The 56,649-nt window shown below is 64.6% G+C and carries 53 protein-coding genes (2 of these 53 only partly in view); 23 read left to right on the top strand and 30 right to left on the bottom strand.

Annotated features, from left to right (window positions below; all coding sequences use genetic code 11):
• The 8 genes from aroF to HMPREF1316_RS06725 all read left to right on the top strand — a co-directional run.
• A protein-coding gene (gene aroF, locus HMPREF1316_RS06760; RefSeq protein ID WP_021726063.1) for a 3-deoxy-7-phosphoheptulonate synthase crosses the window boundary here: on the top strand, positions 1-581 show its 3' portion. 442 nt of this gene lie to the left of the window's left edge; 581 of the gene's 1,023 nt are visible here — the last part of the coding sequence; the start codon falls outside the window, past its left edge; the stop codon is at positions 579-581.
• Positions 582-584: 3 nt separating this feature from the next.
• The gene (locus HMPREF1316_RS06755) at positions 585-1,469 is read left to right on the top strand and encodes a prephenate dehydrogenase (protein ID WP_021726098.1); all 885 of its coding nucleotides are present in this window, start codon (positions 585-587) and stop codon (positions 1,467-1,469) included.
• A complete protein-coding gene (aroB, locus tag HMPREF1316_RS06750; RefSeq protein ID WP_021726058.1) occupies positions 1,466-2,560 on the top strand; it encodes a 3-dehydroquinate synthase in 1,095 nt (364 codons plus the stop codon). Before HMPREF1316_RS06755 ends, aroB begins: the two co-directional genes overlap by 4 nt.
• The gene (gene aroA / locus HMPREF1316_RS06745; RefSeq protein ID WP_021726257.1) at positions 2,557-3,858 is read left to right on the top strand and encodes a 3-phosphoshikimate 1-carboxyvinyltransferase; all 1,302 of its coding nucleotides are present in this window, start codon (positions 2,557-2,559) and stop codon (positions 3,856-3,858) included. Before aroB ends, aroA begins: the two co-directional genes overlap by 4 nt.
• 4 nt (positions 3,859-3,862) lie before the next feature.
• Positions 3,863-4,981: a chorismate synthase gene (gene aroC, locus HMPREF1316_RS06740; RefSeq protein ID WP_021726122.1), complete on the top strand. Its 1,119-nt coding sequence runs from the start codon at positions 3,863-3,865 to the stop codon at positions 4,979-4,981.
• A gap of 9 nt (positions 4,982-4,990) precedes the next feature.
• Entirely contained in the window at positions 4,991-6,136 is a 1,146-nt protein-coding gene (locus HMPREF1316_RS06735) for a bifunctional chorismate mutase/prephenate dehydratase (RefSeq protein ID WP_021726059.1), read from the top strand.
• Positions 6,136-7,440 (top strand): shikimate kinase, encoded by a 1,305-nt coding sequence (locus HMPREF1316_RS06730; RefSeq protein ID WP_021726121.1) that lies wholly within the window; start codon positions 6,136-6,138, stop codon positions 7,438-7,440. Before HMPREF1316_RS06735 ends, HMPREF1316_RS06730 begins: the two co-directional genes overlap by 1 nt.
• Positions 7,441-7,536: 96 nt before the next feature.
• Positions 7,537-8,496 (top strand): type II 3-dehydroquinate dehydratase, encoded by a 960-nt coding sequence (locus tag HMPREF1316_RS06725; protein ID WP_021726027.1) that lies wholly within the window; start codon positions 7,537-7,539, stop codon positions 8,494-8,496.
• Here HMPREF1316_RS06725 and HMPREF1316_RS06720 read toward each other — a convergent pair.
• Positions 8,493-9,107 carry a 5-formyltetrahydrofolate cyclo-ligase gene (locus HMPREF1316_RS06720; RefSeq protein ID WP_021726227.1) on the bottom strand — a complete coding sequence of 205 codons (615 nt, stop codon included), beginning with the start codon at positions 9,105-9,107 and terminating at the stop codon, positions 8,493-8,495. The genes HMPREF1316_RS06725 and HMPREF1316_RS06720 overlap by 4 nt on opposite strands.
• A gap of 98 nt (positions 9,108-9,205) precedes the next feature.
• Between HMPREF1316_RS06720 and HMPREF1316_RS13230 the strand changes: the two genes are divergently transcribed.
• The 3 genes from HMPREF1316_RS13230 to HMPREF1316_RS06705 all read left to right on the top strand — a co-directional run bounded on the left by HMPREF1316_RS13230 (position 9,206) and on the right by HMPREF1316_RS06705 (position 12,137).
• Complete coding sequence (locus tag HMPREF1316_RS13230) at positions 9,206-9,928, top strand: M48 family metallopeptidase (RefSeq protein ID WP_021726085.1); 723 nt, start codon at positions 9,206-9,208, stop codon at positions 9,926-9,928.
• A gap of 66 nt (positions 9,929-9,994) precedes the next feature.
• Complete coding sequence (trpS, locus tag HMPREF1316_RS06710; RefSeq protein ID WP_021726153.1) at positions 9,995-11,044, top strand: tryptophan--tRNA ligase; 1,050 nt, start codon at positions 9,995-9,997, stop codon at positions 11,042-11,044.
• Between the two features lie 94 nt (positions 11,045-11,138).
• Positions 11,139-12,137, top strand: a complete 999-nt coding sequence (locus HMPREF1316_RS06705) for a LacI family DNA-binding transcriptional regulator (RefSeq protein ID WP_021726164.1) — start codon at positions 11,139-11,141, stop codon at positions 12,135-12,137.
• A gap of 25 nt (positions 12,138-12,162) precedes the next feature.
• Here HMPREF1316_RS06705 and HMPREF1316_RS06700 read toward each other — a convergent pair whose 3' ends face one another.
• From HMPREF1316_RS06700 to HMPREF1316_RS06665, 8 genes are all read right to left on the bottom strand, one after another.
• A complete protein-coding gene (locus tag HMPREF1316_RS06700; RefSeq protein WP_021726051.1) occupies positions 12,163-13,770 on the bottom strand; it encodes a xylulokinase in 1,608 nt (535 codons plus the stop codon).
• Between the two features lie 86 nt (positions 13,771-13,856).
• A complete protein-coding gene (gene araA, locus HMPREF1316_RS06695) occupies positions 13,857-15,353 on the bottom strand; it encodes an L-arabinose isomerase (RefSeq protein WP_021726119.1) in 1,497 nt (498 codons plus the stop codon).
• Between the two features lie 42 nt (positions 15,354-15,395).
• Positions 15,396-16,385 carry an ABC transporter permease gene (locus HMPREF1316_RS06690; RefSeq protein ID WP_021726180.1) on the bottom strand — a complete coding sequence of 330 codons (990 nt, stop codon included), beginning with the start codon at positions 16,383-16,385 and terminating at the stop codon, positions 15,396-15,398.
• A gap of 12 nt (positions 16,386-16,397) precedes the next feature.
• Positions 16,398-17,891, bottom strand: a complete 1,494-nt coding sequence (locus HMPREF1316_RS06685) for a sugar ABC transporter ATP-binding protein (RefSeq protein ID WP_021726067.1) — start codon at positions 17,889-17,891, stop codon at positions 16,398-16,400.
• Between the two features lie 16 nt (positions 17,892-17,907).
• The gene (locus tag HMPREF1316_RS06680) at positions 17,908-18,813 is read right to left on the bottom strand and encodes an ABC transporter permease (protein ID WP_232204470.1); all 906 of its coding nucleotides are present in this window, start codon (positions 18,811-18,813) and stop codon (positions 17,908-17,910) included.
• A 147-nt stretch (positions 18,814-18,960) separates the two neighbouring features.
• A complete protein-coding gene (locus HMPREF1316_RS06675) occupies positions 18,961-20,145 on the bottom strand; it encodes a sugar ABC transporter substrate-binding protein (protein ID WP_040651664.1) in 1,185 nt (394 codons plus the stop codon).
• A gap of 344 nt (positions 20,146-20,489) precedes the next feature.
• The gene (gene argF, locus HMPREF1316_RS06670) at positions 20,490-21,482 is read right to left on the bottom strand and encodes an ornithine carbamoyltransferase (protein WP_021726184.1); all 993 of its coding nucleotides are present in this window, start codon (positions 21,480-21,482) and stop codon (positions 20,490-20,492) included.
• Between the two features lie 122 nt (positions 21,483-21,604).
• Positions 21,605-22,855, bottom strand: a complete 1,251-nt coding sequence (locus HMPREF1316_RS06665; protein WP_021726032.1) for an arginine deiminase — start codon at positions 22,853-22,855, stop codon at positions 21,605-21,607.
• Between the two features lie 152 nt (positions 22,856-23,007).
• On the opposite strand from HMPREF1316_RS06665, the gene rlmD reads away from it, so the two are divergent.
• The 5 genes from rlmD to HMPREF1316_RS06640 all read left to right on the top strand — a co-directional run bounded on the left by rlmD (position 23,008) and on the right by HMPREF1316_RS06640 (position 27,550).
• Positions 23,008-24,348, top strand: a complete 1,341-nt coding sequence (gene rlmD / locus HMPREF1316_RS06660; RefSeq protein WP_021726047.1) for a 23S rRNA (uracil(1939)-C(5))-methyltransferase RlmD — start codon at positions 23,008-23,010, stop codon at positions 24,346-24,348.
• Between the two features lie 141 nt (positions 24,349-24,489).
• Positions 24,490-24,675, top strand: coding sequence for a ferredoxin (locus HMPREF1316_RS06655; protein WP_021726252.1), 186 nt, complete (start codon positions 24,490-24,492; stop codon positions 24,673-24,675).
• Positions 24,676-24,744: 69 nt separating this feature from the next.
• Positions 24,745-25,356: a Maf family protein gene (locus tag HMPREF1316_RS06650; protein ID WP_021726217.1), complete on the top strand. Its 612-nt coding sequence runs from the start codon at positions 24,745-24,747 to the stop codon at positions 25,354-25,356.
• Positions 25,349-26,320 (top strand): P1 family peptidase, encoded by a 972-nt coding sequence (locus HMPREF1316_RS06645; RefSeq protein WP_021726143.1) that lies wholly within the window; start codon positions 25,349-25,351, stop codon positions 26,318-26,320. The genes HMPREF1316_RS06650 and HMPREF1316_RS06645 overlap by 8 nt, the downstream gene beginning before the upstream one ends.
• A gap of 108 nt (positions 26,321-26,428) precedes the next feature.
• The gene (locus HMPREF1316_RS06640) at positions 26,429-27,550 is read left to right on the top strand and encodes a glycosyltransferase family 8 protein (protein ID WP_232204468.1); all 1,122 of its coding nucleotides are present in this window, start codon (positions 26,429-26,431) and stop codon (positions 27,548-27,550) included.
• 20 nt (positions 27,551-27,570) lie between these two features.
• Here HMPREF1316_RS06640 and HMPREF1316_RS06635 read toward each other — a convergent pair whose 3' ends face one another.
• Both HMPREF1316_RS06635 and glf read right to left on the bottom strand, forming a co-directional pair.
• Entirely contained in the window at positions 27,571-28,605 is a 1,035-nt protein-coding gene (locus HMPREF1316_RS06635; protein WP_021726268.1) for a glycosyltransferase family 2 protein, read from the bottom strand.
• Positions 28,606-28,652: 47 nt separating this feature from the next.
• Positions 28,653-29,852: a UDP-galactopyranose mutase gene (gene glf / locus HMPREF1316_RS06630; RefSeq protein WP_021726052.1), complete on the bottom strand. Its 1,200-nt coding sequence runs from the start codon at positions 29,850-29,852 to the stop codon at positions 28,653-28,655.
• Positions 29,853-30,025: 173 nt separating this feature from the next.
• On the opposite strand from glf, the gene pta reads away from it, so the two are divergent.
• Positions 30,026-31,006 (top strand): phosphate acetyltransferase, encoded by a 981-nt coding sequence (gene pta, locus HMPREF1316_RS06625; RefSeq protein WP_021726162.1) that lies wholly within the window; start codon positions 30,026-30,028, stop codon positions 31,004-31,006.
• Positions 31,007-31,089: 83 nt separating this feature from the next.
• Here the strand turns inward: pta and HMPREF1316_RS06620 are convergent, their stop codons facing one another.
• The 8 genes from HMPREF1316_RS06620 to pckA form a co-directional block, all read right to left on the bottom strand.
• The gene (locus HMPREF1316_RS06620; protein ID WP_021726228.1) at positions 31,090-32,913 is read right to left on the bottom strand and encodes a [FeFe] hydrogenase, group A; all 1,824 of its coding nucleotides are present in this window, start codon (positions 32,911-32,913) and stop codon (positions 31,090-31,092) included.
• Positions 32,907-34,730 (bottom strand): NAD(P)-binding protein, encoded by a 1,824-nt coding sequence (locus tag HMPREF1316_RS06615; RefSeq protein WP_021726130.1) that lies wholly within the window; start codon positions 34,728-34,730, stop codon positions 32,907-32,909. Before HMPREF1316_RS06615 ends, HMPREF1316_RS06620 begins: the two co-directional genes overlap by 7 nt.
• A 184-nt stretch (positions 34,731-34,914) precedes the next feature.
• Positions 34,915-36,462 (bottom strand): bifunctional metallophosphatase/5'-nucleotidase, encoded by a 1,548-nt coding sequence (locus HMPREF1316_RS06610; protein WP_021726230.1) that lies wholly within the window; start codon positions 36,460-36,462, stop codon positions 34,915-34,917.
• A 3-nt stretch (positions 36,463-36,465) separates the two neighbouring features.
• Positions 36,466-37,278, bottom strand: coding sequence for a phosphonate ABC transporter, permease protein PhnE (gene phnE, locus HMPREF1316_RS06605; protein ID WP_021726024.1), 813 nt, complete (start codon positions 37,276-37,278; stop codon positions 36,466-36,468).
• A gap of 10 nt (positions 37,279-37,288) precedes the next feature.
• The gene (phnE, locus tag HMPREF1316_RS06600; RefSeq protein ID WP_021726053.1) at positions 37,289-38,158 is read right to left on the bottom strand and encodes a phosphonate ABC transporter, permease protein PhnE; all 870 of its coding nucleotides are present in this window, start codon (positions 38,156-38,158) and stop codon (positions 37,289-37,291) included.
• On the bottom strand, positions 38,145-38,945 hold the full coding sequence (gene phnC / locus HMPREF1316_RS06595) for a phosphonate ABC transporter ATP-binding protein (RefSeq protein WP_021726068.1): 801 nt from the start codon (positions 38,943-38,945) through the stop codon (positions 38,145-38,147). Before phnC ends, phnE (HMPREF1316_RS06600) begins: the two co-directional genes overlap by 14 nt.
• Positions 38,946-39,038: 93 nt before the next feature.
• A complete protein-coding gene (locus HMPREF1316_RS06590; protein WP_021726095.1) occupies positions 39,039-40,112 on the bottom strand; it encodes a phosphate/phosphite/phosphonate ABC transporter substrate-binding protein in 1,074 nt (357 codons plus the stop codon).
• A 178-nt stretch (positions 40,113-40,290) separates the two neighbouring features.
• Positions 40,291-41,904, bottom strand: coding sequence for a phosphoenolpyruvate carboxykinase (ATP) (gene pckA / locus HMPREF1316_RS06585; protein WP_021726187.1), 1,614 nt, complete (start codon positions 41,902-41,904; stop codon positions 40,291-40,293).
• Between the two features lie 147 nt (positions 41,905-42,051).
• Here pckA and HMPREF1316_RS06580 point away from each other — a divergent pair, with 147 nt between their 5' ends.
• Entirely contained in the window at positions 42,052-42,933 is an 882-nt protein-coding gene (locus HMPREF1316_RS06580; RefSeq protein WP_021726209.1) for an aldose 1-epimerase family protein, read from the top strand.
• Between the two features lie 88 nt (positions 42,934-43,021).
• On the opposite strand, the gene HMPREF1316_RS06575 is transcribed toward HMPREF1316_RS06580, so the two are convergent.
• The 6 genes from HMPREF1316_RS06575 to rnd all read right to left on the bottom strand — a co-directional run bounded on the left by HMPREF1316_RS06575 (position 43,022) and on the right by rnd (position 48,282).
• The gene (locus tag HMPREF1316_RS06575; protein ID WP_021726022.1) at positions 43,022-44,200 is read right to left on the bottom strand and encodes an acetate/propionate family kinase; all 1,179 of its coding nucleotides are present in this window, start codon (positions 44,198-44,200) and stop codon (positions 43,022-43,024) included.
• 68 nt (positions 44,201-44,268) lie between these two features.
• Positions 44,269-44,637 (bottom strand): HIT domain-containing protein, encoded by a 369-nt coding sequence (locus tag HMPREF1316_RS06570; RefSeq protein ID WP_021726103.1) that lies wholly within the window; start codon positions 44,635-44,637, stop codon positions 44,269-44,271.
• A gap of 11 nt (positions 44,638-44,648) precedes the next feature.
• A complete protein-coding gene (xseB, locus tag HMPREF1316_RS06565; RefSeq protein ID WP_021726147.1) occupies positions 44,649-44,921 on the bottom strand; it encodes an exodeoxyribonuclease VII small subunit in 273 nt (90 codons plus the stop codon).
• Positions 44,914-46,293: an exodeoxyribonuclease VII large subunit gene (gene xseA / locus HMPREF1316_RS06560; RefSeq protein WP_021726226.1), complete on the bottom strand. Its 1,380-nt coding sequence runs from the start codon at positions 46,291-46,293 to the stop codon at positions 44,914-44,916. Before xseA ends, xseB begins: the two co-directional genes overlap by 8 nt.
• Before the next feature lies 1 nt (position 46,294).
• A complete protein-coding gene (locus HMPREF1316_RS06555) occupies positions 46,295-46,957 on the bottom strand; it encodes a zinc metallopeptidase (RefSeq protein WP_232204466.1) in 663 nt (220 codons plus the stop codon).
• A 140-nt stretch (positions 46,958-47,097) separates the two neighbouring features.
• Positions 47,098-48,282 (bottom strand): ribonuclease D, encoded by a 1,185-nt coding sequence (gene rnd, locus HMPREF1316_RS06550; RefSeq protein WP_307391768.1) that lies wholly within the window; start codon positions 48,280-48,282, stop codon positions 47,098-47,100.
• A gap of 22 nt (positions 48,283-48,304) precedes the next feature.
• Here rnd and HMPREF1316_RS06545 point away from each other — a divergent pair, with 22 nt between their 5' ends.
• Genes HMPREF1316_RS06545 through HMPREF1316_RS06525 form a run of 5 tightly spaced genes read left to right on the top strand, consistent with a single transcriptional unit; the run spans position 48,305 to position 51,971 of the window.
• Complete coding sequence (locus HMPREF1316_RS06545; RefSeq protein ID WP_232204464.1) at positions 48,305-49,303, top strand: diacylglycerol/lipid kinase family protein; 999 nt, start codon at positions 48,305-48,307, stop codon at positions 49,301-49,303.
• Between the two features lie 2 nt (positions 49,304-49,305).
• The gene (locus HMPREF1316_RS06540) at positions 49,306-50,043 is read left to right on the top strand and encodes an acyl-[acyl-carrier-protein] thioesterase (RefSeq protein ID WP_021726038.1); all 738 of its coding nucleotides are present in this window, start codon (positions 49,306-49,308) and stop codon (positions 50,041-50,043) included.
• 31 nt (positions 50,044-50,074) lie between these two features.
• Positions 50,075-50,590, top strand: coding sequence for a hypothetical protein (locus HMPREF1316_RS06535; RefSeq protein WP_021726175.1), 516 nt, complete (start codon positions 50,075-50,077; stop codon positions 50,588-50,590).
• Positions 50,583-51,431 carry a thymidylate synthase gene (gene thyA, locus HMPREF1316_RS06530; RefSeq protein ID WP_040651659.1) on the top strand — a complete coding sequence of 283 codons (849 nt, stop codon included), beginning with the start codon at positions 50,583-50,585 and terminating at the stop codon, positions 51,429-51,431. Before HMPREF1316_RS06535 ends, thyA begins: the two co-directional genes overlap by 8 nt.
• Positions 51,432-51,446: 15 nt before the next feature.
• Entirely contained in the window at positions 51,447-51,971 is a 525-nt protein-coding gene (locus HMPREF1316_RS06525) for a dihydrofolate reductase (RefSeq protein ID WP_021726073.1), read from the top strand.
• A gap of 40 nt (positions 51,972-52,011) precedes the next feature.
• Here HMPREF1316_RS06525 and HMPREF1316_RS06520 read toward each other — a convergent pair whose 3' ends face one another.
• The 5 genes from HMPREF1316_RS06520 to HMPREF1316_RS06500 form a co-directional block, all read right to left on the bottom strand.
• Positions 52,012-52,251: a hypothetical protein gene (locus HMPREF1316_RS06520; protein WP_040651656.1), complete on the bottom strand. Its 240-nt coding sequence runs from the start codon at positions 52,249-52,251 to the stop codon at positions 52,012-52,014.
• Positions 52,244-52,426, bottom strand: coding sequence for a hypothetical protein (locus tag HMPREF1316_RS06515; RefSeq protein ID WP_040651654.1), 183 nt, complete (start codon positions 52,424-52,426; stop codon positions 52,244-52,246). The genes HMPREF1316_RS06520 and HMPREF1316_RS06515 overlap by 8 nt, the downstream gene beginning before the upstream one ends.
• Positions 52,427-52,584: 158 nt before the next feature.
• Entirely contained in the window at positions 52,585-53,361 is a 777-nt protein-coding gene (locus HMPREF1316_RS06510; RefSeq protein ID WP_021726055.1) for a phosphotransferase family protein, read from the bottom strand.
• A gap of 30 nt (positions 53,362-53,391) precedes the next feature.
• A complete protein-coding gene (gene adhE, locus HMPREF1316_RS06505; RefSeq protein ID WP_021726082.1) occupies positions 53,392-56,010 on the bottom strand; it encodes a bifunctional acetaldehyde-CoA/alcohol dehydrogenase in 2,619 nt (872 codons plus the stop codon).
• A 292-nt stretch (positions 56,011-56,302) separates the two neighbouring features.
• Positions 56,303-56,649, bottom strand: the end of a protein-coding gene (locus HMPREF1316_RS06500; RefSeq protein ID WP_021726165.1) for a PLP-dependent transferase. 403 nt of this gene lie beyond the right edge of the window; 347 of the gene's 750 nt are visible here — the last part of the coding sequence; its start codon lies off the right edge, out of view; its stop codon occupies positions 56,303-56,305.

The raw sequence follows: 56,649 nt of genomic DNA, 5'->3' as shown, positions 1-56,649 counted from the left end.
GGCTGCTCGCGCGGGTGGGCCACGACGTGGGCATGCCCATCATGGACGAGGTCATGGACACACGCGACGTGGGGCTCTTCGTGGACAAGGGCATCGACGTCATGCAGATCGGCACGAGGAACGCCCAGGACTTCGCGCTCCTGCGGGAGGTGGGCAGGACACGGGTGCCCGTGCTCCCCAAGCGCGGAAGGTCCGAGACCATAGACGAGTTACTCATGGTGACGGAGCACGTGATGAGCGAGGGCAACTCCAGGGTCATGCTCTGCGAGCGAGGCATCCGCACCTTCGAGGCGCGCACCCGCTACACCTTTGACGTCAACGCCATCCCCACCCTCCATCGCCTCTCGCACCTCCCCGTCATCGCCGACCTCAACCACGCCGCCGGCTCCCGGCGCTACGCCGCGCCCGTCGCCCCTGCGGCGTGCGCCGCCGGGGCGGACGGCCTCATGGTCGAGGTGCACGACAACCCCAACGAGGCACGGTCGGGCGGGGCCACGGCGCTCACGCCCGAGGGGTTCGCCACGACCATGCGACGCGTCTCCCTCGTGAGGGATGCCGTCACGACCAGGCTGGAGGCATAGCGCATGGGTACGCGGGAGAGAGGGCACGTCGGAACGTTCGTGAGCGGCCGCGTGGGCATCGTGGGGCTGGGGCTTATGGGGGGTTCGTTCGCACGTGCCCTGCACCAGGGCGGCCGCGAGGTCTATGCCAGCAACCGCACGCGGGCCACGCTCGAGCTCGCCATGATCGACACCGTGGACGCGGAGCTCACCAATGACACCATTGGGACCTGCGAGCTCGTCATCCTCGCCGGCTATCCGCAGATGACCATCGACTGGATCGTTGGTCATCAGGACCTCGTGGCACCCAACGCCATCGTCATAGACACCGTGGGCGTCAAGCGCACCATCTGCTCCGCCTGCTTCAGGATCGCCCGGGGGCATGCCTGGCACTTCGTAGGCTGCCATCCCATGGCAGGCACGCAGTACTCCGGCTATGCCCACTCGCGCGCCAACATGTTCAAGGGTGCCCCCATGGTGATGGTGCCACCCGAGGACCTGGATGACCTTGCCCGCCTCGACCTCCTCGACCGTGTCGAGCGGCTGCTCGAGCCGTGCGGCTTCGGTCGCTTCACGGTGACGAGCGCCGAGCGGCACGACGAGGTCATCGCCTTCACCTCGCAGCTTGCCCATGTGGTCTCCAACGCCTACGTGAAGAGCCCCTCGGCCCGCGACCACAAGGGATTCTCGGCAGGGTCCTATCGCGACCTCACCCGCGTGGCGCGCCTCAACGCGCCCATGTGGCGAGAGCTCATGCTTGACGACGCCGACAACCTCTCGACGGAGATCGGCATGCTCATAGACAACCTCGCCGCCTACAGGCAGGCGCTCGATACGCACGATGGCGAGCGGCTCGAGGAGCTGCTCTCTGAGGGTGACCGCATCAAGAGGAAGATTGAGGGACGATGAGCGATACCAGGGTCATCCAAGTGGACACGCCGTCCAGGTCCTACGAGGTCCTCGTGGGCCAGGGCATCCTCGGCGAGGTGGGACCGCGCGCCGCCAGGCTCATCAGGGGTCGCAGGGCGCACGTCATCTCCGACTCCAACGTCGCCCCCCTCTATGCCGATGATATCACCGGCTCGCTGCGGAGGGCGGGCTTCACGACGGACGTGCAGGTCTTCGAGGCGGGCGAGGCCAGCAAGGACATCCATACCCTCTCCGCCCTTCTCGAGGGCCTCGCCGCTGCCGAGCTCACCCGCGATGACGTGGTCGTCGCCGTGGGCGGTGGCGTGACGGGCGACATCGCAGGCCTTGCCGCAGCCCTGTACCTGCGAGGGTGTGCCGTCATACAGGTGCCTACCTCGCTCTTGGCCATGGTCGACTCCTCGGTGGGTGGCAAGTGTGCCATCGACCTCGCAGCCGGGAAGAACCTCGCGGGAGCGTTCTTCCAGCCAACGCTCGTCATCGCCGACGTCGAGTGCCTGGATACGCTCACCCACGAGCAGCTCACCGATTCGTGCGGCGAGATGATCAAGCACGGGGTCATCCGTGACGCGACGCTGTTCAGGAAGCTCGCCGAGCAGCCCCTCAACGCCAACGGCGCCAGGCATGCCATGCGCGCGGCCCTCATCGCCCGCAACGTCGAGATCAAGCGCGACGTCGTCGACGCGGACGAGCGCGAGGGTGGCGTGCGGCAGATCCTCAACTTTGGACACACTATCGGCCACGCCATCGAGGCGGCAAGCGACTTCACCCTCGGGCACGGCTCGAGCGTGGCGGCAGGCATGTGCTGCATGGCGCGCGCCGCGGCTGCGTGCGGATGGTGCCCGCAGGACGTGGCGGACGACATCGAGCGTGTCGTGGATGCCTACGGGCTTCCCACGGACACCAGGCTCTCCCATGGACGCATCATGTCGCTCGTGCTGCACGACAAGAAGCGCCATGGGGACTCCTTCAACGTCGTGGTGCCGCGCGCCATCGGCGTGGTGGAGATCAGGACGGTCAGTGCCCAGGAGCTCGCCGACCTGGTTGGCCTTGGCTGCGGTGTGTCGCGATGAGGGTCACCATCGAGCCCTCCCCCCTCGCTGGGACGATAGGGGCTATCGCCTCGAAGTCCGTGGCGCATCGCCTGCTCGTGCTCGCCGCGCTCAGGGATAGGACGACCACGCTGCTCTGCCCCACCACATCAAGGGACATCGACGCCACGGCTACCTGCCTGTCGGCATTGGGCGCACGCGTCACGCGCACGCGCATCGGCTTTCGCGTGGTGCCGATTCCCCGAGACGGGGCGGGGCTGAGGATTCCCGAAGGGGCACGCCTCGACTGCGGCGAGTCCGGCTCCACGCTGCGCTTCATGCTCCCTGTGCTCTGCGCTCTCGGGGGCGGCAGCATCCAGGGACACGGCAGGCTGGCCAAGCGCCCGCTCTCGCCGCTATGGGAGGAGCTCTGCGCGCACCATGCCCGCCTCTCGGCACCGGGGTCGTTTCCCCTCACCGTCTCGGGCCCACTCACCGGTGGCACGTTCACGCTCCCCGGCACGGTCTCGTCGCAGTTTGTGACAGGTCTCCTGCTCGCCGCGTGCATACTCACCGAACGCGTGACGATACTCGTGGAGCGGCCCATCGAGTCGCTCTCCTACATCAGGCTCACGCTGGATGCCCTGGGCACCTTTGGCGTGGGCGTCACGGAGGCGGAGACGTCACGTGGTGGCAGGGACTACCTCTCGCTCACCATCGCCGCGGACGCGCGCCCCGCAGGTCCCGACGAGGTGCGGGTGGAGGGCGATTGGTCCTGTGCGGCCTCCTGGCTCTGCGCTGGCGCCCTCGGCCGTGGCATACGGGTCTCCGGGCTGGAGGGGCGCTCCCACCAGGGAGACCGCGCCATCCTCCTGACGCTGGCCTCGCTGGGCGCGCACGTGCGGCAGGAGGGCACGACGGCCGAGGCGCGCGGAGGCGCGCTCACGGGTCGCACCATCGACGCCGCCGACGTGCCCGACCTCGTACCGCCCCTCGCGGCGGTGGCATCCACGTGCACGGGGACCACACGCATCATCCATGCCGAGCGTCTGAGGCTCAAGGAGTCAGACCGCCTCGAGACCGTCTCGTCAGCCCTGAACGCGATGGGTGGCATGGTCTCCATCAATGGGGACGGCCTTGCCATCCACGGCGTCCCACGCCTCAGAGGGGGCATCGTGGATGCGGCCAATGACCATCGCATCGCCATGATGGCGGCCGTGGCCGGCGCCACCGCCACAGGCCCCACCACCATCCTGGGCGCAGAGTGCGTACGGAAATCCTACCCCGCCTTCTTCGATGACTTCAGACGCCTTGGCGGCACGGCGACGGAAAGTGAGTAGCAGCATGCCATCCTCCTTTGGGAACACCCTGCGCGTGAGCATCTTTGGGCAGTCACACTCGGCTGGGATCGGCTGCGTGGTGGAGGGGCTCCCCTCCGGCCATCACGTCGACCTCGATGCGCTTGCCGCCTTCATGGCGCGCAGGGCGCCCGGACAGGGCAGCTGGACCACGCCGCGCGCGGAGCCCGATGCCGTCAAGGTCGTCGCTGGGCTCAATGTGCGGGGAGACACCTGCGGCGCACCGCTTGCCCTGCTCATAGAGAACACCAACACCCGCTCGCAGGACTATGATAGGCTCCTCACCCATCCCCGGCCCGGTCACGCGGACTGGCCTGCCCAGGCGAAATGGGGCGGCAGCCAGGACGTCCGCGGTGGCGGGCACTTCTCGGGCAGGCTCACGGCGCCACTGTGTGCCGCAGGTGGGATCGCCCGTGCCATCCTGGGCGAACGCGGCGTGCGTGTGGCGGCACACCTTGCGAGCATTGCGGAGGTGGAAGACGAGCCCTTCGCCCCCCTGCCCGGCACCGTGCTCGACCGACAGCTGGAGGCGGTGACCGCGGCGCGGCCCCTCACCACCATCGACTCTGCCGTGGCGAGGCGCATGGCGCAGGCCATCGATGCCGCGCGCGGGGACCAGGACTCCGTTGGCGGGACCATCGAATGCGTGGCCACCGGACTTCCCGCGGGTGTGGGCTCGCCCATGTTCGACGGCCTGGAGAACCTGCTTGCCCGGGCGCTCTTTGGCATCCCCGCCATCAAGGGCGTGGAATTCGGTGCGGGCTTTGCGGCGGCCCGCCTGCGCGGCAGCGAGGACAACGACCCCTGGCACACCGATGGGTCCGAGGTGATGCCCACGAGCAACAACGCGGGGGGCATCCTGGGGGGCCTCAGCACCGGTGCCCCCATCATCCTGCGCGTCGCCATCAAGCCCACCTCAAGCATCAGCCGTCCCCAGCAGACGATTGACATGGCGCGCGGAAAGGATGACACCGTGGAGGTCGCCGGGCGCCACGACCCCTGCATCGCACCGCGCGCCGTCCCCGTGGTGGAGGCCACCTGCGCGCTTGCCCTGCTGGACGCCTGGCTCTCCTTCCCTCCCGAGCACGCCCGACGCAACGCCTAAGGAGCACCTGTGGAAGACCTCCGACAGATTCGCCAGGATATCGATAGGATCGACCGCCAGATGGTGGATCTCCTCGTAGAGCGCATGGACTGCGCCGACAGGGTTGCGGCATACAAGGCGGCCCATGGCATCCCCGTGCTCGACCGCTCGCGTGAGCGTGCCGTCGTGCGCTGCGCCATGCAGCGCGCCCCAGAGGGCCTCAAGGACCAGACGGCCGTCCTGATGGAGCTGCTCATGTCCATCTCCCGTGCCCGACAGTCCCAGCACCTGGGCATCGACACGCACATCTCCGATGCCATCACCCAGGCCCTCGGCGCCATGCCGCGATCGTTTCCCACCAGCGCGTTCGTGGCGACGCAGGGTAGCGAGGGCGCCTACCAGCAGATCGCCGCCGATCGTCTCTTCCGCCATGCGGACATCACCTACTTCGACAGCTTCGAGGGCGTCTTCAAGGCTGTCGAGGAGGGCCTCTGCCAATACGGCATACTGCCCTTGGAAAACAGCACGGCCGGTTCGGTCAACCAGGTCTTTGACCTCATGATGCGCCACGACTTCCACATCGCGCGCAGCTGTCGCGTGAAGATAGACCACAACCTGCTCGCCAAGCCCGGCTGCACCCTGGCGGACATCACGGACGTCTACAGCCATGAGCAGGCCATCAGGCAGTGCGAGGGGTTCCTCGCGGGGCTCGGGGGCGTGTGCGTCCATGCCTGCGAGAACACCGCCTCGGCCTCGCGCAGGGTCGCAGAGAGCCCGGACGGGGGCATCGCCGCGCTGGCGTCGCGGGCGTGCGCCGACCTCTACGGGCTCAACGTGCTCGCCCGCAACGTGCAGGACCAGGACAACAACTACACGCGCTTCGCGTGCATCGCCAAGGACCTCGTCATCTACCCGGGCGCGGACAAGACGACGCTCATGCTCGTGCTTGACCACGAGCCAGGCGCCCTCTACAAGGTGCTCGGCACCTTCTATGCGCTCGACATCAACATCACCAAGCTGGAGAGCCGTCCCATCCCCGACCGCGACTTCGAGTTCATGTTCTACTTCGACCTTGCCGCAGATGCGACGTCCCCCGAGTTCCTCAGGCTCATGCGCACCCTCGAGGGCAGCTGCCAGGAACTGCGCTATCTGGGTAGCTATGCGGAGGTCATCTGATGCCCGCCGAGAGCCCATCGTCCCAAGTGGATGCGCCCTTTGGCCTTCTGGGTCGTACGCTGGGGCACAGTTGGTCGCCAGCCATTCACACGGAGCTGGGGTCGGCCCCCTATGAGCTCTTCGAGCGTGAGCCCGAGGACGTCGAGTCATTCGTCCGCGCCGGAAGCTGGCGTGGCATCAACGTGACCATACCCTACAAGCGCAGGGCCTTCGAGCTTGCCGACGAGGCAAGCGTGCGGGCGCGACGCCTCGGTGTGGCCAACACGCTCGTGCGGAGGCCTGACGGCAGCATCTATGCCGACAACACGGACTACGCCGGCTTCGCGTGGATGCTCGACAGGTTCGCCCGTCGCGTGTGGGGGGCTCCCGCCGAAGGGGCGCTCGCGGGCACAAGGGCGCTCGTGTTGGGATCGGGGGGGGCGAGCCAGGCCGTCCAGGCCGCGCTTTCCGATGCCGGCGCCCACGTGACGGTCATCTCCCGCACGGGCGCGAACACCTACGACACCCTCGTCGAGCGACAGGGTGACACGACCCTCGTGGTCAACGCAACGCCCGTGGGCATGTGTCCCACCTGCCCCGCCTCGCCGCTCTCAAGGCGCCATCTGGATGGACTGCCCCATCTCGGCGGCATCCTGGACGTGGTCTACAACCCCCTGCGCACGGGGCTCTGCCTCATGGCGGAGGAGTGCGGCATCCCCTGCGAGTCGGGCCTTGCCATGCTGGTGGGGCAGGCCGTCCGATCCAGCGAGCTCTTCCAAGGAGGCACGATTCCAGGCAAGCGCATGGATGCCCTGGTCGCCTCCCTGCGCGCACGCCACCTCAACGTGGCCCTCATAGGCATGCCTGGCTCAGGGAAGAGCAGCACGGGCAGGAGCCTGGCCCGTCTGATGAGGCGCCCCTTTGTCGACCTCGACGAGGCCATCCGGCTCAGGCAGGCATCGCCCGAGGACATCATCAAGCGTGACGGCGAGGATGCCTTCAGGGCCATCGAGACTGCCGTCGCCAGCAACTATGGTGCCCGCTCGGGCATGGTGATCGCCTGTGGTGGCGGCATCGTCACGCGTCCCGAGAACTATCGGCTCCTTCACCAGAACGCGACCATCGTTCTCATCAGACGCCCGCTTGCCGAGCTCTCGAGCGAGGGTCGCCCCCTCTCCATCTCGCGGGGCATCGAGGCCCTGGCCGCCGAGCGCACGGCCCTCTACGAGCGATGGGCGGACGTCACGATCGACTGCACGGGGTCGGCCGCATCGGACGCGCAACTCATACAGAGACTCCTCTCCCATCCCTCATCTGCGTTTTGAGACCCCGACGCTCGCCGAAAGTATGACAAGGTACCTTTGCGGCGCTGCCTATACTCGGAACGGTGACGGTACGCATGAATGGCGGAGGTGCCCGGTATGGATGTGGATGCAGTGGCGAGCAAGGTGCTCCAAAGCGTTGGCGGCGCACAGAACGTCGTCTCCAGCACGCTCTGCATGACACGCCTGAGGCTGGCACTCGTCGACCCAGACAAGGTTGACCAGACGGCCCTCTTTGACGTCCCTGGCGTGCTGGGCATAACCAAGCGGGGGCACAGCGGCATAGAGGTGGTCTTTGGCCCCAATGCGGTGCACAGCGTGTACGACGCCGTGTCACAGCTCTGCGGGACGAATGGGGGCGTGGACACCGAGGATGCCCCGGCCAACCAGGAGCATCGTCTCAAGGTGAGCGTCATTCGAGGGTCGCATGGCGAGGAGGACGTCGGGACACTCGTCTCCTCCACGCTTGATGCGGACGACGAGGACGACGCCCATGACGAGGTGGACTTCCTTGCGTCGCTGCTGGCGGACGCCGAGGAGGAAGAGGACGCGGGCGAGCCCACGGGGCGACCCGCCCTGCTTGTCGTGAACGGCCCCAACATCAACATGCTGGGCATTAGGGAGCCTGACCTCTACGGTAGCGAGAGCTTTGACACCCTCCTCGAACTGTGCCACACGACGGCGCACGAGGCTGGGTTCGCTCGCTGCACCTGCTTCCAGTCAAACCATGAGGGAGACATCGTTGATACCATCCAGGATGCCTATGGCGTCTTTGATGGCATCGTCATCAACCCCGCAGCGTACACGCACACCTCGGTTGCCCTCCTTGACGCCCTCAGGGCTGTCTCGATACCCACCATAGAGGTTCACATCTCACGGGTGGATATGCGAGAGGACTTTCGACAGGTCTCCTACCTGCGTTCCGCCTGTCTCGAGACCATCGCGGGCGAGGGCATCCAAGGCTATGCGCACGCCATCAGAAGCCTTGCCGACCATCTGGGGGACGCACGGGAGGGTGGCAGCCCCCTCACGCCGCATCCCCACACGGGCAGGGGCTAGGCCAGATCGTGCTCCCTGCGGCACTGCCAGATGGCGGCATCGCTCACGAGCGTGTCGACGGGCACGTCGTGCGCTTCTATGGGAAGGGGGCTCCCGCTTACCTGCAGGCTGCGGGCGACGCCCACCTTAAGTCCGGGATACCACCTCAGGAAGTTGTCATAGTAGCCTGCGCCGTAGCCTATGCGATAGCCGCGCGCGTCAAAGACCAGACCGGGCACGAGGCAGACCGACTCCCTGTCGTTCGTGTCCAGAGGCTCACTGTGACGTGGGTGCGGCTCGAGGAAGCCACGAGGGCCCCGCCTGAGATGGGAGAGGGAGTCCACCCGCACAAACCTCAGCGACCGCTCGTCGTTGGTTGCCTTGGGCAACCCGACGGCAACGCCCCGAGAGAGGGCGTCCTCCATGACGGGCATGCAATCGACCTCGCCGCGATAGGGGACATAGCCCAAGAGCACATGCGCACGGCGCAGTTCGGAGAGGTTGATCAGATGGACGAGAAGCTCGCTGTCCATACGCTTGCGTATGCGGGACGAAAGGCCATCGCACGCAGTGATGTAACCATTACGCAACGCATCCTTGCTGGCGTCCTCACCCCGAGAGCTTGCCATCATCCCATCTCCTACGCAATGTACAAAACAACTGAGGCTACGATAGCCTAGACTCCTGATCAAAGTTCTGTCAAATGGCGAAGCACACGAAAAGATGGTCAATGGTCGCATGTGGTGGGACAGAGCGCGAGCGCATGGTTCGCATGGGCCCCTATGACGTAGCGCTCCATCGTGGCGGCGTGCGCCACATCAACATGCGCGTGCGTCCCGACGGCACGCTCCGCATCAGCGCGCCTCTGCGCGTGGGTGCGCAAGACCTTGAGCGCATGGTGATGGGGCGCGCCGATTGGATTGACGGGCGACTTCGGGAGATGAGGGACCGCTCCCTGCACGAGCGAACGCGCTGGCAGAATGGTAGCCGCATAGTCCTGCTCGGAACCACGTACGTCCTCTCGGTTCAGGTGGCGCCACGCCGCCTCGCGCGATTGGATGGGGATGTGCTGTGGGTGGGTCTCCCCGAGGGGAGCCCGTACGTGGACGGCGTCCGCGCCACCGTCGACGCGCTGGCCAAGCGCATGCTCGCGGACAGGCTCAAGGAGCTCTTCTATCGGTATGAGCGCGCGATGGACGTACGTCACGCACGCACGCGCATACGTCGCATGACGAGCCGCTGGGGTTCCTGCAACGTACGCACGGGCGACATCACCATCAACCTTGAGCTGGCCTACCGCGAGCCCCCCTGCCTGGAGTCCGTGGTCGTCCACGAGCTCTGCCACCTGCTTGAACCCAGCCACAACCAGAACTTCTACAGGCTCATGGGCCAATACCATCCCCATTGGAGCGAGGCGCGCGCCCGGCTGCGCGACGATCCCCCGCAGCGATGAGGGCGCATCGCTGCCTCCGGTGCCGTATCATGGGGAGCGTCGCACATCGGATGACGAGGAGCATACATGCCAAACGAGGGCAGCTACGAGGCGGCATTGCGCCGCAGCAACCAGATCCGGGACGACCTCGGGGCCAACCCCGACAGGTACCGCGTGCTCACGGGCGACCGTCCCACCGGACGACTCCATCTTGGCCACTACTTTGGCACCATCAAGGAGCGCGTTCGCCTGCAGGACCTGGGCGTCAGCACCAGCATCATCATCGCGGACTACCAGGTCATCACCGACCGTGACACCACCGAACACGTCCGGGACAACGTCTATAACATGGTCATGGACTACCTCGCCTGTGGCATCGACCCCGCCAGGACCATGATCTTCACGCACTCTGCCGTGCCGGCGGCAAACCAGCTCATGCTGCCGTTCCTCTCGCTCGTGACCGAGACGGAGATGAGGCGCAACCCCACCGTCAAGGCCGAGCAGGCGGCGTCTGGCCACGCCCTCACGGGACTCCTGCTCACCTACCCCGTGCACCAGGCCTGCGACATCCTGTTCTGCAAGGGCAACATCGTGCCGGTGGGACGCGACCAGCTCCCCCACATCGAGATGGCGGCAAGGATCGCCCGCCGCTTCAACGAGCGCTATGGCAGGGTCTTCCCCGACGTGGCGGGCCTCCTCACGTCGACGCCGCTCATCCCCGGCCTCGACGGCCGCAAGATGAGCAAGAGCTATGGCAACGCCATCTCCATCAGCATGACGCCAGAGGAGACGGCCAGGCTCATCAGGAAGTCCAAGACCGACTCCGAGCGCACCATCACGTTCGATCCCGAGAACCGTCCCGGCGTGTCCGCACTGCTCACCACTGCCGGCATCTGTACCAGCCGCGACCCCGCAGACATTGCCGCGGAGATCGGTGGGGGCGGTGCCGGTCAGCTCAAGCAGTACGTGACGCAGGCCGTGAATGACTGCTTCGCCCCCATCCGCGAGCGGCGCCACCAGTACGAGGGCGACCTGGACTACGTCAGGGACGTGATCCATGACGGCAACCGCCGTGCCAACGAGATTGCCACCAGGACGCTCGACGAGGTGCGCGAGGTCATGGGCATGGTGTACTAGGGCACGAGCCGTGGGCCTTCGATGCCGCGGGCCTGCTCCGCTCGATAGGGTACAGTGTAGTAAACACTGATATAAACGTTTTTTGGACTGAATTATGGGCGTCTCGATCCGCGACATAGCCAGAGAGACCGGCTTCTCGCCGGCAACGGTCTCCAACGCACTCAACCATAAGCACGGCGTGAGGCGAGAGACCTCCAAGGCCATCCTCAGCGCTGCGCAAAGGCTGAGATACAACCTCCCAAGCCGTCTCACGCGCATCCAGTTCGTGATCGTCCGAAAAAGCGGCCTCGTCCTCGACGAGTCGGACTTCCATCCTGCGGTCATCAATGGCGTCGAGCGTGAGGCCCGAAAGAATGGCCTGGGCACGGGCTATGTGACCATAGACCTGAGCGATCCCGACTCCTCCCTGCAGATGCGACGGCTGTGCCAGGATGTCGGTTCGGGCATCGTCCTCTTGGGAACCGAGATGGACGAGGAGGACTACAGGCCGCTTCACAGCCCATCCGTTCCACTCGTCATCGTTGACGGTTGGTGCTACCACGACTTCATCGAGTCCATCGTCATCTCGAACGAGAGCTCCTCGTACCGTGCGGTGCGCTACCTCATCTCCCACGGGCACGAGCACATCGGCTACCTCAAGGGCGACCCCGTCATCCGCAACTTCCCCCTGCGCGAGCGAGGCTGCAGGCATGCCCTCGCCGAGGTCGGCCTGTCCTTTGAGGACAGGTACCGCGTGACCGTGGGCACCACGCTCTCCCTGGCCTATCGGGACTCCAAGAGGTGGCTGGACACCAACCCCGAGCTCCCGACGGCGTTCTTCGCTGAAAATGACGTCATGGCCTGTGGCATGATGCGCGCCCTGCTCGAGCGAGGCATCCGCGTCCCCGAGGATGTCTCGCTGGTGGGCTTCGACGACCTGCCCATTGCCACCGTCATGCTTCCCGCCCTCACGACGATCCACGTTCCCAAGCACGACATGGGGATCATGGCCGTACAGAAGCTCATGGCACAGGTCAAGAGCCCCCAGAGCTTTGTGTGCACAACCCACATCTCGACCTCGTTCGTCGAACGGGACAGCGTGAGAACCCTCTAGCACACGAGCCTGTGACGAGTCGGCCTCAGGCAAAGTGTCGTTCGGCGGCCTTCTCGACCTCGTTGCCCTTCGTGAAGTCCTTCAGAAAGGTCCTGTAACCCGCCACATCGTCCGCGTCGGGCCCAATCGTGACGCTCGCCATGTTCGAGAAGACGCGCCGGGACAGGAAGTCGGCGAGAGACTCTCCCTCTCCCCCATTGAGCATGTAGGATGCGGCTAGCGCCTGACCCCAGGCACCGCCCTCCCCTGCCGTCGCCATCACGGTCACGGGCACGTCAAGCGCGGCCGCGAGGATCGTCTGGGCGACCCCGGGCGTCTTGAACATGCCACCATGCGCATAGAGCCTGTCGATCCGCACGTCCTCGGCCTTGAGGGCCTCATGGCCTACCGCAAGCGCCCCGAAGGCGGCCATGACGTTCATGCGCATGAAGTTCGCGATGGTGAAGCGTGCGTTTCGCTTGCGCATGAAGAGCGGGTGGCCCGTCCGCACGCCCATGACCGTCTCTCCGGAAACGAACGGCAGGCTCACGAGGCCACCCGCGTCCCTGTCGGCGCCAAGCGCCGCATTGAAGAGCGTGGTGTAGACGTCGCCCCTGTCCACGGGGGTTCCCATGGTCTGGGAGTAGTCCATCAGGAGCTCGACCCAGTCGTTTATGTCGGACGTGCAGTTGTTGCAGTGAATCATCGCAACGGGATCGCCAACGGGCGTCGCCACCAGGTCGATCTGGGACAGCGTCGCATCCCTGAGGGGATGCTCCAACACCACCATCGAGAAAACCGACGTGCCTGCGGACACGTTGCCCGTACGCCGGGCGACGGAGTTCGTGGCCATCATACCGGTGCCGGCGTCTCCCTCCGGTGGACAGAGGGGACAGCCCGCCTCGAGGTCACCCCCCACATCCAGGAGGTGTGCGCCCGCATCGCTCAGGCGCCCCGCCTCTGACCCCGCAGTCAGTACCTCGGGCAGCAGATCCCCGAAGCTCTTCCTGACCCCCCTCTGGGCCAGGGCCCTGTCAAGGCTGTCCAGCATCGCTGCATCGTAGTCCCTGGTGAGGGAGTCGATGGGGAACATGCCCGAGGCGTCACCAACGGAAAGCACCCGCTTGCCCGTAAGCCTCCAATGGGCATACCCCGCGAGCGTCGTGAGGAAGGAGACGTGCGGCACATGCGCCTCCCCATCAAGCACCGCCTGATAGAAGTGGCTGACGCTCCAGCGCTCGGGCACATGGAACCGAAGGAGGTCGGACAGCTCGCGGGCCGCCTGGGCCGCAGTCGTGTTGCGCCAGGTGCGAAAGGGAACCAGCAGCGTGCCCTCGGCGTCAAAGGGCAGGTACCCATGCATCATGGCCGAGATGCCCATGGCCCCGATGCGGCGGAGCGTCATCCCGTAACGAGCCTTGACATCCGCCTTGAGGGAGGCGTAGGCGGCTTGCATGCCACCCAGCAGCTCCTTTTCAGGGTAGGTCCAGTAGGTGCCGTCAAAGCTGTTTTGCCAGTCGAAGGTGCCTATGGCCACTGGTTCGTTGGCAGAGTCGATGAGCACCGCCTTGATGCGCGTGGAGCCGTACTCCAAGCCGAGAACGCACGTGCCCGCGTCGAGGTCGTACTTGATGTCCTGACTGCCTCGTGCCATAGTCCTCCTCCTTGTGGAAGGGACCGCGTCCCAGGGGGGAGCGCGGCCGGGGATGTGCTCAAGCCGCCATGCGAGCGATCCAGGGCCTAGCGGTAGCAGATCTCGCCCAACTTGAGGTCGCGCTGAAAGTCGCGCAGGTTGGTGTTGGCGTCGATGATGACGGGCTCGATGCCCATGAGCTCCGCCCAGTCGGCCATCTGATCGGCAGAGAGATCGAAGGACATGGCCGTATGGTGGGCGCCGCCCGCATAGATCCAGGCCGTGGTACCCACCCTGAGGTTGGGGCGAGGCTCCCAGAACAGGGTGCCGGTCGGCAGCAGGGGCATGGGCCTCTCGACCTTCTTGCAATCGACGTCCTGAATGATGAGGCGGAAGCGGTTGCCCATGTCAACGAGGGACGTGGCGATGGCAGGCCCCGTCTTTCCCGTGAAGATGAGGCGTGCGGGGTCCTCGCGCTCGCCCATGGAGAGTGGGGTCACGCGCATGGCGATCCTCCCCTCCGCAACGGAGGGATCGACCTCTGCCATGTGGGACTCGAGGATGCCCTCCTTGCCTCTGACCAGGTTGTAGGTGTAGTCCTCCATCAACGCAGAGCCGCGAGCGCCCTTCATGCCGGCCGTCATGACCTTCATGAGGCGAACCAGGGCGGGCGTCTTCCAGTCGCCCTCGGGGCCAAAGCCAAACCCCTTCTGCATGAGGCGCTGTACGGCCAGGGACGGGAGCTGCCTGAGGGCCCCAAGGTCGCCGAAGTGGTCGGAGAAGGCATTGTAGTCGTGCTCCGTCAGGAAGCGCTCGATGCCAATCTCCTGGGCCGCCTGCACCTCGACGTGACGGCGGAACTCCTTGGGATCGCGACCATCGAGCACAAGGTCATAGGTCTCGTAGTACTCGTCGGCAAGGGCCTTTGCCTCGGCATCAAGGACGGATTCGACATAGGGGACGAGGTCGTTCACAGGCCAGGCGTCAACGGTCCACCCCAGCCTGACCTCGGCCTCGACCTTGTCGCCGTCGGTCACTGCCACGTTGCGCATGGTGTCCGCAAAGCGGCACACGCGGATGGCACGGCTCTCGTTGACGCCAACGGCGACACGCATCCAGCGGCCCAGGTCCGCCTGGACGTCACGATCCCTCCAATGTCCAAAGACCACCTTGTGCGCCCAGCGCATGCGGGCAAAGATATGGCCCAGCTCGCGTTCGCCGTGAGCTGCCTGGTTCTCGTTCATGAAGTCCATGTCTATGGTGTCCCAGGGAATCTCCTCATTGTATTGGGTCGCAAACTGGCAGAGGGGCTTCCTCAGGTCCTGCAGGCCGTGGATGTAGGACTTTGCCGGCGAGAAGGTATGCGCCCAGGTGATGATGCCGGCACACGAGTCATCGGCGTTCGCAGCATCGAAGGTGGCCTGGATGACGTCGGAGGTCAGCAGGTTGGGCTTGAGCACGACCTCATAGGGAACCTCGTCGCTGGCGTTGAGGGCACCGACGACCTCGGCGGAGTGCTCCGCAACGTGGGCGAGGACCTCGTCGCCATAGAGGTCCTGCGTGCAGGGGCAGAACCAGAACTGATATCTCTTGATGCCAAGCATGACAATACCTCCTAGTGACATACGTGTACGATTGAAAGATGGCTACTTGATGACCTGGTTGGCCTCGCGATCGGAGAAGAGGGCAAGAAACACCAGAAAGACGATGCCCATGACGAGCTGCTTGGGGGCCGCCTCAAGCCCCATCATCGACAGGCCACGGTCGAGGATGCAGTATGTGAGGACACCGACGACGATGTTGGAGAAACGTACCTTCGCACCACCCGAGATGGGCAGACCACCCAGCACCAATGCCAGCATTATCTGCGTCTCCATCATGCTGCCGCCTGTGGCGGTCACCGAGCCGTTGCGAATGGCGAGGACGAACGCCGCGAAGCCGGTGATGGCACCCGCGGCGATGTAGACGAGGGCCTTGGTGCGCGGCACATTGACACCCGCAAAGCGTGCGGCGGTCTGTCCAGCACCGATGGCCTTGAGGCTGGCCCCCAGGGGGGTGAAGGTAAAGGCCAGGTAGAAGACCACGAGGCAGCCGATGGTGATTGCCAGGAGCAGCGTGGGGTCATTGAGTTGGCTCTGCAGGTAGCCAGCGCCCTGAGCGGGCGAGTTCGTCGTCAGGAAGGCGACCACGCCACGAAGCAGGAACATGGTGCAGATCGTGACGATGAACGATGCTATCTGGCGACGCACGTGGAAGTAGGCGTTGACGGCGCCGATGAGAGCACCGGTCGCCACGCCACCCACGACGGCAAGGATTGGGTTGACGTTGGACAGCGTGCACACCACGATGCAGGACACGCCGATCATGGAGCCCTGTGAGAAGTCGAGCGATCCCATGGACATGATCATGAACACGCCGATGGAGGCGATCATGAGCGCATAGGTCGAGTTGAGGATGAGCCTCACGTTCTTGGGATGAACGATGGAACCCCCCGTCGCCACGGCAAAGAATCCGAGGATGAGCAGAAAGCCCAACAGCGGCAGGACGGAACGGACGTTGATCCGCGAGAGGATGCCCCCCTTGCCGTCCTGGGGGTCCCCGGCGACGGTCACCGAGGCGGTCTTGGTGTCAGTCATCTCGTGTGCCTCCTAAACCATCAGGGAGATGAGGTCTTGCTCGGTCATGTCCTTGGAGCGCGCGAGCTCGCCGGCGACCCTGTGGTCCCTCATCACGAGAATGCGATCGCACATGCCGATGAGCTCCATGATCTCCTCGGAGATCACGAGGATGGCCTTGCCCTCCCTGCGCATCTGGTCGAGCAGGTCGTATATGTCGGCCTTGACCTTGATGTCTATGCCGCGCGTGGGAGAGTCGAGCAGGAGGACGTCGGACTCGGCGCCCAGCCAGCGGGCAAGGACCACCTTCTGCCTGTTGCCACCCGAGAGCGCCGAGACGAACTGGCTCACGTCCACCATCTTGACCGACATCTCCCTGGCATACCTCTCGGCGAACGCGCGCTGCCGCGTGCCAAGGAGGGGCAGCCCCATCTTGCGTAGGGAGGGCAGCGTGATGTTGTCCTGAATGGTGTCGGCGATGAGCAGAGACTCGTTGTCACGGTCCTTGGAGGCATAGGCGATGGAGTGGTCGATGGCAGTGTCGATGCCGTCGACCGGTGTGCCGTCTGCGAGCGTGACCTCGCCGCTGCGGTCATAGGAGGCACCAAAGAGCGCCTTGCCGACCTCGTGCATGCCGCACTCGGAGAGGCCGCCGATGCCCAGGATCTCTCCCCTGTGCAGATCGAGCGAGACGTCCTCGAGCTCGCCGGGGACGCTCACGTTGCGCATCGAGAGCGCCACGTCGCTCGCCAGGGACTCGCCATAGTCCTCTCGATAGTAATGAGCGCTCATCCGGCGACCGACCATGAGGGTCTTGAGGTCGTCCTCGGTGACGTCCCTGGCCGACACGGTCTTGACGAACTCCCCATCGCGCAGGATGGAGATCGTGTCGGACATCGCCAGGACCTCGGTCATGTCATGGCTGATGAAGATGACCGTACGGCCATCGTCACGGATGGAGTTCATGATGTCGAAGAGCTTGTGGCGGCCGTTCTGGCTGAGGGCCGTCGTCGTCTCGTCCACGACGAGCACCTTGGGCTTGAACCAGGTGGACTTCACGATCTCGACGAGCTTGCGGTCCTCGAACGCGTAGTGCTCGATGGGGTCGGCTGCCCGTATGTGGCTCAGCCCATAGTCGTCGAGCAGCTCCTGGGCCCTTTTGAGCATGGCGGCGGCGTTCTTGATGCCACCCTTCATGAACTGTCCCTCGTCGCCCAAGAACATGTTCTCGGCCACGGTCAGGCCGTCGAGGGTGCCCTGCTCCTGAACGATGACGGCGGCACCGTGATGGTTCGCGTCAACCTGGTTCTTGGGGGCGATCCTCTCCCCGTCCAGCTCGAAGCTGCCCTCCCCGATGGGGATGATGCCCGTGAGCATGTTCGTGAACGTGGACTTGCCGGAACCGTTCTCACCGATGAGCGCGTGGATCTCTCCCTTGTGGAAGTCAAGGGAGACGTGATCCACGGCATGGGTGGGGCCAAACCGCCTGTCGATGCCCACCGCACGAAGCATGATGTCGTGTGCCATGATGCGTCCTCCCCTCCTACTTGACGACGGCGCCGTTGCGGCGCCTGGTGGTGAGCGTGACGATGACCAGGAGCGTGGCGCCGGTCACGATGTTGTTGACGGTGGTGGGCATGCCAAGCGCGACGAAGCCCGCAAAGATCATGGCCACGATGTACTCGCCGATGAGGATGGAGATCACGGGGTGCCCGTACTTCCTGAATGCGAGGCCGAAGAACGTGCCCATGAGCGGCTGGAAGTTGAGCGCCTGGGAGAGCATGCCCGTCAGTGGGGTCTGTGCCGTACCGTAGCCCAGGTACAGGATGGACATGATGCCCATGAAGGTACCGCACAGCATGAAGGCGATCGCCTTGTAGCGATCCACATCGACGCCCATGTTCCTTGCGACGAGCTCGTTGGCGCCAATGGCGTTGGTGTAGGTGCCCACCTTGGTGTACTTGAGGATGAACCAACACAGCAGATAGGCAGCGACGGCCACGATCAGGTTCCAGGGGTAGGCGCCAAAGAGCTTGAATGAGTCGGAAAGGCGGGTGCCGTTGATGTTGGCGACCCACACCGAGAGGCTCTCATAGATGAGCGAGAGGCCCGTCGTGACGATGATCGAGGGGATATGCATCTTGATGTATGCCAGCCCGTTGAGGGTGCCTAGGACGAGACCGGTCAGGATGGGGATGACGATGATGGCCACCCATCCCAGCTGGGGAATGAAGGCGATGGCCAGCAGCTCGGAGAGTACGAGCATCGAGCCGATCGAGAAGTCGAAGAGGCCCATGACGCAGATAAAGTACAGACCACAGCCACCGATGGCGTAGATGAGGGCCGACTGGAGGTATGACATGAGCTTGTCGGGCGCACCAAACGTATCCGGCGCGGCGACCTTGAAGACGACCCAAAGCAGAAGCGCAATGAGAAGCAGCAACCCCACGCCATGCCACTGGCTCTGCCGCGGCCTTTTGAGCGACGTTTGCATCAATAATCCTCTCACCTGGTGGATATGCGAGAGAGCGCCCAGACGGGAACCATGTGGACTCCCTCTCGCCCCGCATGCCCCCAAGGGAACGGCAGGGATGTGTCATGCGCCATGACGCTCCCTGACGTCATCGATGCTGAGGGTCGTGGCCCACTTGTTGAGGTCGTCGAAGCCCATGTCCGCGAGCTGCTTGATCTCGTCGTCGGAGTAGGGCGCGGCGTCAACGAAGTACTTCTCGTACTCGTGGTACTCGTCAACGCTGGAGACGTACACATAGGGGAACTTGATCTCGGCACCAAACTCGCCCTCCTTTTTGGCGAGCTTACCCTTGCAGGCCTGGTATGTGAGCAAAAACGCATAGAGGGGATCACAGAAGTGGCCGCCGGACTCGGCGAAGATGCCACCGCTCTCGAGCTGGTCGGCGAGGTCGGAGAGGAAGTCCGTCGACACGACGGAGATCTGGCCGGTTCTGCCCATGTTGGCAAGCTGGCCGATGGAGCCAACCAGAGGATCCCCACCCCCGCCGGCGACGATGAGGCCGTCCATGGTGGGGTAGGTGTTGACGAACTGCTCGGTGACCTTGGCGCCCTCGGCGGAGGACGTGTTGGCGTAGACGGGCTCGGTCATCGTGGCCCGATCGTCGGGATGGGTGTCGTTCCACTCGTCGAGACCCTCCTTGTAGCCCTGCCAGCGCAGTTGGAACGTAGCGTCGCCAACCGTCCAGCCCTCGAGGCAGATGGTGCGGGCACCGGTGCCGTTGGGGCCGCCCTTCTCGGTCAGGAGGCCCATGAGCGTCTTGCCATTGAGCACCTCGTCCTCATGGACGGCGCCCACGTAGTACTTGGAGTCCTGTGCCGCCTTGTACACATCGGGAGAGGCATCCTTGGAGATCATGCGATAGAACTGCGTGACGTACATCTCGTTCTCGTTGCAGGTGTTGATGACGGAAGTCATCTCGGAGTCTGCGGAGTTGCAGATGACGATGCCGTCGCAGCCCGCCGCGGCAAGCGTCTCGGCGGAGGCGGTAACCTGCTCGGAGACGTGGCCCTGGTCGACGATCGTGGTCTCGACGCCCAAGACGTCGGCGGCCTTCTTGATGATGTCGACGGACAGGGAGCCAAGCGCATCCGTGGAGCTCCAGGTGGAGACGCCAATCTTGATCTTCCCGCCCTCGCCGGAGCCACCAGAGCCCGTGCCGCCGCAGGCGGTCAGCAACGATGCCACCCCGAGGCCGGCTCCCGCAACGCTCCAAAACTTGACGAAGTTGCGCCTAGACAGACTGCTCATGACGAGACCCCCTTCTATTCCCTGCTCGCGCAAGGCCCATTGGCGCATTGCCCGTATGACATCCGTCAGTGCGCCATCAATCCGACCCATGCCGGGACGCATTCCCTTGAGAGGATTCTCTTCTTATCGTCACTGGAGAAGTTGAACGAGTACTGTGAACGGTAATAAAACAGTTATGAACGGATTCAATCCGTTTAACAGGAGTTTTTCTAAACGCATTATCATATTGTTCAGTAAATGCCTGCTACATGATAATAAAATATTTATATCTTTGTTTATATATACGGCCATGCGCGCCCGCATCCGAGAGGAACCCGCAGGGCAGCACATGCCTTAGGCCGCGCCTACGTGAGCGTCGCACACATCACGGCCTTGATGGTGTGCATGCGATTCTCCGCCTCATCGAAGACCTTGGACGCACGGGACTCGAAGACCTCGTCGGTGACCTCCATCTCGGTGATGCCAAACCTCTTGGCCACCTCGGCACCCTTCGTGGTCCTGGTGTCATGAAACGCCGGCAGGCAGTGCAGGAAGATGCACCCATCGTGCGCCTGCGCCATGACATCGGCGGTCACGCGGTAGGGCTCCATGAGGGGGATGCGCTCGGCATAGAGCTCGTCCGGCTCGCCCATGGACACCCAGATGTCAGTGTAGATGGCATCGGCATCGCGCACGCCCTCATGGACGTCCTGCGTGAGCAGGATGGCGCTGCCCTGCTCCCGTGCGATCGCCTGGCAGGTGGCCACCAGCTCCGGTGTGGGCATGCTCTGCTGGGGACCACATGCCACGAAGTTCACGCCCAGCTTGGCACAGGCCACCATGAGCGAGTTGCCCACGTTGTTGCCCGCATCCCCCATGAAGGCGAGCGTGCGACCGCACAACTCGCCAAGGCTCTCGCGCATGGTGAGCATGTCCGCAAGCATCTGGGTTGGGTGGAACTCGTTCGTGAGGCCATTCCACACGGGGACGCCGGCATATGCGGCCAGCTCCTCGACCGTCGCCTGCTCGAAGCCACGATACTCGATGCCATCAAACATGCGCCCCAGCACCCGAGCCGTGTCGGCGATGGACTCCTTGTGACCGATCTGCGATCCCGCGGGGTCAAGGCACACGCTGCCCATGCCAAGGTCATGGGCAGCGACCTCGAAGGAGCACCGCGTTCGTGTGGACGTCTTCTCGAAGATGAGGGCCACGTTCCTGCCCTCGAGACAGCGATGGGGCTCGCCCGCTCGCTTCATGCGCTTGAGGTCAGCAGAAAGGTCGAGCAGGTACTCTATCTCCGCCGTGGAGAAGTCCAGCAGCTTGAGGAAGCTGCGTCCCGTGAGTTTCACGCCCATATGATAGCCTCCCATCCTGTGAAGCGACCGCCGTCGCTCGCATGCCGATAGATGCTCAGTATGCACCCAAAAGGACGTTCCCTCCGCCTGAGGGTGACGTTCGGGTGGCCGTCCCCTGGTGCTCAGACGTCCGCGCGCGCCAGCGGCATGCTCATGCAGCGTGGGCCGCCCCTGCCCCGCGAGAGCTCGGCCGAGGGCACCTCGATCAGCTCGAGCCCGGCCCTGTACAGCGCCTCGTTCGTGACGGTGTTTCGCTGGTAGACGCAGATGCGCCCCGGTGCGACCGCCAGGGTGTTGGAGCCATCGTTCCACTGCTCGCGCGCCGCGGCTACCGGGTCTCCCCCACCGCATCTGATGAGCGTGACGCAGTCGAGCCCCAACGCGTGGGCGAGCACGCGCTCCAGGTGATCGTTCATCTCCTCGATGCGCACCTCGCCCTGGCGTACGCCACGCGTGAGCCTGAACACCTGGAGGTTGCCGAGAATCGCGGGATGCACCGTAAACTTGTCGACGTCTATCTGGGTGAACACGGTGTCCAGATGCATGAATGCGCGCGACACCGGAATGTTGAAGGCATAGATGGCCTCTATCTCGCAGTGCTCGGCAAGCGCCCAGAGCATATGCTGGGCGAGGTCGTCGATGGCCGCTGCCTCGGTGCGCTGGGAGATGCCGATGGCAAGCGTGCGAGGCCCCAGGTTGAGGATGTCACCACCCTCCATGTGGTATGTGGCGTCGCGGCGATACCACAGCGGGGCATCGCGATAGTCGGGGTGATCCCGGAAGACGAACCTGCCCAGCAGCGTCTCGCGACGCCGGGTCTTGGAGTACATGTGGTTGAGCGCAACGCCCCTCCCCACCACGGCGAAGGGATCGCGCGTGAAGTAGGCGTTTGGCATGGGCTCGATGAGGAGGTCCGTCTCGGTGTCCCGGTCGTACCCAACGATGCTCGCGAGCGTCGTGCCTGCATGACCAGACAGGTCAAGCTCGTTCTTGCGCAGGCCGGCGATGCACCGATCCACCAGGGCGCGCGTCGTGGGAAGGGCATCCAGGTACTCGTGCACGGCGGCGCGCACGCGCCCGCCCTTAAGACCCGACTCGTCGAGCCAGGCGTCGGTGAACTCGCCACGCGACCCCGCCGCATCAAGTGCCTCGGCGCACAGGTCCTCCAGGTAGACCACCTGTGCCCCCTCGGCACACAGCAGCTCTACAAACTGGTCGTGCTCCTCGCGTGCCACCTCGAGGAAGGGAATGTCATCGAAGAGCAGCCTGTTGAGGTCGCGCGGCATGAGGTTGAGCAGCTCCCTGCCAGGCCTGTGCACAAGCACCCTCTGTAGACGCCCGATCTCGTTATGCACGTACAGCAGGTTGGCCATGCCCGTCCCCTCTCACCTTCGTCGCAGACGCCTTGCTCGTTGCCCCATTGTATGTGTGTTTGCCCGGCCTCACCCATCATGCATACGGGGCGGGGGCGCGGCGCCTGTTAGAATCAAAGGCCGATCATGCCGGCCCGACAGGGAGGGGGCGTATGGACACCTCGAGGCTCACCATCGAGCGCGCCACCTATGGTGCGGACTGCATAGGGCACACCGAGGAGGGCAAGACCGTGTTCGTAGCGGGAGCGATCCCCGGTGACGTGGTGGAGGCGCGCCCCACGGACGATGGCAGGAGCTTCTCCAGGGCAGTCGCCGAGCGCATCCTCGAGCCCTCGCCCAGCCGCGTCGAGGCCCCCTGCCCCCTTGTGGACGTCTGCGGTGGATGCCCCTGGGGCCACATGGCCTATGGCGCCCAGCTTGAGGCCAAGCGCGCGAACGTGATGGACGCGCTCACGCGCATCGGGCACATGGACGCGGCGCGCGCGGAGAGGCTCGTCGCCCCCTGCATCGCCCCGGCGGAGCCCTGGGGCTACCGCAACAAGGTCGAGCTGGCCTTCGCGCACAGGAACGGCAGGGCGCTCATGGGGATGCACGACCGCGCCGGCACGGACGTCGTCAAGGTGAGCGCATGTCCCCTGCTGCAGGGGGATTCCGCCAAGCTTGCCAAGGCGGTGTCCGGTGCCGTCTCCTACCTGGCCAACTCACACCGGCTCTCCTTCGAGCGCATCGGCATCCGCAGCTCCGCGCGCACGCGCGAGGTCGAGGTCGCGCTCTGGACCGAGCCCGGGCCCTTCCCGCGCGCACAGGTGGCAAAGGTGGTGCACGAAGGCACCGGGGCCACCTCCGTCGTGCGCGTGCTCACCAAGGGGTCGGCCAAGGCGCGACGCATCGTGGGCGTGGAGCGCCTCTGGGGCAAGGGCTCCTGGGGAGAGCTCGTGGGCGAGGAGCGCATGCGCGTAAGCGCACCTTCCTTCTTCCAGGTGAACACACGGGGGGCGGAGAGGCTCATGGACCTCGTGCTCGCGGGTCTCTCCCCTCGCGAGGACGATGCGGCGATGGACCTCTATGCTGGTGCGGGCACGTTCACGCTGCCCCTGGCGCGTCGCGTGGGCTGGGTCAATGCCGTCGAGTCATACGGCCCCGCCATACGTGACCTCCGACGCAACCTCGAGGGTGCGCACCTTGGGAACGTGGACGCCGTGGGCGGTGACGTCGGGCGCGAGTTTCCCGACACCGATGCAGACGTCATCGTGGTCGATCCCCCACGGGCAGGCCTGGCCGCCGATGTCGTGGCCAAGCTCTCGAGCCAGCCCGCACGCGCCATCGCCTATGTGTCCTGCGACCCGGCAACGCTCGCACGTGACCTCGGGCGCTTCGAGCGGGCGGGCGCATTCGTGCCCCGCTCGGTGACGCCCGTCGACCTCTTCCCCCAGACCTTCCATGTGGAGACGGTCACGATACTCGGACGGACACGAGGCCGACGCTCCGCCTAGGCGTCTGCGCGGGTGGCGGGGGCGTCTCGAAAATGCGTCATCTGCCCAATTGCCACTAGCGTTTTGCACCCATTAATAGTAAAAAGGTTCAAGACAGGCTTGGGTAAGGGGCCCAAGTATCATAAGTGAGAGGAAGCTATCATGAAGGCTACCGTGAGCGACGAGTGCATCGGCTGCGGTCTCTGCGAGTCCACGTGTCCTGAGGTCTTTGTCATCGGTGACGAGGGCATCGCCGAGGTCACCGTCGATGAGGTTCCCGAGGAGAACGAGGACGCCGCCCAGGAGGCATGCGACAACTGTCCCGTTGGCGCCATCGAGCTTGCATAGCTCATCCGAGCACAGACTGTCACCGGCGGGCCCGCATGCGGGCCCGCCGCCCTATGAAGGGACATGCCCATGATCCTGGCGTCACGGTCACCCCGGCGCAGCGAGCTGCTGGGGCGGATCGGCATCGCACCCATCGTGCGCCCAGTGGACATCGACGAGACGCGCCGGGAGGACGAGGCGCCACATGAGCTCGTGGTGCGGCTGGCACGGGGCAAGGCGCACGCCTGTCGGGATGGCATGGCAGGACCCGTGAATGACGTGGTGCTTGCCGCCGACACCGTCGTCTGGACCGATGGCACCGTCCTCGGCAAGCCCCGGGACACCAAGGACGCCAGGGCCATGCTGCGCAGTCTCTCCGGCAGGAGCCACCACGTCTCGACCGGCGTCGCCCTCATAGCGCCAGACGGCCGCGAGACATCCTTCGTGGAGACCACGACGGTCACGTTCCATGAGCTCACCGAGGGAGAGATCGCCGCCTATACCTCCTCGGGCGAGCCTCGGGACAAGGCGGGCGCCTATGGCATCCAGGGCCTGGGCTCGCTCCTCGTGAGGGGCATCGAGGGCGACTACGACAACGTCGTCGGTCTACCCCTGGCGCGCGTCGTGCGCGAGCTGGATCGGCTCTGTCCCACTGCACCTACGCTCTGCGAAACTGCCCTCACAGGAGGCCGCCATGCCTAGCGACGTCACCAACATCACCCAGATCCCGCACATCCATGCTGCCCATGCGACCAACGGACAGGCAGGTACCGGCTGCACGGTCATCCTCTGCCCCCAGGGTGCCATGGGTGGCGTGGACGTGCGGGGCGGTGCACCGGCCACGCGCGAGACCGACCTGCTGCGTCCCGAGGAGACCGTCCAGGAGCTTCACGCGATCGTGCTTGCGGGTGGCAGCGCCTTTGGCCTTGCGGCCTCCTGCGGTGTCGCCGAGGAGCTCGAGCGTCGGGGCATCGGCCTCGACGTGGGCGTGGGCAGGGTCCCCATCGTGAGCGGTGCCTGCGTGTTCGACCTCGCTTGCGGCAGTGCCACGGCATGGCCGACGGCTGCCATGGGCGCGGCGGCGACGGCGGCCGCGCTCGATGACACGGCACCCCTCGCCTCCGGCAACGTTGGTGCGGGCGCGGGCTGCACGGTCGGTAAGCTGGCGGGACCCCTGCGCGCCATGAAGGGCGGGCTGGGACAGTCCGTCCGACAGGCCGGCAGACTCGTCTGCGGAGCCGTGAGCGCCGTCAACGCCTGCGGGAGCATACGCGACCCCATCACGGGCGCGCCCATCGCAGGCATGCTTGACGAAGAGGGAGCGAGCGTACTCGCTCCGATGGACGCGTTGGCCACCGCGCTGGACGCCACCCCTCCCCTGCGCACGAACACGACCATCTCCTGCGTCATCACCAACGCCCGCCTCACCAAGGCCAAGGCCACCAAGGTCGCCCAGATCTCCGCCGATGCCTATGCACACACCATCTATCCCACCCACACCACCAACGACGGCGATGCCATCTTCGTCATGGCGACGGGTGAGGTGGAGGCAGGCGTGGACACCATTGGCATCCTCGCGACGCAGGCACTCGAGGGCGCCATTGCCGACGGGGTACGCAGCGCACGGGGGGCCTTTGGGCTCAAGGCGGCATGCGACCTTCCCTAAGGTGCGCTCCTGGCCTCTGGCACCCATGGGCTGTCTGGTAGAATGAGGGGCCGTGCGAGCCCGGCCATCGGGCTCGTCCCCTGTTTCCGAAACGAGCAAACGAGGCGCATGCAATTGATGGAAGACGCCGCCACGGCAAGCATCCGGACACCCCCCCCTGCCACCAGCGCCGATCAGCTTGGTCTGGGCTTTGAGGACGTCGTCGTGGTGTTTGCCAGCAACGAGTACTTTGCGCCCTACATGTCCGTCGCGCTTCAGTCGCTCGTTGAGAACGCAAGCCGTGAGCGTACCTATGACGTCATCGTCCTCACGCGCGACATCGTGCCCTCGACCATCGCCACGCTCCAGCGGCATCTTGAGGCATACGATAACGTCCATGTGGGATTCCTGGATGCGGAGGTCGCGCTCCGGGGGACACGGCTTCCCTGCCACGGCCACTTTCGCCCCGAGACGTTCTTCCGCCTACTCGCACCATGGCTGCTGCCCAACGTCGGCAAGGCCGTCTACCTTGACAGCGACCTGGTGGTGCTCGATGACATCGCCAAGCTCTACGACACGAACGTCGAGGGGTACCTGCTTGCCGCAACGCGCGACGCCGACATGATGGGACAGATCTGCGGCTACGACGGCACCGTGGAGCCCTACCTCTCCCAAGAGCTGGGCCTTGCGGACCCCACCCGCTATTTTCAGGCGGGGGTCGTGCTGCTCAACCTCGAGGCGTTCCGCTCCATCTTCGCCATCGCCGACATGCTCGAACTCTCCTGTCAGCGCATGTGGCGCTGGCTCGACCAGGACATTCTCAACATGCTGGCAGATGGCGAATACGTGCAGGTACCCATGAGATGGAACACGCTCATGGACTGGAAGCACCTCCGCCGCGAGCACATCATCGCCCAGGCGCCCGAGGATGTGCGTGCCCAGTACGAGGAGGCGCGTTCCAGCCCCGCCATCATTCACTACGCCGGGCCCGACGACCGCCCGTGGGACTATCCCGGCTGCGACATGGCAGATGTCTTCTGGGACTTTGCCACCAGGAGCGCCTTTGCGGCCGAGCTTGGCCTCCGCCTCGAGCACTCGCGCGAGAGCATGGAGGGGCGCGCCAACCGGGCAAAGGTCAATGTCATCTTCAAGGGCGTCTTCCCAGCGTTTGACTACCTCTGTCCCCCGGGTACCAAGCGCCGCACCAGCCTCATCAAGGCCTACGTGGCCATCGGCGGAGACATCACCTAGCCAGGCACGGCGCCCGCGCCCTAGTTGAACTTCACGAGTCTCTGTGCCAGGCGGTACACGTTGACCGTCGCCCTCCTGCCTGCAGCGGTGGGCAGGTTGGTGACCGTACCCACGAAGCCATGGCGCGCACGGCGATACATGCGCCTGTCATAGGCCCTCAGCTCGTCCCACAGCCTCTGACATTCGTCCATGGCGTCAGGATGATCGGAGAGGCGCGAGAACACCGAGCAGATGGCCATGATGATGGTGAAGTAGCCCACCATGTAGCCCTTGAGCTTGGCACAGTCGATGTCATCATAGAGATGGTACGCATGCATCATGAGACGGGCAACGCGCCAGTAGTGGTCGATCCTGCTCGTGAGCACCTTCTCGTTGACCGACTGGTCCTCACGGCCGATGAAGTAGCGGTAGAGGTCGACGTCCAGATAGTACAAGGTCCTGCAGCGAGGCAGGGGGACGTAGGCATAGATGTTGTCCACATAGAACGTGTGGGCCGGCATGGGAATGCCCCCGTCCCGCAGGACGTCGGCACGGTAGCAGAGCGCGTGCATGAGCAGGTACTGCGTCATGCGGAAGTGCCCGATGTCGTTCCAGCCGAAGACGCGGTGCACGGGCAGGGCAAAGCCGTAGCTCACGACCTTCTGGGTGTGGTCCTCCACATGCTCGTACACGTAGTTGCTGATGATGAGGTCCACGCGCTCCTCGTGCCGCTCGAAGTGGCGAATCTTCTCCAGCAGCGCCTTGAGGGCGGCGCCATCGACCCAGTCGTCGGAGTCAACCACCTTGAAGTACGTGCCCTCGGCGTTCTCGAGGCCCTTGAGCACGGCCATGCCATGGCCGCCGTTCCCCTGGTGCACGGCCTTCACGATGGTGGGGCAGCGCCTCTGCCAGTCCTGCGCCTTGGCAAGGGTGTCGTCCTTGGCCGACCCGTCATCCACGACGATGACCTGCACGTCCTCCGCATAGCCTGACCCCTCCAGGATGGAGCCGATGCAGTGGTCCATGTAAGCGGCAGAGTTGTAGCAGGGGATGGCAAAGCTGATGATCTTGTGCATGGAGAGAACGCTCCTACGGAACGGGGTCGTGTGAGGACGGTGACGGGCTAATGGCTCTGGATGAGATCATCCGAGAGCTCGAGGGCGGAGGCAACGACACCGTCCATGTCGTAGTAGCGATACTCCGCAAGGCGTCCGACCACGTGGAAGTTCACAACACCCTCGACGCGCTCGCGGTAGCCCTCGTAGAGCTTAACGTTTGCAGGCTCGTTGATGACATAGTAGGGCGTCTCGCCCATACCCGGCAGATACGTGCGGGAGTACTCGCGCATGATGGTCGTCCTGCCCGGCACCTCCTGGCCCGTCATGTGCTTGAACTCCGTGATGCGCGTGAAGTTCTCCGAGACGGTGTAGTTGACGGTGCCAACGGGCTGGAACTGATCGATCGGCAGGGTCTCGAAGACCATGTCGACCGTGCGATACGGCAGCGCACCCGCATCAAAGCCAAAGAGCTCGTCGAGCGCACCCGTGTAGACGAGCTCGCCGCCATAGACCCTGTCGCAGAGCCTCACCTGCGTGCCGCTCACCGAGACGAGGTCGCGCACGTCCACATCGAGGAAGACGTCGATGAGGTCGTGATCGAGCATGCGCTCGAAGAGCCTGGTATAGCCCTCCGCAGGCATGCCCTGGTGGGGGGCCTGCGGGAAGTAGTGGTCGTCATCGCCCACGAACACGGGCACGCGCCCCATGACGGCAGGGTCGATCTGGTCGGGCGTCTTGCCCCACTGCTTCATGGTGTAGCGCAAAAAGACGTTCTCGTACACGTAATCGGCCACCTCGGAGAGCTCGGGGTCGTTCTTCTCCCTGAGATCCATGATGGGAACCTTCTTGTTCTCGCCAAAGGTGGCAACGAGCTTCCGGTAGAGGTGCTCGCCCCTCTCGTCGCCAAACACGATCCTGAGCGACTGATGGTTGAAGGGCACCGGAACGAGCGTGCCACGCACGCTGGCACGCACCTTGTGATCATAGGCCGTCCACTCCGTGAAGCGTGAGAGGAACTCATGGACGCGCTCGTTGGTGGTGTGATAGATGTGCGGGCCGTACTTGTGGACGAGTATGCCTGCCTCGTCCTTGAAGTCGTACGCATTGCCCGCGATGTGGTTCCGCCGCTCGAGGATGGCGACCTTGTAGCCACATGCCTCCGCGAACCGGCGCGCGCAGACCGCACCCGCATAGCCTGCACCGACAACGACGGCATCGTAGGCCAGGGGATCGAAGCCTTCGGGCAGACCGTGAGAGATGCTCATGTGGATGACTCCTCGGATGTTGGCGGCACCACTGACGGTACCACAGGAAGAATACCTCGGGCAATTCTACCACGCGCACATATAATGGGCCCTGTGAGCCATAAACGGCCCCGCACCGCCCAGTGCCACGGCATCCGTGGCGGGTCATTCACGACATCTCGAGGAGAGGATACATGAGCAGCTTTCTGGAACGCATGAAGTCGCAGGCCCAGGCCACACGGAAGACCATCGTCCTGCCCGAGGGCGAAGACCCCCGCACCATCGAGGCCGCCCGGCAGATCGTGGCAGGGGGCCTGGCACACCTCATCATCCTTGGTGACCCCAACACAATCTCCGTCGCGGGCGCCACCGTCATCGACCCCACGACCTCCGATCGACACGAGGTCTATGCCCAGAGGTTCGCCGAGCTGCGCGCCAAGAAGGGCGTCACCATCGAGCAGGCCCGCGGTCAGATGGACGACGCCACCTACTTCGGCACGATGATGGTCAAGATGGGCGACGCCGACGGCCTCGTCTCGGGCGCCTGCCACTCCACGGCCAACACCCTGCGTCCCGCCCTCCAGATCCTGAGGACGGCCCCTGGCACCAAGCTCGTCTCCGCCTTCTTCGTCATGTGCACCCACTCCGAGTACGGCGAGCATGGTACCCTGATGTTCGCCGACTGCGGCCTCAACATCGACCCCACCGCCGACGAGCTCTCCGAGATCGCCCTTGCCACGGCCCACACCTGGAGGCAGTTCATGTCCGTGGAGCCCAAGGTGGCCATGCTCTCCTTCTCCACCAAGGGGTCGGCCAAGGGAGAGGTGCCCACCAAGGTGCAGGAGGCCACCGAGCTCGCCCATCAGAAGGATCCCGGCCTCGCCCTCGATGGCGACCTCCAACTTGATGCCGCCCTCGAGCCGAGCGTTGCCGCCCTCAAGGCCCCTGGCTCCACCGTTGCCGGTCACGCAGACGTCCTCGTCTTTCCCAACCTCGCGGCGGGCAACATCGGCTACAAGCTCGTACAGCGCTTTGCCAAGGCCGACGCCTACGGCCCCATCCTGCAGGGCATCGCCAAGCCCGTCAACGACCTCTCCCGTGGATGCTCCGCCGAGGACATCGTGGGCGTCGTGGCCATCACGGCCGTCCAGGCCCAGATGGCCGAGGGGGCATAGGCAAGGCGCTCACACATGCACCCATGGACGGGGGCGACGGACGGTTCCGTCGCCCCCCTGGCATGACGGGCGTCTGGGGCCAGCTATTCTGCGGTGGGCGCCTCCTCTGCCTGGCGGATCCACTCCGCGGGCATGAGCCAGCCGTGCTGATCCGTATGGAGCAGCTCCTCGGCCCGCTCGCTGAGGGGCTCTCCGAAGTACTCCTCGTAGCACTGGACGATGGAGGGGTTCTCGTAGGAGTTTCGGTACGTCTCGTGACGGTCGAGGCCATAGAGGACCTGGCCGCGTGCGCCGGCAAGCTCCTCGCCCTCGTGGATGGGCTGTCCACCACCGCCGACACAGCCACCGGGGCAGGCCATGACCTCCACGAAGTCGTAGGAGGCCTCACCGGCGACGATCGCGTCGCACAGCCTGCGGGCGTTCCCGAGGCCCGAGGCAACGGCGACGCGCACCTCGGTGCCCGCCATGTCAAACGTGGCCTCCTTCCATCCCTCGAGGCCACGCACGTCCTCGAACATGTCGCTCTTGGGCGCCTCCCCCGTCACGACGTGGTAGGCGGTCCTGAGGGCGGCCTCCATGACGCCGCCCGTGGCACCAAAGATGATGCCGGCGCCCGAGCCGTAGCCTAAGGGCTCGTCAAACGGTTCGGGCTTCAGGGCGAACACATCCACATGATCGGCCCGCAGCATGCGTACGATCTCGCGCACCGTGAGCGAGCAGTCCATGTCCGGATCACCGCAGGCATCATTGAGGTTGGGATAGGCGACCTCGGCCTTCTTGGCCAGACACGGCATGATGGAGAGGCAGAAGATCCGATGCGGGTCTATGCCAAGCCGCTCGGCGTAATAGCTCTTGACCACGGCACCGAACATGCCCTGAGGGCTCTTGCTGGTCGAGAGGCCATCAACGAGCTGGGGATAGTGCGCCTTGCAGAAGCGCACCCACCCGGGGCAGCACGAGGTGAACATGGGGTAGCCGGAGCCCTCGCCCGAGGCGTTCCTCCGCATGTGCACGAGCAGCTCGGCGGACTCCTCCATGATGGTGAGGTCGGCCGAGAAGTCGGTGTTCACGACGTAGTCGAAGCCCATGGGACGCAGGGCCGCCACGAGGTGCTCGATGGTGGCCTGCTCGTCATCAAGGCCCCAGAAGTCACCCCAGCTCGTGCGCACCGAGGGGGCAATCTGCACGATGGTGGTCACCGTGGGATCCGCAAGCGCGTCGTACACGCGCTCCACGTCGTCGCGCTCGCGTAGGGCGCCCGTGGGGCAGTGCGTGATGCACTGGCCGCAGAGCGTGCAGTCCACGTCGTTGATGTCGGCGCCACGTGCCACGTCCACGAAGGTGTGGGTGGCGCGGTTGGTGATGTCCCACACATGCGAGGACTGCATCTTGTCACACACTTGGATGCAGCGCATGCAACGGATGCACTTATCGTTGTCGCGGATGAGCGGGAAGCCCTGGGGCCATGGGGAGTGCATGAGCATCTGCTGCCGTGGCTTGCCGATGACGCCCAAGCTCGTGGCGATGTCCAGGAGGTGACAGCTGTCCGACCTCGTGCACGTGGGGCATTCGACGTCATGCTGGGAGAGCAGGAGCCTCGTGTTCTCGCGGCGCGCGAGACGCACCTTGGGTGAGTTGGTGTGGATGACCATACCCTCGGCCACATAGTTGTTGCACGAGGCCACCAGACGCTCTGACCCCTCGACCTCCACCATGCAGATGCGACATGAGCCAATCTCGTTGATGCCCTTGAGAAAGCAGAGCGTGGGGACATCCTGCCCTGCCTGGCGACATGCCTCGAGGATGGTCGCGCTGCGCGGCACCGTCACCCGCGTACCGTCAACGACAAGCGTGACCGGCTCCTCCGCCTCGCCCTCGTTCATGTGTGATGTGAGCTGTGTTACCACTCGAACACCCTCCCCCCGCGGAACGCACCATAGCCAAAGTGGTCGCAGTGCAGGCATCGCGATGCCTCCTGCATGACCTCCTCCTTGGAGAGGCCCACCTCTATCTCGTCAAAGTCGCGCACGCGCTCGTCGGCCTCCCTGAGGGTGGTCTCCGACCGGCCACAGGGACCCACATCCCGAAACTGTATGGGAGGGATGTCGAAGTCAAGCTCGATCTTGTGATTGAAACCGAGGTAGTTGTCGATGTTGCCCGCAGCGATCTTGCCGGCGTTGATGGCCCGGATGACCGTCGCAGGGCCACTCTGGCAGTCGCCACCCACATACACGTCGTCGAATCCCAGCGCCGAGGCGTCGCTCTTGGTGACGAACCTGCCGTGCTTGGTCTGAAAGCCCCCCTCCTCGAAGGGCGCGGAGTCGATGGCCTGGCCGATGGCGACGATGACGCGTTCGCAGGGCAGCGTCACCTCGGAGGCATCGGCAGGGCGTGGCGCCGGCCGCCCACCCTTGAAGGCACCAATGACCTGTGGCTGCACGACAAGGCCACACACCGCACCCGCCTCGTCGGTCTCGATGCGCACGGGTGCGTTGAGCTGCAGGAGCTCACAGCCCTCCGCCTCGGCACCCCCGATCTCCTCGTCCTGGGCGGTCATGTCCGCCACGCGGCGACGGTAGACGATCGTGACCTTGTCAGCCCCACAGCGCACCGAGGAGCGTGCGGCGTCCATGGCCACGTTGCCACCACCGATGATGCACACGCGCTGGCCGGAGAAGTCCGGCGTCTCGTCGTCCCCTATGGCGCGCAGCATGTCAACGGCAGAGGCAACGCCTTCAGCATCCTCGCCGTCGAGTCCAAGCTTGCGATCAGCATGCGCACCAATGGCGATATAGACGGCATCGTGGGCGTCCCTCAACGCAGCGATGTCCGTCACCCGTGTCTCACGCACCACATCGATGCCGCGGCCGAGGATCCATTGAATCTCGCCGTCGAGCTGCTCGCGCGGAAGACGATAGGCCGGGATGCCATAGCGCAGCATGCCGCCCAGGTGCTTGCGCTGCTCGAGGATCGTGACATGGTGCCCCATGAGCGTGAGGTAGTAGGCACAGCTGAGGCCGGCAGGCCCGCCACCAACGACGGCTATCTCCTTTCCGGTCCCCTCGGCCATCCGAGGCATGTAGCTCCCCTCCATGTGCTCGCAGGCATAGCGCTTGATGGCACGGATGTTCATGGGATCGTCAATCATGCCACGGCGGCAGTTGATCTCGCAGGGATGCTCGCACACGAGGCCGCACACAAGCGGCAGCGGATTGTCCTTGCGGATGAGACGCACGGCATCCGTATTGCGACCGGCGGCGACAAGGGCGATGTAACCCGGGATGTCCACGCCTGCGGGACACCCGGAGACGCAGGGCACGAGGCTCGACTGCTCGAAGCCGCACGAGCGACGGGTGATATGGTGCATGAAGTCGTCATGGAAGCCCTTGACCGCCCGCAGCGCCATGGCACCGGCCTCAAAGCCGATGGCACAATCCGCCGAGAGGTAGACACTCCTCGAGAGGCGCTCGATCTCCGTAAGCGTATCCATCGTGGCCGAGCCGTTGAGCACGTCCGACAGCAGGTGCCTGAGTGTCCTCAGCCCCACGCGGCAGGGTGTGCACTTACCGCAGCTCTGCGTGGAGCACATGTCCACGAACGCCATCGTGAACTCCACCGGGCAGGGCGCCAGCGAGCTGACGGCCAGCCTCCGTCCCAGCGCCGCGTGCAGCTCATCCATGATCTGCTGCTCTTCGCTGCGCTCCATGACATGCATGCGCGCCATGGCACTCCTCTCCCCTCCGGTGGCCCACATCGTCCCCACGGTGCGCGGCCCCCTATGGAGGCGCGCGCCCCGGAAGACGTACGCCAAGAGAAGATGGTAGCCCCACACATGGGCTGGAGGGGCGGCTTCACTTCCCGAGGCGGCTAGAGGAAGCGTGTCATCGGCAAACGCGACGGTAGATGCCCTACCACACGAAGCGCAGGCCCCGGTGACGGGAAGGCTCCCAGGGCGAGTGCCCCTCGAGGAAGCGGGCGAGCAGGTCGGGCACCTCGACGGCGACGGTGCCCACGACCGGGCACTCCCCCAGCATCCCGTAGCCACCCGTGCCCGTGGCACGGTAGTCGTTGCAGGCGAGCCGCATGACGTCGGGCACAGGGCCACCATCCGCCAGTGCGAGCGAGACGATGCGTTCTCCCACGGGGCGACTCAGGTCCGCCACGGCACTGATGCCCTCATAGAGGTCGAAGTTGTAGTGCTCCTCCTTGGGACGCAGGAAGAGGTCGCTCACGCGTGGCGAGCCTGACTCGTCGAGCTCCAGGTAGGAAGCGCAGCGCTCGAGGGCACCCCTGAGCGCCTCCCGGGACACGCTCAGCACCATGAGCAGGTTGGAGAAGGGGTAGGCCACGCAGATGGCGCGCTGGGTGACCACCTCGCCCAGGCCCACGGCCCCGTTGGGCAGCGCCGTGCAGGACAGGTCCGCACCCGTGGCATCAAGTTGCGCCGCGTTGACGAGCGTGGCCACGCGGCTGCCCGAGAGCGCCACATCCAGCTTCCCCTCGCAGGGGATGGCCTCGACCAGCCTGCCCACGGGCTCATCAAGCCATCGCTCGACATCCTCCTCGAGGGAGGAGAGCGCACGCACGACGCGCCCGTCCACGGAGGCTCCCGCAGGCACCAGGTGGGACGTCCAGCTCATGCCCGCCCCATCATCCCATGTACCCCGCACGTCGACGTAGTGCAGCGCGTTGGCTGCCGGCTGCACCGCCCAGGTGGAGCCAATCCGCACGCCGGGAACGGCCATATGTTGGTGCCCCGTGAGCAGGAGGTCGAAGCCACAGCCGCGCGCCATCTCGCAGGCCAGGTTCTCGCGCGTGGGAGAGAGCCGGCGCCCCGTCTCGAGATCCTCCTCGAAACCCCCATGGTAGATGCAGATCGAGACGTCGCACGCGCCGGCAAGCTCGTGCGCCACGCGACGCGCCGCCTCCATGGTGTCGCCCACCACGAGACCGTCGAGGTTCCCGGGACGCTCCCACACGTTCACGTAGTCCGTGACGATGCCCGTGATGCCCACGACGAGGCCGCTCTCCAGCGTCCGCATGACCCAGGGCACGATGGGGAGCTCCCGGCGCGCGTCCGTGACATTGGCGCAGACGCACTGGCCATCCATGTCCTGGAGGTAGCCCGCAAGGATGTCGCGGCCAAAGTTGAAGTCGTGGTTGCCCAGGGTGAAGACGTCCACGCCCAGGGCGTTGAACGCGCGTGCGGCGGGGTTCGTGCCCAGGGCGCCCCGCTGCATCCACCGTCGCATGAGGGGCGTGCCCTGCAGGCTGTCGCCCCCATCGATCACCAGGGTGTCGCCGCGAGGCACGCCGGATGCCTCCGGACCCTCCCATGCCGAGCGTGCAATCGCCGAGACGCCCGCACCCAGGCGCGCGCCCGTGGCATAGTCCACCGGCAGGAGGTGCCCATGGGTGTCCGAGGTGAACACCACGCGCAGGGATGTGCGGCCCATGGGCTACGCCCCCCGCGTGAGCCTGGTCCTGATGCGCGTGGAGACCCACTCCACCACGAGGATGAGCACGACCAACCCCACGAGGATGGATCCCGCCTGGTTCCACCGGTAGCTGTTCATGGCAAAGATGAGCGGCGCGCCGATGCCGCCGGCACCCACGAGGCCCAGCACCGTGGCGTCGCGGAGGTTCATGTCAAAGCGGTAGATGGCCGTCGAGACAAAGCTCGAGGCCAGCTGGGGAATCACGCCGAAGCGAATCTTGCGCCAGGTGGTGCAACCCTCGGCGTCGAGCGACTCCAGCACGCGCCTGTCGAGGTCCTCGATGGACTCGATGTACATCTTGCACACCATGCCCACGGAGCACAGCGACATCGTGAGCAGGCCCGCAAAGGCCCCCGGACCGGTCACGCGCACGAACATGAGGCCGTAGACGAAGGGTGGGATGGTACGCACGGCCATGATGAGGAGGCGGGCGATGAGGGCGATGGGCTGGGAGACGAGATTCGACGAGGCCAAGAACGCCAGTGGGATGGAGATGATGGCCCCGACGACCGTGCCGAGGAACGCTATGCAGATGGTCTCGAGGAGCAGGTAGGGAACGCCCTGCGTCGTGAGGTTGAACAGCAGGGACGGGTCAGGGTGCGCGATGCCGCCCAGGATGTTGAGGGCTATCTGCGTGCCGTTCTGCCCCGTGCCCGCCGCCTCGACGGCGCTGCCGCTCCACACGAGCAGCGCCACGACCACCAGCGTCACGGCAAGCTCGAAGACCCACGGACGCGGGCGCTCCTCGTAGGCGCGCCGGATGCTGTCATTCATGGGCCACCCCCTAGCTCAGGCGCCTGCGCGCGGCACGGCTGACGGTCTCGATGACGAACACGGTCACGAACAGCGCCACGATCACCATGCCCACGTCGGGATACATGCGCCAGCCGAGACGCTCGTTGAGGAGCAGGCCCAGGCCGCCGGCGCCCACATAGCCCAAGATGGAGGCATAGCGCACATTGCCCTCGAAGCAGTAGAGGCAGTTGGAGAGGTAGGACGGCGCAATCTGCGGCAGGATGGCCCACCGACAGGCGCGTACCTTGCCCGCGCCCATGGCCTCCATGGCCTCGAAGGCGCCCATGTCGACGACCTCGATCTCCTCGTAGAGGATCTTGCCCACGTAGGCAAAGGTGAAGACCGCAATGGCCGTCGTGCCCGCCAGCGTGCCCAGGCCAAAGATGTAGGTGGCGATGAGCGCCGTGACGATGGTAGGCAGCGTGCGGATGATGCTCAGCAGCAGGCGCATGATGGCGACGACCACACGACTGTGCACGATGTTGGTGGAGGCCGCGACGGCAAAGGGGATCACGAGGACCGAGCCGACGAACGAGCCCAGCAGCGACATCTTGATGGTGTCGAACAGCGGCTGCCACACGTCACCCATGTACGACCAGTTGGGGGGAGCCATGGCCCTCAGGATGTCGAAGAAGGCGGAGCCCCTGGCGGCGAGCACCGCGGGGTCGAATTTGGTGACCCGTATGGAGAGCACCGAGAGCGCCAGGATGAACAGGGCGGCCAAAGGAACCCTGCTCGCCCGCTTGGTGACCGTGGAGCCGTTGGGCAGCGTGATGGTCGTCGGCCTGAAGATGTGGTCGAAGGCCGTGAGGCGGATGCCGCCTGAGATGGTGGGCCCCCCGCCCCTACTCGTTCCCATCGGCGCCCTCCCCTCCCTCGGGGATCCTCTCGTCCAGCAGGTGGGCCGCCTCGTCCGCACCATAGATCCTCGCGAGCACGGACTGGTTGACGTCCCTGGCGTCACCCCAGTACACGACCTCGCCCGCACTGATGCCCAGCACGCTGTCGCAGTACTCCAGGGCCAGGTCCACATGGTGGATGTTGAGCAGGACGGTGATGCCCATCTCCTGGTTGATGCGCTTGAGGTCGCCCATCACGCGCCGGGCCGTCATGGGGTCGAGGGAGGCCACGGGCTCGTCGGCCAGGATGATCGTGGGATCCTGCGTGAGCGTGCGCGCCAGTGCCACACGCTGCTGCTGGCCGCCGGAGAGCTGGTCCACGCGGACGTAGGCCTTATCCAGGATGCCCATCTTGTCGAGGGATTCCAGCGCCCTCAGCCTCTCGTCCTTGGTGAAGATGCCCAGGACGGAACGCCACCAGGGAACGTCGGGCACGAATGCCGTGAGCACGTTCTTGATGACGGTCGTGCGCGTGATGAGGTTGAACGACTGGAAGATCATGCCGATGTTGCGCCGAAACTTCCTGAGCGAGGCGCCGTGCAGGCTTCCCACGTCGGTGCCATCGACTACGATCGTGCCCTGGCTGATGGGGTTCAGGCGGTTGACGGTGCGGATGAGGGTCGACTTGCCCGCGCCCGAACGGCCGATGATGGCCACGAAGCGCCCGTCCTCGATGGTGAGGTCGACGTCCTTGAGCGCCTCAAAGCCATTGGGATACCTCATATACATGTGGGAGAACTCGATCATGTGCGTCCCATTCGATGATGGATGGCGGATGTGCCAGGCGTGCACGAGAGAGGCCCGGTGGGCTGGACGCCGCGCCGGGCCTCGGGTCGCATGCTAGTTACCCTGGGATTTGAGCTGCTTGATCAGTTCCTGGGCCTCGCGCTCCCCATCGTAGTCGGAGTCCTTGGCCTCCACGTAGCCCTTGTGGCTGTAGATGGCGATGACCTGCTTGCCCTCGTCGGTGTTGCCGATGTCGATCATGACCGTGGAGAAGGCCCGCTTGAAGTCATCGGTCATCGTGGGCGAGGACTTGCTGCAGCTCACCGTGTCGTTGTGGATGGCCTGGGTGACGCCAATCACGTTGGTCTCTTCCCAGATGCTGGCGCTCCGACCGTAGTCGGACTGCCACTTGGACTCGTAGTCGCGCCTGCCGTCCGCATAGACGCAGAGCACGTCGACCTGGCCCGAGGCAAGGCGCGCGAACGCAGAGCCGTAGGAGTCGGCCTGTACGGCATGGGGCAGGTCGAGGATCGTTTTCTGGTAGTTGTCCTTCAGCCAGAGGGACGGGTAGATATAGCCCGCCGACGACGAGGAGTTCATGATGCTCCAGTTGGCGTCCGCAAGGTCATCCCAGGTGAGATCCTCGCCATCGTTGACCTTGGCCCCAAGCGCGACGCCCTTGTCGGAGGGGCCGGCAATCATGAGGGCACGATAGGACGCGACCTGCTCGGAGGTTGCTTGGGTCGGCTTCTGGTCGTTCCAGTCCTTGGCGTCGTCGGCATCGATGGACAGGCCATCGCGCGTGGCGGTGAGGAGCACCTCACAGCCATCGGAGTAGAGCACGTACGTGCCGGCGGGAATGAAGCCCACGTCGGTGGTGCCCGAGCTCAGCGCCTCCCCGACGGCCTCATAGCTCGTGCCCACCGTGATGTCCACGTCGTTGACGGTGTAGCCCTGGTTGGAGAGCCCGTCCTTGAGCATCTGTTTCAGGGGCTCGGTAGTCGTGATGATGTCATCGGGATCCTTCGAGGGCACGAACCCGATGTGCAGCGTGTCAATGGACCTGGCGTCGGCGCCCGACGGGGAGCCGCCGCAGCCTGCGAGCGCAAGGGCCGAGAGGGCTGTGCCCGCGCCGGCAATGCCAACGAACTGACGCCTGGTAAGGCTGGAGGATGGGCCGTTGGACATGGGTCTCCCTTCAGAGCGCCCCAGTGGGCGTGGACATGGTCGCGGCCGTAGCCGCGGTGGGCCTATGGATCCACCATCCACAGAATACTCGCCAAAAGGCCGCACGCAATCAAGAAAGAAAAACCACGCCATCGCCGACCAGACCAAAGGGACAGGGAACGGCGCGCGCGCCGAGGCGCTACGCGGCGGAAGGGGGCTGGGCGTCCGGGTGGGGACCAGCCGCGCGCACCTCATCGGCCATGTCGGGGTACTTCTCGGCGGCGTTGTCCACGAACATCTGCGCGAGGGAACGCGCGGACCTGTCGTATGCCCCCTTGTCCGCCCACGTGTCCCGCGGGTTGAGCACGTGCTCGTCGACGCCCTCGATGTGCTGGGGGACGTCGACGTTGAGCACGGGGTCGTGCACGTACTGGGTGTTCTCGGCCGAGCCGTTGAGCGCGGCGCTCACCATCAGACGTGTGGAGGCGAGATCCATACGCTTGCCCGTGCCGTAGGGACCGCCCGTCCACCCCGTGTTGATGAGGTACACGCGCGTGCCCACACGATCCATCTTCCTACCGAACATGTCGGCATACAGGAGCGGCGAGAGCGGCATGAAGGGCTCGCCAAAGAGCGTCGAGAACGTGGGCGTGGGCTCGGTGACGCCGCGCTCGGTGCCTGCGACCTTGCTCGTGAAGCCCGAGAGGAAGTGATACATCGCGCCATTGGTGTCGAGCCTGCTGATGGGAGGCAGCACGCCAAACGAGTCGCAGGTAAGGAAGATGACGACGTTGGGGTAGCGGCCTTGGCCCATGATCTGTGCGTTATCAATGAAGTCGATGGGATAGGCGACGCGCGTGTTCTCCGTGATCGCGTCATCGTAGTAGTCAGGCCTACGCGAGACGGGGTCGACGACCACGTTCTCGCAGATGGAGCCAAAGCGGATGGCGTTAAAGATCTCCGGCTCCGTGACCGCGGAGATGCGGATGGCCTTGGCGTAGCAGCCACCCTCGAAGTTGAAGATGCTGTTCTCGGCCCACCCATGTTCGTCGTCCCCTATGAGCGTGCGCTGGGGATCCGCCGAGAGCGTGGTCTTGCCGGTGCCCGAAAGGCCAAAGAACACGGCCGACTCACCGGTACGCGGGTCCATGTTCGCAGAGGAGTGCATGGGCAGCACGTTCTCCTCGATGGGCATGAGGTAGTTCATGACCGAGAAGATGGACTTCTTGATCTCTCCGGAGTACTTGGTGCCCGCAATGAGGATCTCATGCTCCTGGAAGTTGAGCAGCACCACGGCCTCGGAATGCGTGCCATAGACCGCAGGATCGAGCTTGAGGCCCGGAGCCACCAGCACCGAGAAGTCCTGGGGATCGAAGTCCACGAGCTGGCGACGAGAGGGACGAACGAGCAGCTGACGGGCGAAGAGTGCCTGGCTCGCCCGCTCGCACACCACCAGGAACGTGCGACCCCACCGTCGATCCGCCCCTGCGATGGCATGGACGATGTAGAGGTCGCGCGCCTCAAGGTAGTCACAGACGGCCTCCTTCACCTTGGCATAGCCCTCCTGTGAGAAGGGCTTGTTGACCGACCCCCAGGCGATCTGGTCGTGTACGTCGGGCGTGTCGACGATGAAGCGATCCTGGGGCGAGCGGCCCGTGTAGCGCCCGGTCTTGACGGCGAGCGCACCCGTCTCCGTGAGGCTGCCCTCGTTCGACGCGAGCGCCTTCTCCACCAGGACCGCCGGCGAGGCATCCACCAAGATGGAGCCATGGCATTCCCCGAGTCCACACGCCTTGAGTTCGTCGTGAATCATTGGACCTCCCTGAGTGATTGGTTCCTTCTCTAGCCTTATTAGGGTAACCCGATTGCGCCACAAGCGCACAACTTGTAACAATGCTGCGTTCTCACGTACCCCGCTGGCAACTCACGGTAAGCTAGATCCACCAAAGAAAGGAGCGCCATGGCCGAGAACGTAACCATCGCAAATGGGAGCCTCTCCGCGGAGGTGAGCCCCCATGGGGCCGAACTGCAGAGCATCCGTCTTGCGGAAGACGAGTTCCTCTGGCAGGGGAACGCCACCTGGTGGCCCCGTCGATCCCCTGTTCTCTTCCCCATCGTGGGGAGCCTGCGCGGCGACAATGCCCTGAGCGCCGCAGGCAAGGTGTCGCTCAAACGTCATGGGCTCGCACGCACCCTCGATCACACAATCGTCTCCTCCTCCGAGGATGACGTCAGGTTCGAGCTTGTCAGCACCGAGGAGACCCACGAGCTCTACCCCTATGACTTCCGTCTCAACGTGAGCTATGCGGTTCATGCCGGCACACTCGAGGAGCGCTTCGACATCGTCAACACCGGCACGGTCGCCCTCCCCTATGCCGTGGGAGGACACCCCGCCTTCAACGTGCCCACACCCCAGAGCGAGAACGACTTCTCCTCCTATCGCCTGGAGTTCGCCCGTCCCTGGACCTATGCCACCCCACGCATCGACACCAAGACGGGCCTGCTGGACTTCTCCGACCGCCTGCCGCTCCTGGATGACAGCGACACGCTCGCACTCACGCACGCACTGTTCTCCGTGGACACGCTCGTCTTCGAGGATGTGCCCGAATGCACGGTCACCCTGCTCTCCGATGCGGGTCATGGCATCGAGGTCTCGTTCGAGGACTTCCAGTACCTGGGTGTCTGGTCCGCCGCGCACGATGCCCCCTTCGTGGCGCTCGAGCCGTGGACGGGCTGTGCCACCGCCACCGACGAGGACGACGTCTTCGAGCACAAGCGGGGCATGAGCTCGCTCGCCCCCGGCGAGACGGCGTCCCATGCCTTCACCATCCGTCCGTTCTAGGCAACGCGCCCAGAGGCATGCGAGGCCCGCCCGGCACTGGGTCGGACGGGCCTCGGCCCTGTGCGTGCCTTCATCACGCACAGGGCCGCTAACCAAGCAGCTCCTCGACATCGAGGGCGATCATGAGCTCCTCGTTCGTGGGAACCACGAGCACCTTGACCGCGGAATCGTCCGCAGAGATGGCATAGGGCTCATCGGAGCGGACGGCATTGCTGGTCTCGTCGACCCTGACGCCGAGCCACGCGAGCTCCCGGGCGATGCCCATGCGCATCGTTGATGAGTTCTCACCAATGCCCGCGGTGAAGACCATGGTGTCAAAGCCATGCATGGCCTGCGCCATTTCGGCGATGAGCTGGCCCGTGCGGTAGTAGAACATGTCCAGTGCCAACGTACAGTTGGCATCCCCCCTGTTCATGCCCTCCTCGATGTCACGAGAGTCGGAGGAGACGGCAGAGAGGGCAAGCAGGCCGGACTGTTTGTTCATCATGGTGTCGATCTCGTCGATGGAGTAACCGCCCACGCGGTTGAGGTAGAACACCGTGGCGGGGTCGATGGAGCCGCAGCGGGTGCCCATGATGAGGCCATCGAGCGGCGTGAGCCCCATGGTGGTGTCCATGTCATGACCATCCTGGATGGCAGAGAGCGATGCCCCGGAGCCCAGGTGACAGGACACCAGCTTGTGCACGTCCCCCCTCAGGAACTCGCTCGTGCGCCTCCAGATGTAGCGATGCGAGGTGCCATGCGCACCATACTTGCGGATGTGCAGCTTGTCCACCACATGGCGCGGCAGGGCGTAGCGCCAGGCCTTCTCGGGCATGCCGTAGTGGAAGGACGTGTCGGCAACGATGACGTTGCCGATGGAGGGGAACATTTCGCGGCAGATCTCGATGACGTCGGCCTCCACATAGTTGTGCAGCGGCGCCAGGGGGGCCACCTCGCGCACCCAGCCCAGCGTCTCGTCCGTGACGACCTTGGACTCGGGGAAGTACCAGCCGCCCTGCACCACGCGATGCCCGATGCCCTCGATCTTGCCCTCGTCAAAGCCAGCGGCATCGAGAATCTCGAACACGTGCTTGATGGCATGCTTGTGATCGGGCAGCGCGACCTCGAGCCTCTGCCTCTCGCCACCGTCCTCCTCATGCCCCACGAAGGAGCCGTCGATGCCGATGCGCTCGCAGTTGCCCTTCGCGTACACCTCCTGCGTCTTGGTGTCGAGCAGCTGATACTTGAGCGACGAGCTGCCTGCGTTGATGACCAGTACCCTCATGACTCTCCTCTCGCGGGCTGTGCCCCCCGTGCCTGCGTAGACGTGGACATGATAGCCCTCCGTGACCCTTACTCCACAGTGCCCGCGCCCTCTGGACCACCATCGGTCATGATCCGCCCGCCAAGGACGTGCATGTGGAGGTGATGGATCGTCTGGCCGGCATCGTTGCCGGTGTTGGTGATCACACGGAACCCCGTCTTGTCCACACCCGTGATGCGCGCGACCTCGCCAACACCATGTACGAGCGCCTCGAGCAGGTCGGCAGGGACGCCATCGGTGATGTTCTCATAGTGATTCTTCGGAACCACGAGCACATGCACGGGCGCAAGGGGGTGGGCATCCTTGAAGGCCGTAACCCTGTCGTCCTCGTACACGTACTCAGACTCGATTTCGTGATTCGCGATCTTACAGAAGATGCAGTCGTCCTTGGTGGCCATGGCAACCCTCCCTACTCGTCGACGAACGATGCCGCAGGCGCCGAGGTGGTGTCGGGAACGTCAGCCGACACGTCGTCGTCACCCGTAAGCACCTGCACCTTCTGCTCGGCCTCGGCGAGCCGTGCACGGAGGCTGGCAAGGAGCTCCACCCCCCTGCCGTAGTAGGCCAGCGAGTCCTCGAGCTCGAGGTCTCCGGATTCCAGCTCGCGAACGATGCGCTCGAGCTCCACGGACGCCTCCTTGAAGCTCATGTCCTCGATCTTCCTGTCAAACGTCTCAGCCACGATGGCTCCCATCTCCCGTGCTGACGTCCCCGTCGGCATTCCCTGTCTTGATACCACTCACCTGTGCCACAAACGAGCCCTGCCCCAACAGGACGAAGACCTCCTGGCCCCTAGCGAGCGACGCGGCATGCGACACCACGCGGCCCCTCCCATCCCGCACGATGGCATAGCCGCGAGCGAGCACCTTGAGGGGCGAGAGCGCCTCCAGCGTGCCGGCACTGCGCGCCATCACCGCCTCGAAGGGACGCAGGATACGGCCGGGAAGCGCTCGCAGGTGCCGTTCGCTCTGGGCAAGGGTGGCACCCTGTTGCCTCAGCATGCGGGGCATGGCACCCTGCAGCCGCTCGGCCGTCTGCGCGAGGTCACTCTCCCGCGCGTGAAGCTGCGCGGCAGGGTCGGTCAGACAGGGGCGTGCGGCATAGGCGTCAAGCTGTGCGGCACGGGAGGAAAGCCCGCCCCGCATGGCCTTGGCAAGCTCGGCCGAGAGCACCCCCACGCGCTCCTTCCCGAGCGCCACCGTCTGTCCAAAGGCATGCGCGAGGCGACTTGCGCGCGTCTGCGTGATGCTCACCAGCTCGTCGAATGCCGGCGCAACGGACTCCGCCGCCGCCGTAGGCGTGGACTGGCGCCGGTCGGAGACCATGTCACAGATGGAGGTGTCGGGCTCGTGACCGATGCCTGTGACCACCGGAACGGGGCAGGCAGCAACCGCACGAGCCAGTGCCTCGTCGTTGAAGGTCATGAGATCCTCGAAGGAGCCTCCGCCACGCACCAGCAGGATGCAATCGGGGTGCGCGGCGGCGGCCACATCAAGCGCGCGCATGATGGTTGCGGGAGCCTCGGACCCCTGAACGGAGCAGCCCACCTCCAGAATCTCCACGAGGGGGTTCCTGCGTGCGAGCGTGCGCCTGACATCCTCGATGACGCTGCCCGAGAGGGACGTGACCACGGCCACGCGCGTGCAGAAGCGCGGTATGGGGCGCTTGCGTGCCAGATCCATAAGCCCCTCGCGCTCAAGCTTACGCGCGAGTTTGGCAACCTGCTGACGCAGACGCCCCTCGCCTTCCTGGGACAGGCTCTTGACAATGAAGGAGAGACGGCCCGATCCCTGGTAGACGTCAAACGAGCCCGTCAGCTGAATCCTGAGGCCATCCTTGAGCTCGAAGCCACAGCCTGCATAGATGCCACGCCACACGATGACCGACAGGGATGACTCAGCGTCCTTGACCTCAAAGTAGCAGTGTCCCGAGCGTGCGTTGGGTCCCCTGAACCCACTCACCTCGCCGATGACCACAAGGGTCGGGATGGCGGATACGGCCCCCTTGGCGATGCGCACGGCCTCGCTGACGCTGAGGACTCGCTCGTTCGCCATGCTAGCTCCTCCTGTTGACGCGGCCCATGTAGTAGAGCAGCTGCATCACGGACACGAGAGCCGATGCCACATAGGTGAGGGCCGCCGCGGTCAGCACCTGACGGGCGCCCCGCTGATCGATGCCACCACCATTGCTGCCGAGAAAAGCGACGGCCCGACGGGACGCGTCAATCTCCACCGGCAGCGTGACCAGCTGGAAGAGCACCGTGAACGCGAAGAGGAACACGGCTAGGCGCATGAGTCCCAGGAAGTTGAGGAGTATGCCCGTCAGAAGAACGACGCCCCAGGCATTACTGGTGAAGTTGACGACGGGCACGAGGGTCGTGCGGATGCGGCCGGGCAGATAGCCACGGGCCGTCTGAACGGCATGGCCCGCCTCATGGCAGGCAACGGCCACGGACGCGACGGAGCCGCCGCCGCTGTTCTCGGGCGAGAGGTGCAGCATGCTGTCACGTGGGTCGAAGTAGTCCGTGAGGTGGCCGGCGACGCTGCCGATGCCCACGAAGGACGCGCCCTCCGCATCCAGCATGCGACGGGCGACCTCCGCCCCCGTCTGCCCCGATGAGGCGGGAACCGCTGACCAGCGCGCGTACGTGCGCTTGATGTATGCCTGGGTGAGACCGCCCAGAACGAGAGAGACGATGATGATGAGCCAGTAGCTCATGTCTCCGTACAAGAGAGAGGTATGCATGGAAGGCCTCCTGACGTAGAGATACTGGGTGATGTGTACCCCCTGCGCAGCGCAGACCACCCATACAGGGAAGATACCATGCATATGCTACAACAACGAACCATGACCCTAGGCTAGAGGAGCTCCACGCGTCCCTCCTTGACGGTGAGCCCCGTCTCGCCCGCAAGAAGCCGCTCCAACTGCCTGCCCACCAGCTCGTAGCGCCAGCCGGACGTGCGGATGCGCGCCTCACTGCGCCCCTGCATGAAGTCCAGGAGGTCATCCTTGGTGGCAATGACCTGTGACGCAATGCCACTCTTGTTGGAGACGACCCTGAGCATGGCATACATGAGGTCGAGCACGCCCTCCACCTCCTGGGAGGGGCGCTCGTGGTGGCTCCTCTTGGGATATGTCTCGGGACGTGCCTTGGCACCGCGCTCGATGGCGGCAAGGGCGCCCTGGGCGTCCCTGCCCTTGAGCTGCTCGGCACCGCGAATGCGTCGCAGGCGCTCGGGCGAGTGCGGCAGACGTTTGCAGGCCTCCACGACGACCTCGTCGGAGACGACCCACTTGCGCGGCATGTCCCGCTGTGCCGCAAGCTCCTCACGCCAGGCACAGAGCTCTCGGGCAACGGCAAGCTGCTTGCGCGTGAGCGAGTTCACACGCTTGAGGTGCGTGTAGGCCTTGCGAGGATCACGGACGTAGTGGCTCGCATCCGTCACGAGCGCCATCTCGGGCTCGACCCACGAGAGCCGCCCGCGGCGGGCGAGGTCCTCCACCATGCGCTCGTGGATGTGCGGCAGATACCGCACGTCATCCTCGGCATATTGCAGCTCGTCGGCATCAAGTGGACGGCGCGACCAATCGGACAGCGACTCCGCCTTGGGCAGATGCACCTTGCAGTAGGACTCGACGAGCGCACCGTAGCCAATCTGCTGACGCAGGCCCAGGAAGGCCGCCGCCACCTGCGTGTCAAACACCGGCGCACACTCGATGCCCAGGGTGGTATGGATGACTTCCAGGTCCTGCGTACACGCATGGAACACCTTGATGATGTCGTCATCAGCCAGGAGGTCGGCAAGCGGGGCAAGGTCATCGAGGAGGATGGGGTCGATGCAGGCGCATTCCTCTCCCGTCCCCACCTGGACGAGGCAGAGCTGAGGGTAATATGTCCGTTCCCTGATGAACTCCGTGTCGACGGCCAACACCTTGTGATGCCGCGCCCTCTCGCAAAATGACGACAGTCCAACAGGATCGGATATGTACACGAGGTCTCGATTCGGTCTGTGAGCGGCGCAGGGGCCGCCATGGAGTATCATGGGAGCACGAGCTGTGTGCGCAATGCCAACTATCATAGCGAATGAAGGGTACCTGCGTGTGCGGAGCCTCATCGTCCACAACAATCGCTCTGGCTTTGGCTCGGATGCCATCTTCGAGTTCGAGCGCTTCCTTGTCCGCCCGGGCGACGAGTGCGTGCTGCGGGTGTTGGACGAGGGGGAGGCCATCGAGCACGCGCTGCGGGATGCCTCCTCGTTTGACCTCGTGATCCTCTCAGGGGGTGACGGGACGGTCGCGAACGCCCTGGACGCCCTCGCAGGACGCGACATTCCCACCTGCATCTTCCCGTCAGGCACGGCCAACCTGCTCTTTGCCAACCTTGGCAACGCCATGGAGCCGCAGGCCATGGCGCATGCCTGCCATGAGCTCACCTGCTTCCGAGGCGACCTGGGCACGATGAGCTGGCACACGGATGGTGGCTCCGATCATGCCCGGGGCTTTGCCCTCATGGCGGGCATGGGCTTTGACGCGCAGCTCATGAGAGCGGCACTGCCCAACAAGCGGCGTATGGGCGAGGCTGCCTACTTCGCCGCCGCCTTCTCGAACCTCCATCCAACCATGCTGCACTTCACCATCGACTGCGATGGCACCGTCTGCGAGCGTGACGGCATCTCCTGCATGGTCGCCAACAACGCTATGATGCAGGGCGAGATCGAGATCGTCTCGGACTGCCGCATGGACGATGGGAAGCTTGACGTCATCGTGCTCGAGGCATCGGAGGCCGCAGGGCTCCTGCGCCCCATCTTTGCGGGCGTGCTCGACCGTACGGGCAAAAGCATCGGCCGACCCCACATCGAGCACTTCAGGGGCAGACGCATATCCGTGCAGTCCGACAGCTCCATGCCGATGCAGATTGATGGCGAGGTCATCGAGGGATGCACGCACGGTTTCTCCGCACAGGTGCGTCCTGCCTCAACACGCCTGACCATCGACCATGCCAGCCCCTATCACACCAGCGCGCGCCTCGTACGTGGCACCGTCGACGTCCACGGGGGGAGGTAGCGGTGTACTCCTTCGAGAGCAGGATCCGCTACAGCGAGTGTGACGAAACGGGCAGCCTCTCCATACGGGGGATGATCGACTACCTCCAGGACTGCTCCACCTTTCATGCCATCGAGCTGGGGTTGGGACCCGAGCACATGAGGCGGAACCACTACAGCTGGCTCGTCGCCGCCTGGCAGATAGAGATCGAGGGCCTGCCGGCCCTGGGTGAGACCATCACCACGGGCACATGGTGCCCAGGCCTCAGGCGCTCACAGGCCGTGCGCTGCTTTACCATCACCTCGTCCTCGGGCACGGTACTCGTAAGGGCCGACTCGTTGTGGTTCGTGTTCGATACCCAGAAGGGCATGCCCATACGCGTGCCCCCGAGCCAATTGGCCTACGTCTCCGGCGAGCCTCGCATAGACTTACCGCCCACACGGCGCAGGGCGCAGGTGGAGGGTCCCTTCGTCGAGCTGGCCCCCATCGTGGTGTCGGAGCGGCTGCTTGACACGAATCGTCACGTCAACAATGCGAACTACATCCAGATGGCGCTCGACGGCGCAGCGCATGCCGATGGGTATCACATCCCCCACCGCATCTACGCGCAGTACAGAAGCATGGCTCTTCTCGGTGACACCATTCACCCGCGCCTCTATGGTACGGCCGGCGACAGAACCGTTGGGCTCATGGACAAGAGGGGCAATCCCTATGCCATCGTGAATCTCGAGAGGTGGCGCGACACCGTCCACAAGCGATAAGATGACAGGAACCACAAAGAAAGGAAGCGTCATGGACCCCACGCCCAACCAGCAGCAGCCCCAGCAGGCCCCGTACCAGCAGGCGCAGGCGCCACAGCCGACACCCCAGCAGCAGGCCCCGTACCAGCAGGCGCAGGCGCCACAGCCGACACCCCAGCAGGCAGCCTACCAGCCGCCCCGCACGCCCCAGATGCCCACACAGCCCATCTCCGCCACGGTCCCACCCAACAGCACCGGCTCAAACAGGCGGGCGTACGCCATCATCGGCGTCGTGATAGCCGCACTGGTGGTGTTCGTCGTAGCACTGGCCATGACCTTCGGCAGCCAAGTGACGCCTTCCCGTCCCACCGGCAGGAACGGCGAAAGCACGACCACCACCCGTGACAAGGGCACCAGCACGAGAGACAAGAGCAGGGACAAGAGCAGGGACAAGGACGACAGCGATGCCCCCAAGAAGCGCAACACCAGCCCCTATGGCACCAACAATGGCGACAACTCCCGACAGCACCAGGACGCCAGCCTGACCTTGGAAGACTTCCTTGAGTAGGGCCGATGACATCTTCGGGCGGATGTGCACGGACATCATCGAGCATGGTGTCACAACCGAGGGGCAAAGGGTCCGTCCTCACTGGCCCGACGGAACCCCTGCCTACACCATCAAGCGTTTCGGCATCTGCAACCGCTACGACCTGAGGGAGGAGTTCCCCGCCCTCACCCTCAGGCGTACGGCCCTCAAGAGCGCCATGGACGAGATCCTCTGGATCTACCAGCGAAAGTCCAACGACATCCACGACCTCAACAGCCACATCTGGGACGAGTGGGCAGACGAGACAGGCTCCATCGGCAAGGCCTACGGCTATCAGGTGGGTCAGGTCTCCCATTACCCCGATGGGGACTTCGACCAGATGGATCGCGTTCTCAAGGACCTCCGCGAGAACCCCTATAGCCGTCGCATCATGACGAACCTCTACACGTTCTCCGACCTCTCCGAGATGCACCTCTACCCCTGCGCCTACAATGCCATCTACAACGTGACGCAGGAGCCCGGGGTCGAGAAGCCCACCCTCAACATGCTGCTCGTGCAGCGCAGCCAGGACGTGCTCGCCGCCAACAACTGGAACGTCTGCCAGTACGCCCTCCTGCTCATGATGGTGGCCCAGTCCGTAGACATGGTGGCCGGCGAGCTGGTGCACATGATCGCCGACGCCCACATCTACGACCGCCATGTGGACATCGTCAGGGAGCTCGTCCGGCGACCGCACCACCCCGCTCCGCACGTGGCCCTCAACCCCCTGGTCACGAACTTCTACGACTTCACGACCGATGACCTCATCGTGGAGGGCTACGAGCACGGCCCGCAGGTGAGGGACATTCCCATCGCCATCTAGCATCGAGGAGAGACCATGAGGGCAATCGTCTCCGTGACGAACGATTGGGGCATTGGCCGAGATGGGCGGCTGCTGGTGCCCAACAAGGCGGACATGCATCACTTCGTGGAGCTCACACGTGGCTGCACCGTGCTCATGGGACGCATGACGTTCGAGGGCCTTCCCAAGGGGCCCCTCAGGGGAAGGCGTAACGTCATCGTCTCCCACAACGGCACCTACGAGCGCACCGGGTTCCCGCGAACGGGCTCGGGTGACGTTCCTGGCTATGAGGTGTGCACTTCCTTCGAGGACGCCTTGACGGCCGTCGCGGGCGACGGCGCCGACCGGGTGTGGCTCATAGGGGGCGAGAGCCTGTACCGCGCCCTGCTCCCGGCCTGCAGTGAGGTGGAGGTCACCAAAAATGACACGTGCATCCCCGCGGACGCCTTCTTTCCCGACCTCGACGAGGATGCCGCATGGGAGGTCGTGCGGCGCAGCTCGGGCGGCACTACGGATGACGGCGTCACGTTCGAGTACGTCACCTATCGTCGCGGCGCATGACGCCCAGACACATCCACGAGCAAGAAGGGGGCTCCCGGCATCAGCCGGAAGCCCCCTCATGCCACGCGTCGTACCCCCTCTTCGATCTCCTTGATGGCCTCTCAGCGGCATCCTTGACGTTGGCGTTAGTCACTGACGGCGAGACCGTCGCCTTGTCACCCTCCACCTTGACGTCCTCAATCTCATAGTCGAAGTGCTTGAGCACATGACCCCTCAACTCGTAGGGGTCGATGCCATGCCGCTCCATCCCATCCAGATCGGACTGGCCGACATTACCCATGTAGGGCCTGAGGTTCTCTCCTCGGTGGGGTTCTTACATGCGTCACGTCCTTCGTGGAAGACTCGATGAGCTCCTGGTCGTTCTGACAGGCAGAAAGTCCCACGGTCATGTCGGCAGCGACGGCGGCGGCGCCGGCCACGGTCACCATGCGTCGCATCATGCTTCGTGCGTTCATGTCTCCTCCCCCATGCATATGGCAGAGAAAGCCTCTTGTGCGCATAGAGTACTTCACGAGACGGTATCGCCACCCCTTCGAATGAGAGGGTGACACCGGCGCGGCGTGGGCCGGGTCCCACAGGACCCGGCCCGATAGCGCTAGGGTGATGCCCGGCCTCACTCGTAGTCGTTTGACTCGCTCACCATGGAGCGCAGGAACTCCTCGTTCCCCTTGCGGCCACGCGAGAGCTCGGCGGCGGCCACGACGGGCAGCCAGTAGCGAACCTTCTGCTTGGGCATGTCCGCGTACCTGGAGTACGCATCGAGATAGGCGTCCGCAAGGGCAGGGAAGGTAAGCTTGAAGAGGATGTAGGTCATGGCCGCATCCGCCTCGGGCAAGCCAATAGTGACGTGCGTCCAGTCGCAGACGCAGACGCCCTGCTCCCCCACGACCACATTGGAGGGATTGAAGTCGCCATGACAGATGGCCCTGCCGGAGCGCAGACGGTCGGCCCTCATCTGCAGATCGTAGCGAGCACTGGGGTCGAGACCCTCCACGCGCCCGATCATACGCACGACCTTCGCGGACTGATGGGTGAGCGCGGCGGGCACGGGGGCTTGCTGAACCTTGATCTGGAGGTCAACGAACTGGTCGAGCAGCTCGCCCTCCCTGGGCGTACCCCCTGCATCCAGCAGCTGCTCCGCGAGCGTCGTGCCCTCGAAGCAATCCGTCGCAAGTGCCCAGCTGCCGTCCTTGAGACGAGACACCTCAATGACCTCGGGCGTCTCAACCGGAAGATCACCCTCGGCAACGCGTGCGAGGTTGAGCGCCTCGCGGAAGACGTCGCTGGCGGGCTTGGTGGGAACGAATGCCTTTACGATTCTGTCGCCATCACGATAGACGACCTTGTTGTGTCGGGTGACAAGCTCAACCTTGTTGCCTGATAGCTCCATCCTGTGCTTCCTCCCAATTGAGCGTAGCGGTTAATCCTCGTAGGAACTTGCGGGGCGATCATAGTAGGCATCAAGGTAGAGTTCCTTGATCTCGCTCACAAGTGGATAGCGGGGGTTGGCGCCTGTGCATTGATCGTTGAATGCCTGGAGACTCATCTCGTCCAGCGTCTTGAGGAAGTAGTCCTCGTCCACGCCATACTCCGCGATGGTGTGCTTGACGCCCACGTAATCGAAGAGCTCGCCGATCTTGTCGAGGAACTTCTCGAAGACCTCGGCATCATCCGTGCCCGTGACGCCACAGTAGCGCGCGGCCTCGGCATAGCGGGCCAGGGTCTTGGGATGGTCGTACTGCGGGAAGGTGCCCATCTTGCAGGGGCGCTCGGCCGCGTTGTAGCGCATGATGCGCCGCAGGATGACCGCGTTGGCCCAACCGTGCGGAATGTGGTGGAAGGCACCCAGCTTGTGGGCCATGGAGTGGTTGACGCCCAGAAACGCACTGGCAAAGGCAAGGCCACCCAGGCAGGAGGCATTGGCCATGTGGTCGCGTGCCTCGACGTCGTTGGGGTTGTCATACGCGCGAGGCAGATAGTCGAAGACGAGCCTCATGCCGCGCAGGGCATAGCCGTCCGTCATGTCAGAGGCCATGACGGAGACGTAGGCCTCAAGGCAGTGCGTGAGTACGTCCACGCCGGAGGCGGAGGTGAGGCCCTTGGGCTGCGTCATCATGTTGTCGGTATCCACGATGGCCATGTTGGGCATGAGCTCGTAGTCGGTGATGGGCCACTTCACGCCCGTCTCGGCATCGGTGATGATGGCGAACGGCGTGACCTCGGAGCCCGTGCCGGAGCTGGTGGGGATGGCGACGAAGAAGGCCTTCTTGCCCATCTTGGGGAAGTCGTAGACCCTCTTGCGGATGTCCATGAAGTCCATGGACATGTCCTCGAAGCGCTCGTCGGGGTTCTCGTACATGGACCACATGATCTTGCCGGCGTCCATGGCCGACCCACCGCCGATGGCGATGATCACATCAGGGGCGAAGGCGCGCAGCTGCTTGACGCCCTCGAGCGCGTCCTGCAGCTTGGGGTCGGGCGAGATGTTCCAGAAGCTGGAGTGCACGATGCCCATCTTGTCGAGGGGTTCCTCGATCTTGCGCGTAAATCCGCTCTCGAACAGGAACTTGTCCGTGACGATGAAGGCGCGCCTCTTGCCATAGACCTCCTTGAGCTCGCGGAGCGCGACGGGCATGCAGCCCTTCTTGAAGTAGACCTTCTCGGGGGTGCGAAGCCACAGCATGTTCTCACGCCTCTCAGCAACGGACTTTATGTTCAGGAGGTTGTTGACGCCCACGTTGCCGCTCACGGAGTTGCCGCCGTAGGAGCCACATCCCAGCGTGAGCGATGGGGTGAGCATGAAGTTGTAGATGTCGCCGATGCCACCCTGGGCTGCCGGGGTGTTGATGAGGATGCGGCAGGTCTTCATGGCGCTCTCGTGCTTGGCCATCCTCTCGCTCTCGTGCGTGTCGATGAAGAGCGAGCTGGTATGGCCATAGCCGCCGTCGGCAATGAGGCGCGAGGCCTTGGCCAGAGCATCGTCGAAGTCGGATGCACGATACATGCCCAGGATGGTCGTGAGCTTTTCGTGAGCCCACGGCTCGGAGGGGTCGACGGAGGTCACCTCGCCAATGAGCACCTTGGTGCTGGCGGGCACGGAAACCCCTGCCGCTTCGGCGATGTAGGGGGCCTTCTGGCCGACCATCTTGGCGTTGACGCCACCGTTGACGATGACGGTGTTGCCGACCTTGGCAATCTCGTCGCCCTTGAGGAAGTAGCAGCCACGGCGCTCGAACTCGGCCTTCACGGCATCGTACACGTCGTCCAGGACGATGACGTTCTGTTCGGTGGCACAGATCATGCCATTGTCGAACGTCTTGGAATGGATGATGGAATTGACGGAGAGCTGAATGTCGGCGGAGCTGTCGATGATGGCGGGGTTGTTGCCCGGCCCCACGCCCAAGGCGGGCTTGCCGGAGCTGTAGGCGGCACTCACCATGCCAGGGCCACCCGTCGCCAGGATGCAGTCCACGGAACCCATGAGGGCACCCGTGAGCTCGATGGTGGGAGATGGCACCCAGTCGATGATGCCCTTGGGACACCCGGCGGCCTCCGCCGCATCGCGCACGATGCGCGCGGCCTCGATGGTGCATGCCTTGGCACGGGGATGCGGGCTGATGATGATGGCATTACGCGTCTTCAGGCAGACGAGCGTCTTGAAGACGGCCGTGGAGGTGGGATTGGTCGTAGGGATGACTGCCGCAATGATGCCCAGGGGCTCGGCGATCCTCTTGAAGCCGTAGGCCTTGTCCTCCTCGATGACGCCACAGGTCTTGGTGTGCTTGTAGGCGTTGTAGATGTACTCGGAGGCGTAATGGTTCTTGATGACCTTGTCCTCCATGACGCCCATGCCGGTCTCGTCGACCGCCATCTGGGCGAGTGGGATACGGGCCTTGTTGGCAGCAAGAGCAGCCTGGTAGAAGATCTCGTCGACCTTCTCCTGGCTGAACGTTGCAAACTCAGCCTGTGCTGCACGCATCTCCTGAATGCGGGTAGCCAGCGCCTCGACGCTGTCGATCCTGGTTGCTGTCTGATCCATGTGCTCCCCCTACGTACTCGCATCTGACACGAACGCCCCCCGTCCCTGACATATGCCCCTCTTGGAAGCACGCATGACAGACACCAAACGGGAAGACGAGCCTACGAACAACAGGCAGTGCGGCAGCGTGGCACCGTTATCGACCGCTTGCCGAGGAGAACCGCACGCTCAATTCTCTTTGGGCACCACTCGCGGAAAAGGCGACCAGTGACTGCCGCATTTCATTATAGGCCATAGTCTCGGCTCCGTCGGTGGATTTGGGAGCGAACCTCTGGTGTGGGGAGACATCGCCTCACGCATGCGCCCACTCGCGTGCAAGCTTGCGTTCCAGATCCATGACCTGGAACTTTGCATTCTCTGGTACGGCGATGATACGACGCCAGCCATCCTCGTTGCGCAGCCGGAAATCGACGAGGGGGCCAAAGCCGCCCGTGAGCTGGGACGAGGCAACGGGGAAGCTGGGGTCCGTCTTCAGACCGGGGTAGCGCACCTCCCCCACGCATGGATGGCAGCACAGATACGACGCGACCGCCTGCGCGGCATCACCGGCCGCACGCCGGCGCGCGTCGAGTGCATGGAGCGTGTCCGCAGTGGGGGCGCACCGCCGCGTGGCCCGGGCGTCGAGGCGCGCCGCAAGGC

It is taken from the genome of Olsenella profusa F0195 (assembly GCF_000468755.1).
GTDB lineage: Bacteria > Actinomycetota > Coriobacteriia > Coriobacteriales > Atopobiaceae > Olsenella_F > Olsenella_F profusa.
Note: the sequence above shows the minus strand (reverse complement) of the source record. Positions and strands in the feature narration are given on the sequence as shown.

Bases quoted from the DNA above. Each gene is read 5' to 3' on its own strand.
- rlmD (WP_021726047.1), top strand. From the start codon at position 23,008: ATGGACACCTCGAGGCTCACCATCGAGCGCGCCACCTATGGTGCGGAC.
- HMPREF1316_RS06720 (WP_021726227.1), bottom strand. From the start codon at position 9,107: ATGATGGCAAGCTCTCGGGGTGAGGACGCCAGCAAGGATGCGTTGCGT.
- pckA (WP_021726187.1), bottom strand. From the start codon at position 41,904: ATGATTCACGACGAACTCAAGGCGTGTGGACTCGGGGAATGCCATGGC.
- HMPREF1316_RS06700 (WP_021726051.1), bottom strand. From the start codon at position 13,770: ATGGCACGAGGCAGTCAGGACATCAAGTACGACCTCGACGCGGGCACG.
- HMPREF1316_RS06755 (WP_021726098.1), top strand. From the start codon at position 585: ATGGGTACGCGGGAGAGAGGGCACGTCGGAACGTTCGTGAGCGGCCGC.
- phnE (WP_021726053.1), bottom strand. From the start codon at position 38,158: ATGGGAACGAGTAGGGGCGGGGGGCCCACCATCTCAGGCGGCATCCGC.
- HMPREF1316_RS06535 (WP_021726175.1), top strand. From the start codon at position 50,075: ATGGACCCCACGCCCAACCAGCAGCAGCCCCAGCAGGCCCCGTACCAG.
- adhE (WP_021726082.1), bottom strand. From the start codon at position 56,010: ATGGATCAGACAGCAACCAGGATCGACAGCGTCGAGGCGCTGGCTACC.
- HMPREF1316_RS06675 (WP_040651664.1), bottom strand. From the start codon at position 20,145: ATGAGCAGTCTGTCTAGGCGCAACTTCGTCAAGTTTTGGAGCGTTGCG.
- HMPREF1316_RS06590 (WP_021726095.1), bottom strand. From the start codon at position 40,112: ATGTCCAACGGCCCATCCTCCAGCCTTACCAGGCGTCAGTTCGTTGGC.
- xseA (WP_021726226.1), bottom strand. From the start codon at position 46,293: ATGGCGAACGAGCGAGTCCTCAGCGTCAGCGAGGCCGTGCGCATCGCC.
- argF (WP_021726184.1), bottom strand. From the start codon at position 21,482: ATGGGCGTGAAACTCACGGGACGCAGCTTCCTCAAGCTGCTGGACTTC.
- trpS (WP_021726153.1), top strand. From the start codon at position 9,995: ATGCCAAACGAGGGCAGCTACGAGGCGGCATTGCGCCGCAGCAACCAG.
- HMPREF1316_RS06640 (WP_232204468.1), top strand. From the start codon at position 26,429: ATGCAATTGATGGAAGACGCCGCCACGGCAAGCATCCGGACACCCCCC.
- HMPREF1316_RS06635 (WP_021726268.1), bottom strand. From the start codon at position 28,605: ATGCACAAGATCATCAGCTTTGCCATCCCCTGCTACAACTCTGCCGCT.
- araA (WP_021726119.1), bottom strand. From the start codon at position 15,353: ATGCTTGGCATCAAGAGATATCAGTTCTGGTTCTGCCCCTGCACGCAG.
- HMPREF1316_RS06685 (WP_021726067.1), bottom strand. From the start codon at position 17,891: ATGGCACACGACATCATGCTTCGTGCGGTGGGCATCGACAGGCGGTTT.
- phnE (WP_021726024.1), bottom strand. From the start codon at position 37,278: ATGAATGACAGCATCCGGCGCGCCTACGAGGAGCGCCCGCGTCCGTGG.
- aroA (WP_021726257.1), top strand. From the start codon at position 2,557: ATGAGGGTCACCATCGAGCCCTCCCCCCTCGCTGGGACGATAGGGGCT.
- HMPREF1316_RS06650 (WP_021726217.1), top strand. From the start codon at position 24,745: ATGATCCTGGCGTCACGGTCACCCCGGCGCAGCGAGCTGCTGGGGCGG.
- HMPREF1316_RS13230 (WP_021726085.1), top strand. From the start codon at position 9,206: ATGGTCGCATGTGGTGGGACAGAGCGCGAGCGCATGGTTCGCATGGGC.
- HMPREF1316_RS06580 (WP_021726209.1), top strand. From the start codon at position 42,052: ATGGCCGAGAACGTAACCATCGCAAATGGGAGCCTCTCCGCGGAGGTG.
- HMPREF1316_RS06730 (WP_021726121.1), top strand. From the start codon at position 6,136: ATGCCCGCCGAGAGCCCATCGTCCCAAGTGGATGCGCCCTTTGGCCTT.
- HMPREF1316_RS06615 (WP_021726130.1), bottom strand. From the start codon at position 34,730: ATGGCGCGCATGCATGTCATGGAGCGCAGCGAAGAGCAGCAGATCATG.
- phnC (WP_021726068.1), bottom strand. From the start codon at position 38,945: ATGATCGAGTTCTCCCACATGTATATGAGGTATCCCAATGGCTTTGAG.
- HMPREF1316_RS06555 (WP_232204466.1), bottom strand. From the start codon at position 46,957: ATGAGCTACTGGCTCATCATCATCGTCTCTCTCGTTCTGGGCGGTCTC.
- HMPREF1316_RS06545 (WP_232204464.1), top strand. From the start codon at position 48,305: ATGCCAACTATCATAGCGAATGAAGGGTACCTGCGTGTGCGGAGCCTC.
- HMPREF1316_RS06655 (WP_021726252.1), top strand. From the start codon at position 24,490: ATGAAGGCTACCGTGAGCGACGAGTGCATCGGCTGCGGTCTCTGCGAG.
- aroB (WP_021726058.1), top strand. From the start codon at position 1,466: ATGAGCGATACCAGGGTCATCCAAGTGGACACGCCGTCCAGGTCCTAC.
- pta (WP_021726162.1), top strand. From the start codon at position 30,026: ATGAGCAGCTTTCTGGAACGCATGAAGTCGCAGGCCCAGGCCACACGG.
- glf (WP_021726052.1), bottom strand. From the start codon at position 29,852: ATGAGCATCTCTCACGGTCTGCCCGAAGGCTTCGATCCCCTGGCCTAC.
- HMPREF1316_RS06520 (WP_040651656.1), bottom strand. From the start codon at position 52,251: ATGGGTAATGTCGGCCAGTCCGATCTGGATGGGATGGAGCGGCATGGC.
- HMPREF1316_RS06725 (WP_021726027.1), top strand. From the start codon at position 7,537: ATGGATGTGGATGCAGTGGCGAGCAAGGTGCTCCAAAGCGTTGGCGGC.
- HMPREF1316_RS06570 (WP_021726103.1), bottom strand. From the start codon at position 44,637: ATGGCCACCAAGGACGACTGCATCTTCTGTAAGATCGCGAATCACGAA.
- HMPREF1316_RS06515 (WP_040651654.1), bottom strand. From the start codon at position 52,426: ATGAACGCACGAAGCATGATGCGACGCATGGTGACCGTGGCCGGCGCC.
- HMPREF1316_RS06690 (WP_021726180.1), bottom strand. From the start codon at position 16,385: ATGACTGACACCAAGACCGCCTCGGTGACCGTCGCCGGGGACCCCCAG.
- HMPREF1316_RS06610 (WP_021726230.1), bottom strand. From the start codon at position 36,462: ATGGGCCGCACATCCCTGCGCGTGGTGTTCACCTCGGACACCCATGGG.
- HMPREF1316_RS06645 (WP_021726143.1), top strand. From the start codon at position 25,349: ATGCCTAGCGACGTCACCAACATCACCCAGATCCCGCACATCCATGCT.
- aroC (WP_021726122.1), top strand. From the start codon at position 3,863: ATGCCATCCTCCTTTGGGAACACCCTGCGCGTGAGCATCTTTGGGCAG.
- HMPREF1316_RS06525 (WP_021726073.1), top strand. From the start codon at position 51,447: ATGAGGGCAATCGTCTCCGTGACGAACGATTGGGGCATTGGCCGAGAT.
- HMPREF1316_RS06705 (WP_021726164.1), top strand. From the start codon at position 11,139: ATGGGCGTCTCGATCCGCGACATAGCCAGAGAGACCGGCTTCTCGCCG.
- rnd (WP_307391768.1), bottom strand. From the start codon at position 48,282: ATGATACTCCATGGCGGCCCCTGCGCCGCTCACAGACCGAATCGAGAC.
- HMPREF1316_RS06575 (WP_021726022.1), bottom strand. From the start codon at position 44,200: ATGAGGGTACTGGTCATCAACGCAGGCAGCTCGTCGCTCAAGTATCAG.
- HMPREF1316_RS06665 (WP_021726032.1), bottom strand. From the start codon at position 22,855: ATGGCCAACCTGCTGTACGTGCATAACGAGATCGGGCGTCTACAGAGG.
- HMPREF1316_RS06510 (WP_021726055.1), bottom strand. From the start codon at position 53,361: ATGGAGCTATCAGGCAACAAGGTTGAGCTTGTCACCCGACACAACAAG.